At 42.8% G+C, this 57671-nt stretch carries 58 protein-coding genes, 1 tRNA gene, 1 rRNA gene and 1 riboswitch; of the genes, 17 read left to right on the top strand and 43 right to left on the bottom strand.

From position 1 onward, the window contains the following. Window positions 1–524: 524 nt before the first annotated feature. The 3 genes from BLT91_RS21330 to BLT91_RS21320 form a co-directional block, all read right to left on the bottom strand. Entirely contained in the window at window positions 525–884 is a 360-nt protein-coding gene (locus BLT91_RS21330; protein ID WP_217635262.1) for a hypothetical protein, read from the bottom strand. Between the two features lie 231 nt (window positions 885–1115). Then, window positions 1116–5018: an OmpL47-type beta-barrel domain-containing protein gene (locus BLT91_RS21325; protein ID WP_090824669.1), complete on the bottom strand. Its 3903-nt coding sequence runs from the start codon at window positions 5016–5018 to the stop codon at window positions 1116–1118. 6 nt (window positions 5019–5024) lie between these two features. Beyond that, a complete protein-coding gene (locus BLT91_RS21320; protein ID WP_090824667.1) occupies window positions 5025–6125 on the bottom strand; it encodes an S-layer homology domain-containing protein in 1101 nt (366 codons plus the stop codon). A 116-nt stretch (window positions 6126–6241) separates the two neighbouring features. After that, a riboswitch (cyclic di-GMP riboswitch) is annotated at window positions 6242–6333 on the bottom strand. 255 nt (window positions 6334–6588) lie between these two features. Here BLT91_RS21320 and BLT91_RS21315 point away from each other — a divergent pair. Then, window positions 6589–6837 carry a hypothetical protein gene (locus tag BLT91_RS21315; protein WP_175532446.1) on the top strand — a complete coding sequence of 83 codons (249 nt, stop codon included), beginning with the start codon at window positions 6589–6591 and terminating at the stop codon, window positions 6835–6837. 611 nt (window positions 6838–7448) lie between these two features. Here BLT91_RS21315 and BLT91_RS21310 read toward each other — a convergent pair. From BLT91_RS21310 to BLT91_RS21280, 6 genes are all read right to left on the bottom strand, one after another. Continuing rightward, window positions 7449–8030: a hypothetical protein gene (locus BLT91_RS21310; RefSeq protein WP_141225049.1), complete on the bottom strand. Its 582-nt coding sequence runs from the start codon at window positions 8028–8030 to the stop codon at window positions 7449–7451. A gap of 195 nt (window positions 8031–8225) precedes the next feature. Then, window positions 8226–9086, bottom strand: coding sequence for a GIY-YIG nuclease family protein (locus BLT91_RS21305; RefSeq protein WP_090824661.1), 861 nt, complete (start codon window positions 9084–9086; stop codon window positions 8226–8228). A gap of 109 nt (window positions 9087–9195) precedes the next feature. After that, a complete protein-coding gene (locus BLT91_RS21300) occupies window positions 9196–10962 on the bottom strand; it encodes an AAA family ATPase (protein WP_090824659.1) in 1767 nt (588 codons plus the stop codon). A gap of 129 nt (window positions 10963–11091) precedes the next feature. Next, window positions 11092–11571 (bottom strand): 23S rRNA (pseudouridine(1915)-N(3))-methyltransferase RlmH, encoded by a 480-nt coding sequence (gene rlmH, locus BLT91_RS21295; RefSeq protein ID WP_090824657.1) that lies wholly within the window; start codon window positions 11569–11571, stop codon window positions 11092–11094. A gap of 392 nt (window positions 11572–11963) precedes the next feature. Continuing rightward, window positions 11964–12131 (bottom strand): CxxH/CxxC protein, encoded by a 168-nt coding sequence (locus tag BLT91_RS21285; RefSeq protein ID WP_090824653.1) that lies wholly within the window; start codon window positions 12129–12131, stop codon window positions 11964–11966. 55 nt (window positions 12132–12186) lie between these two features. Then, complete coding sequence (locus BLT91_RS21280; RefSeq protein WP_090824651.1) at window positions 12187–13410, bottom strand: S1C family serine protease; 1224 nt, start codon at window positions 13408–13410, stop codon at window positions 12187–12189. Window positions 13411–13590: 180 nt separating this feature from the next. On the opposite strand from BLT91_RS21280, the gene BLT91_RS21275 reads away from it, so the two are divergent. Continuing rightward, on the top strand, window positions 13591–13800 hold the full coding sequence (locus BLT91_RS21275; RefSeq protein ID WP_175532445.1) for a hypothetical protein: 210 nt from the start codon (window positions 13591–13593) through the stop codon (window positions 13798–13800). On the opposite strand, the gene BLT91_RS21270 is transcribed toward BLT91_RS21275, so the two are convergent. The 6 genes from BLT91_RS21270 to BLT91_RS21245 form a co-directional block, all read right to left on the bottom strand. Beyond that, complete coding sequence (locus BLT91_RS21270) at window positions 13769–14569, bottom strand: MBL fold metallo-hydrolase (protein ID WP_090824649.1); 801 nt, start codon at window positions 14567–14569, stop codon at window positions 13769–13771. The two genes, BLT91_RS21275 and BLT91_RS21270, sit on opposite strands and share 32 nt — an antisense overlap. Window positions 14570–14637: 68 nt before the next feature. Continuing rightward, window positions 14638–15471: a two-component system regulatory protein YycI gene (yycI, locus tag BLT91_RS21265; protein ID WP_090824647.1), complete on the bottom strand. Its 834-nt coding sequence runs from the start codon at window positions 15469–15471 to the stop codon at window positions 14638–14640. 30 nt (window positions 15472–15501) lie between these two features. Continuing rightward, window positions 15502–16791 (bottom strand): YycH family regulatory protein, encoded by a 1290-nt coding sequence (yycH, locus tag BLT91_RS21260; RefSeq protein WP_090824645.1) that lies wholly within the window; start codon window positions 16789–16791, stop codon window positions 15502–15504. After that, on the bottom strand, window positions 16788–18620 hold the full coding sequence (gene walK / locus BLT91_RS21255; RefSeq protein ID WP_090824643.1) for a cell wall metabolism sensor histidine kinase WalK: 1833 nt from the start codon (window positions 18618–18620) through the stop codon (window positions 16788–16790). The genes yycH and walK overlap by 4 nt, the downstream gene beginning before the upstream one ends. Window positions 18621–18622: 2 nt before the next feature. Beyond that, window positions 18623–19342: a response regulator YycF gene (yycF, locus tag BLT91_RS21250; RefSeq protein WP_029196128.1), complete on the bottom strand. Its 720-nt coding sequence runs from the start codon at window positions 19340–19342 to the stop codon at window positions 18623–18625. Window positions 19343–19468: 126 nt separating this feature from the next. After that, window positions 19469–21022, bottom strand: coding sequence for a M23 family metallopeptidase (locus BLT91_RS21245; RefSeq protein ID WP_090824641.1), 1554 nt, complete (start codon window positions 21020–21022; stop codon window positions 19469–19471). Window positions 21023–21294: 272 nt separating this feature from the next. On the opposite strand from BLT91_RS21245, the gene BLT91_RS21240 reads away from it, so the two are divergent. Continuing rightward, window positions 21295–21555 carry a hypothetical protein gene (locus tag BLT91_RS21240; protein WP_090824639.1) on the top strand — a complete coding sequence of 87 codons (261 nt, stop codon included), beginning with the start codon at window positions 21295–21297 and terminating at the stop codon, window positions 21553–21555. 29 nt (window positions 21556–21584) lie between these two features. Here BLT91_RS21240 and BLT91_RS21235 read toward each other — a convergent pair whose 3' ends face one another. The 11 genes from BLT91_RS21235 to rpsF all read right to left on the bottom strand — a co-directional run bounded on the left by BLT91_RS21235 (window position 21585) and on the right by rpsF (window position 31336). Continuing rightward, window positions 21585–22247 (bottom strand): hypothetical protein, encoded by a 663-nt coding sequence (locus BLT91_RS21235; RefSeq protein WP_090824637.1) that lies wholly within the window; start codon window positions 22245–22247, stop codon window positions 21585–21587. 170 nt (window positions 22248–22417) lie between these two features. Continuing rightward, the gene (locus BLT91_RS21230) at window positions 22418–23704 is read right to left on the bottom strand and encodes an adenylosuccinate synthase (RefSeq protein ID WP_090824635.1); all 1287 of its coding nucleotides are present in this window, start codon (window positions 23702–23704) and stop codon (window positions 22418–22420) included. Between the two features lie 449 nt (window positions 23705–24153). Then, a complete protein-coding gene (dnaB, locus tag BLT91_RS21225; RefSeq protein ID WP_090824633.1) occupies window positions 24154–25518 on the bottom strand; it encodes a replicative DNA helicase in 1365 nt (454 codons plus the stop codon). 549 nt (window positions 25519–26067) lie between these two features. Continuing rightward, window positions 26068–26517, bottom strand: a complete 450-nt coding sequence (gene rplI / locus BLT91_RS21220) for a 50S ribosomal protein L9 (RefSeq protein WP_090824631.1) — start codon at window positions 26515–26517, stop codon at window positions 26068–26070. Beyond that, a complete protein-coding gene (locus BLT91_RS21215; protein ID WP_090824629.1) occupies window positions 26514–28475 on the bottom strand; it encodes a DHH family phosphoesterase in 1962 nt (653 codons plus the stop codon). Before BLT91_RS21215 ends, rplI begins: the two co-directional genes overlap by 4 nt. 18 nt (window positions 28476–28493) lie before the next feature. Beyond that, window positions 28494–29408 carry a DUF2232 domain-containing protein gene (locus BLT91_RS21210; RefSeq protein ID WP_090824626.1) on the bottom strand — a complete coding sequence of 305 codons (915 nt, stop codon included), beginning with the start codon at window positions 29406–29408 and terminating at the stop codon, window positions 28494–28496. Window positions 29409–29414: 6 nt separating this feature from the next. Continuing rightward, the gene (locus BLT91_RS21205) at window positions 29415–29726 is read right to left on the bottom strand and encodes a MazG-like family protein (RefSeq protein WP_090824624.1); all 312 of its coding nucleotides are present in this window, start codon (window positions 29724–29726) and stop codon (window positions 29415–29417) included. Window positions 29727–29799: 73 nt separating this feature from the next. After that, window positions 29800–30138, bottom strand: a complete 339-nt coding sequence (locus tag BLT91_RS21200; protein WP_090824622.1) for a cupin domain-containing protein — start codon at window positions 30136–30138, stop codon at window positions 29800–29802. Window positions 30139–30220: 82 nt separating this feature from the next. Next, window positions 30221–30508: a 30S ribosomal protein S18 gene (gene rpsR, locus BLT91_RS21195; protein ID WP_029196139.1), complete on the bottom strand. Its 288-nt coding sequence runs from the start codon at window positions 30506–30508 to the stop codon at window positions 30221–30223. A 23-nt stretch (window positions 30509–30531) separates the two neighbouring features. Next, window positions 30532–31014: a single-stranded DNA-binding protein gene (gene ssb / locus BLT91_RS21190; protein ID WP_090824620.1), complete on the bottom strand. Its 483-nt coding sequence runs from the start codon at window positions 31012–31014 to the stop codon at window positions 30532–30534. Between the two features lie 34 nt (window positions 31015–31048). Beyond that, the gene (gene rpsF / locus BLT91_RS21185; RefSeq protein WP_090824617.1) at window positions 31049–31336 is read right to left on the bottom strand and encodes a 30S ribosomal protein S6; all 288 of its coding nucleotides are present in this window, start codon (window positions 31334–31336) and stop codon (window positions 31049–31051) included. Between the two features lie 240 nt (window positions 31337–31576). Between rpsF and BLT91_RS21180 the strand changes: the two genes are divergently transcribed. The 4 genes from BLT91_RS21180 (at window position 31577) to BLT91_RS31815 (ending at window position 32875) form a co-directional block, all read left to right on the top strand. Beyond that, complete coding sequence (locus tag BLT91_RS21180; protein WP_090824615.1) at window positions 31577–31765, top strand: YjzC family protein; 189 nt, start codon at window positions 31577–31579, stop codon at window positions 31763–31765. 25 nt (window positions 31766–31790) lie between these two features. Continuing rightward, the gene (locus BLT91_RS21175) at window positions 31791–32060 is read left to right on the top strand and encodes a hypothetical protein (protein ID WP_090824613.1); all 270 of its coding nucleotides are present in this window, start codon (window positions 31791–31793) and stop codon (window positions 32058–32060) included. Between the two features lie 282 nt (window positions 32061–32342). Then, entirely contained in the window at window positions 32343–32654 is a 312-nt protein-coding gene (locus tag BLT91_RS21170) for a glycosyl hydrolase family 28-related protein (protein WP_090824611.1), read from the top strand. 17 nt (window positions 32655–32671) lie between these two features. After that, window positions 32672–32875: a hypothetical protein gene (locus BLT91_RS31815; RefSeq protein WP_175532442.1), complete on the top strand. Its 204-nt coding sequence runs from the start codon at window positions 32672–32674 to the stop codon at window positions 32873–32875. 75 nt (window positions 32876–32950) lie between these two features. On the opposite strand, the gene BLT91_RS21165 is transcribed toward BLT91_RS31815, so the two are convergent. From BLT91_RS21165 to BLT91_RS21145, 5 genes are all read right to left on the bottom strand, one after another. After that, a complete protein-coding gene (locus BLT91_RS21165) occupies window positions 32951–33352 on the bottom strand; it encodes a hypothetical protein (protein WP_090824609.1) in 402 nt (133 codons plus the stop codon). Window positions 33353–33509: 157 nt separating this feature from the next. Continuing rightward, window positions 33510–33597 (bottom strand) — tRNA-Ser (locus BLT91_RS21160). 69 nt (window positions 33598–33666) lie between these two features. Then, a complete protein-coding gene (locus tag BLT91_RS21155) occupies window positions 33667–33882 on the bottom strand; it encodes a DUF951 domain-containing protein (protein ID WP_090824607.1) in 216 nt (71 codons plus the stop codon). 47 nt (window positions 33883–33929) lie between these two features. Next, window positions 33930–34769 carry a mechanosensitive ion channel family protein gene (locus BLT91_RS21150; RefSeq protein ID WP_254777051.1) on the bottom strand — a complete coding sequence of 280 codons (840 nt, stop codon included), beginning with the start codon at window positions 34767–34769 and terminating at the stop codon, window positions 33930–33932. 18 nt (window positions 34770–34787) lie between these two features. Continuing rightward, a complete protein-coding gene (locus tag BLT91_RS21145; protein WP_090824605.1) occupies window positions 34788–35024 on the bottom strand; it encodes a putative Se/S carrier protein in 237 nt (78 codons plus the stop codon). Window positions 35025–35124: 100 nt separating this feature from the next. Here BLT91_RS21145 and yyaC point away from each other — a divergent pair, with 100 nt between their 5' ends. Further along, the gene (yyaC, locus tag BLT91_RS21140; protein ID WP_090824603.1) at window positions 35125–35748 is read left to right on the top strand and encodes a spore protease YyaC; all 624 of its coding nucleotides are present in this window, start codon (window positions 35125–35127) and stop codon (window positions 35746–35748) included. Here the strand turns inward: yyaC and BLT91_RS21135 are convergent. The 12 genes from BLT91_RS21135 to rpmH form a co-directional block, all read right to left on the bottom strand. Further along, on the bottom strand, window positions 35723–36214 hold the full coding sequence (locus BLT91_RS21135; RefSeq protein WP_090824601.1) for a DUF4446 family protein: 492 nt from the start codon (window positions 36212–36214) through the stop codon (window positions 35723–35725). The two genes, yyaC and BLT91_RS21135, sit on opposite strands and share 26 nt — an antisense overlap. A gap of 16 nt (window positions 36215–36230) precedes the next feature. Then, the gene (locus BLT91_RS21130; protein WP_090824599.1) at window positions 36231–37391 is read right to left on the bottom strand and encodes an aminotransferase class V-fold PLP-dependent enzyme; all 1161 of its coding nucleotides are present in this window, start codon (window positions 37389–37391) and stop codon (window positions 36231–36233) included. An 83-nt stretch (window positions 37392–37474) separates the two neighbouring features. Continuing rightward, window positions 37475–38347: a ParB/RepB/Spo0J family partition protein gene (locus tag BLT91_RS21125; RefSeq protein ID WP_090824597.1), complete on the bottom strand. Its 873-nt coding sequence runs from the start codon at window positions 38345–38347 to the stop codon at window positions 37475–37477. Next, complete coding sequence (locus tag BLT91_RS21120) at window positions 38344–39102, bottom strand: ParA family protein (RefSeq protein WP_090824593.1); 759 nt, start codon at window positions 39100–39102, stop codon at window positions 38344–38346. Before BLT91_RS21120 ends, BLT91_RS21125 begins: the two co-directional genes overlap by 4 nt. A 163-nt stretch (window positions 39103–39265) precedes the next feature. After that, window positions 39266–40081: a nucleoid occlusion protein gene (noc, locus tag BLT91_RS21115; protein ID WP_090824590.1), complete on the bottom strand. Its 816-nt coding sequence runs from the start codon at window positions 40079–40081 to the stop codon at window positions 39266–39268. Window positions 40082–40321: 240 nt separating this feature from the next. Further along, entirely contained in the window at window positions 40322–41050 is a 729-nt protein-coding gene (rsmG, locus tag BLT91_RS21110) for a 16S rRNA (guanine(527)-N(7))-methyltransferase RsmG (RefSeq protein ID WP_090824588.1), read from the bottom strand. 3 nt (window positions 41051–41053) lie between these two features. Continuing rightward, window positions 41054–42943, bottom strand: coding sequence for a tRNA uridine-5-carboxymethylaminomethyl(34) synthesis enzyme MnmG (mnmG, locus tag BLT91_RS21105; protein ID WP_090824586.1), 1890 nt, complete (start codon window positions 42941–42943; stop codon window positions 41054–41056). Between the two features lie 46 nt (window positions 42944–42989). Continuing rightward, window positions 42990–44366 carry a tRNA uridine-5-carboxymethylaminomethyl(34) synthesis GTPase MnmE gene (mnmE, locus tag BLT91_RS21100; protein WP_090824584.1) on the bottom strand — a complete coding sequence of 459 codons (1377 nt, stop codon included), beginning with the start codon at window positions 44364–44366 and terminating at the stop codon, window positions 42990–42992. A gap of 73 nt (window positions 44367–44439) precedes the next feature. Next, entirely contained in the window at window positions 44440–45057 is a 618-nt protein-coding gene (gene jag / locus BLT91_RS21095; protein ID WP_090824582.1) for an RNA-binding cell elongation regulator Jag/EloR, read from the bottom strand. Continuing rightward, window positions 45054–45827, bottom strand: coding sequence for a membrane protein insertase YidC (yidC, locus tag BLT91_RS21090; RefSeq protein WP_254777050.1), 774 nt, complete (start codon window positions 45825–45827; stop codon window positions 45054–45056). The genes jag and yidC overlap by 4 nt, the downstream gene beginning before the upstream one ends. 71 nt (window positions 45828–45898) lie before the next feature. After that, complete coding sequence (gene rnpA, locus BLT91_RS21085; protein ID WP_090824580.1) at window positions 45899–46258, bottom strand: ribonuclease P protein component; 360 nt, start codon at window positions 46256–46258, stop codon at window positions 45899–45901. A 142-nt stretch (window positions 46259–46400) separates the two neighbouring features. Beyond that, window positions 46401–46535, bottom strand: a complete 135-nt coding sequence (gene rpmH, locus BLT91_RS21080; protein ID WP_029196162.1) for a 50S ribosomal protein L34 — start codon at window positions 46533–46535, stop codon at window positions 46401–46403. A gap of 630 nt (window positions 46536–47165) precedes the next feature. Here rpmH and dnaA point away from each other — a divergent pair. From dnaA to BLT91_RS21030, 9 genes are all read left to right on the top strand, one after another. Further along, the gene (gene dnaA, locus BLT91_RS21075) at window positions 47166–48530 is read left to right on the top strand and encodes a chromosomal replication initiator protein DnaA (protein WP_090824578.1); all 1365 of its coding nucleotides are present in this window, start codon (window positions 47166–47168) and stop codon (window positions 48528–48530) included. A 180-nt stretch (window positions 48531–48710) separates the two neighbouring features. Continuing rightward, complete coding sequence (gene dnaN / locus BLT91_RS21070; protein WP_090824575.1) at window positions 48711–49853, top strand: DNA polymerase III subunit beta; 1143 nt, start codon at window positions 48711–48713, stop codon at window positions 49851–49853. Window positions 49854–49868: 15 nt separating this feature from the next. Further along, entirely contained in the window at window positions 49869–50084 is a 216-nt protein-coding gene (yaaA, locus tag BLT91_RS21065; RefSeq protein WP_047684005.1) for a S4 domain-containing protein YaaA, read from the top strand. A gap of 28 nt (window positions 50085–50112) precedes the next feature. After that, a complete protein-coding gene (gene recF, locus BLT91_RS21060; RefSeq protein ID WP_090824573.1) occupies window positions 50113–51231 on the top strand; it encodes a DNA replication/repair protein RecF in 1119 nt (372 codons plus the stop codon). A gap of 5 nt (window positions 51232–51236) precedes the next feature. After that, window positions 51237–51485: an extracellular matrix regulator RemB gene (gene remB / locus BLT91_RS21055; protein WP_090824571.1), complete on the top strand. Its 249-nt coding sequence runs from the start codon at window positions 51237–51239 to the stop codon at window positions 51483–51485. A gap of 115 nt (window positions 51486–51600) precedes the next feature. Further along, window positions 51601–53517: a DNA topoisomerase (ATP-hydrolyzing) subunit B gene (gyrB, locus tag BLT91_RS21050; protein ID WP_090824569.1), complete on the top strand. Its 1917-nt coding sequence runs from the start codon at window positions 51601–51603 to the stop codon at window positions 53515–53517. Window positions 53518–53563: 46 nt separating this feature from the next. Continuing rightward, the gene (gyrA, locus tag BLT91_RS21045; protein ID WP_090824567.1) at window positions 53564–56050 is read left to right on the top strand and encodes a DNA gyrase subunit A; all 2487 of its coding nucleotides are present in this window, start codon (window positions 53564–53566) and stop codon (window positions 56048–56050) included. Between the two features lie 84 nt (window positions 56051–56134). Continuing rightward, a complete protein-coding gene (locus BLT91_RS21040; RefSeq protein ID WP_090824757.1) occupies window positions 56135–57202 on the top strand; it encodes an HD-GYP domain-containing protein in 1068 nt (355 codons plus the stop codon). Between the two features lie 350 nt (window positions 57203–57552). Continuing rightward, a 16S ribosomal RNA gene (locus BLT91_RS21030) occupies window positions 57553–57671 on the top strand; the annotation flags it as partial.

Here is a 57671-nt window from a genome sequence, read left to right as displayed (position 1 = left end):
TGTGAATAGTTATTCTTTTAGCATAACCAACAACTTTGATTGGACTCATCAGTTTGTCACAAATAAGATAGCCATAAAAAACGATGGCCATATCTTAGGAGTCCTAGATTCGACTCTCATAAACCAAAAAAAGCGTCAGTTCCGTCAAAAACGTCTCCATGACGCAACTGACGGTACTGACACAATTAATGGTAAGACGCTTGGATTGGACTAGGAGCGTGATGAACCCCTGTCCGCATTAAAAGTTGTGGTTTTGCATGGACAAGGGTTCGAAATACCGAGCCGTGGCTGTATAAATCCACAATTCGTCGCCGAGTAATGCTGCGAATGTTTGGGGAGGTGGCATGAGACTGCAAATCATTCCAAGATTTTGTCAGCATGCTCCTCTAACCAATTAATACAAACTCTGTACAACATAAAGTCGTCATCCGCGATATCTTTTGTATGAGTGCGTACTCAATATTTATTATTGTAATTCATCCAGGATTTAGACTTTCGTTGTTTTAATTTTGTGCCACAACCCTTCAATGTTGCTTCATTTTTTGATCATAAAGGTAAATCAATGTCCACCCCACCATTCCTCCAAATAATAGGCACATCCAAATGTTAAAGGGGACGTTAGAAGGTGAGGGTGGTCCATTAGTTACATCGATTGGATAAAATCTTCGATCCGATCGATTTAATCGATAAGAGTCACCGCCTTTACATTTTAAGCTTTCAGGTTTAAAAAATATTACCTGATTATCTAAAATGGCACCATGTAAATTATTAATTTTTGGATCCGATGTTATTGCTGTCCAAGATTGTTGAGCCCAATACCTGCCGAATTGAAATCCTGTTACTCGAATCTCTTGATTGCAATTTTCCTTAACATAATGCTCCACTGCTTCCTTTATTTGCTTGTGAAGTATGTTGCTGTTAACATAAGAATAGACTGGATAATATAAAATCAATATCAGTCCCCAAATAATAGCAAATAGAGTGGACTTTTTAATAAAACCGCCTCCAAATCGATTCCGCGTAATAAACAGCGAGCGCCTTGGTAAAATACCAAGCGGAAAAATTATTCAAAGGGAATTCTACGTATGGCGTATTCCCTTTGAATAACAATAGATCTATCTGACCCTTATAAAATCAAATCCTCTGAAATGTACGCCTATTCCGTAAATCCCATCAATTGTTATCTGAACCTTCTCGCCGTTCTGTAATATACTTTCTACTTGATCCCGATTAAATTTTACCATAAGCTGATTCGATACCGTATCAACAGTAACGGGATGAGCTTCTGCTGAATGAAGCGATTGATTTAATATTATGCTGCTTGAATCGATTTGGCTTACATCAAAAGCTGTCGGTAACGTTATATACACGGTAACGACCGAATTTCCCGTATTGCCATTTGAGTTTTTCGATAGCGTGTTCGGATCGAAATTTATGGTAGCCGGTATAATCGCATTAAACGTCTGTGATACAACCGTAGTAAGACCGGCATTGTCCTTGGCTTGTATGGTAACCGTGTTGATTCCTGGGTGGGTGATGACAAACTGAACTCCGCCTTGAATCGGATTGCCATATACGCTGGACGTTACCTGTTGAATACCCGAAACTTTGTCATAAACCGAGAAAGTTACCGTCAATGAATCACCCCAGTAATATTCTACATTTAATTTCGGAAAATCAATCACCGGCGGCGTCTTATCAATTTTTATCGTATTTTGCTGGATTTGTTCGACATTCCCAGCTATATCCACGCTTCGATAAGAAATAGTATTGATTTGCTCTGCTGTAACTATGATTGGACTTGAATATTTTGTCCAAGTCACCCCATTATCAAAGCTATATTCCGTGTAAGAAACGCCGGATAAATTATCTATAGCTGATAATGTTACAGTCACGTCACTCGTATACCAATCATTATTACCCTGTTGACCTTGAAGGGCAAGAGTAGTTTTGGGAGCAGTTTTATCAATATTAAGTGTAATCGATGTACTGCTGCTATTTCCTGCAACATCCATCGCTCCCCCAGTAAAGGTTTGATTGGCGCCTTCTGTAGAAACCACCTCATCCAAAGTAACGTTAGCTATCCCTGACAAATTATCTACCGCAGTAAATTTCAGCTGCACATCTGAATTGTTCCACCCCGCAGTATTAGGTGACGGGACAACTTGAGCAGTAATAATCGGTTTGCTTTTGTCAATCTGAATTTTCTGCTCCTGAGCACCTTCGTAGTTGCCCGCTTTATCTGTTGAGTAAAATTTAAGTAAATGAACGCCTTCTGTTGTGATGGCAAATGGCTGCATATAATCTTGTATATCGCCGCTATCAACTTGATAGTAAGTTCGAGTTACTCCGCTTCCACCTGAGTCGGTAGCACTTAACGTTACAGTTACATCAGAAGCGTACCACCCGTTAGACTGACTACCTGCACTAGTTGCCTTTGTTACTGGAGCGATGAGATCGCTATGCTCAGCAACCGTCAGGATCGTTGAAGGATGCAAGACTTGAATTTTCCCATTTCCCAAATAATCATAATTAACATTTAGATTTGATGCATCCGTAATATTCCCATTGACAGTAAAGGTAAGTGCAGTACTCTTTCCAATTTTCGTATGCTGCAGGCTATTAGTCTTCGTCGGCAAGTCTTGGCTGTACTTGGTAAAGGAGATATCCATATACCCATTGTCATAACCGAATAGGTTGAACTGTACATTCAATCCTGCGGGTACATAAAGCGCTTTAGTGCTTCCTAAAATTTCATAGGCTAGCCCGGGAATATCGTTTTCCAATATGCCGTCAGAATTTAGCCCTGCCTTATGTCCTTGATCATCTGTTACTTGCACGTTTACAGGGCAATTAATTTCGACGCTTTCGCCATTTAAATAACTATCGGAAAGGTACGTTGTTGAACCATTTGACGAATCAGCGTTAATCACAATATTTTTAATTAGCTGTTGCACGTCAGGGTTCGTTAAGATTAGTAGATGTAAGTCTTTATAATAAAAGATTTGTGTATTACCATTTGTAAAAGCCCGATTGAAATCTGCGCTTCTGACGGGAACCACACTATCCCCTTTCCCCCAATACAAATGATATTTCTCCTCTGTTCCTAGTCCCGGATTATTTGGATCAATGTACTGATCCGCCTTTTCAATTTTAATTGCCGTTTCTTGACCGTAAGCGGCGATCCTATATTCCTTGATATGACTATCGATATTATTGTTTTCAATATAACTTCTAAAAGCTTTTGCAGTTTGGTACAAGGCGCTATTATGATTATCGCTGATATATTGGCTTGTTTGACTATAATTAGTTACGAAACTGCCATAGACGTAACGAGTATGTTCTGAATAATCCGTAAAGAAGGACTCGTAAGTGAAATTTGTACCTTCGTACACTTGTTTATACGCATTGACAAATGCTTCATCCGGCAATAACTCATAAACAGATGTCATATTTTGGACTAATCGCTTTCCTTGGGGGATGGTTAGCGGGAGCGGTAAGAATTTGAATTGTCTGAGATCTAAGTCGTCACCCACTTCCAATCCTTGCATGGATCTTGGCGTGCCAAGGAACGGCCCTGCGATCGGGATAAAATTTTTAACTTTTGCATTCGGATGATCAATAAGATACTTTCTAACAGGCAATGCCCCCAAACTATGTGTAATAATGGTGATATCCTGCCCATTCGATAAACTCAAGGCTTCATTAATTTTATCGTCAATCGTTTTCTGCGTCCGAGAATCATTCAAATCAATTCGCCAATCATACGGAACCTTGACAACCTGTATTCCAGCGTCTCTTAATGAGGTTAAGAATTGCTCGGTTACATCGTTCAGTGTTATCCCTAATACATCTACCTTCTCAAAGACATCACCTGGATACGTATCTCCAGGTTGTCCATTTGCAGGCAAACCAAGTTGACTATTCGAAATGTTCACAACGGGCCATATTTTGGTGCTTGAAAGTTCACTTTGATTATACATATTTATTTCTGTGCCTAAGAAGCCAGGTACAAACAGCACTACATTCCTTACTATATCTACGTAAAAATCTACGTAGTCCGAGCCTGTATTTCCTGAAGGATCCGTCACGATGAGAGTAACATGATACTGACCGGCATCATATACAAATAAATCGAAAAAAGTTTGTGACATTACATCCAGCCCGTCATAAAGTACAGTTCCATCTTTAACGACCTGCAGTTTCATGCTCGCTACAGCGACGTTATCCGAAGCAGTAAAATTCAATCTAATTTTGTTCTTAGCCACATATTTATTATTGGGGTCTTTCGTCAAAGATACCGTCGGAGGCACGTTGTCCGCAGTTCCCGCTGTAAACGAATAACTGTCGCTCCCCTGATTTCCAGTTGCATCATAAGCTACGACTGTTAACGAATGGCCCCCAGCTGTTGCAGGCGTATAGGAAAAAGTAGCCGATGATGTATCATACCTCGTATCCACAATATTCCCATCTGCTAGAAGTTGAAGAACAGTTACCCCTACATTATCAGTTGCCGAAGTATAGATGGTAATCGATTTGTTCTGGATGAAAGGTTGATTCGAATCGGGCACGGAAATGGATGCAGTCGGGCTGATTATATCCGATACAGGCCCTCCACTTCCACCCCCACCGCCACCGCCTCCGTTGCTCGGCATCGGCGTTGGTGTGGGGTCAGGTGTTGGTGTTGGTGTTGGACTGCCCGGGTCAGGTGTTGGCGTTGGATCAGGTGCAGGTGTTGGCGTCGGATCAGGTGCGGGTGGCGCTGGGCAGGTATAGTCCCATTCATAACTAAACCCAGGTACATCCCTGTCATCCTCCCAACTACTGTAGTTCGTGGTTGTATATGAGCCGTAAGGACATGAAGGTTCCCAGCATCCATTTTCGGCGGAATTAGGACACCAACCAGTACCCGTATCGGCTTTTGCTGGCTTAATATCGATTGCGGTGAACATGGCAAATACAAGCAGGAAAATAGCTAAAACTCCAAATATTTTTTTTCCTCTTTTTCCAAGTACCAATTTATATCATTCCCCTTGTTTATAGATTGCTATTTTATTTGATGGCCCTGCCATGGAAAATAGGACGGTATACCCATCAAATTTTGCTATTGCACCATCTGGGTGATTGAAATTGTCGGAAACGAACTTATTTACATCATCTGTGTGCCCACCCACCGCAAGGCTTATCAGAGTTGCCATTACATTTTGTAAGTCCTGTTGCGGGACATCTGAATTATGAGGGATCAATCCGACAGCCAAAAGTACAAAGCTGCCATAATCAGCACTATCTTTATTGTTTGTGTATACTTGAACGAAAGGACTATTAGAAGTCAAATGATTAAATACCATTGCACTAGCATTGGATTTGATTTGATCCTGGGTGTAATCAGATTTATACACTCCCAGCGTTCTCATACCAATACCATTAGGAGTATAGTATTCATAAGCGGTCTTATAACCATATTTTTCAGCAGCTCTGGCTACTATGTCTTGAACAGAGGCATTGTTTTCTTTTATTGCTCCAATGTCATAGTTGGCTTTGTGTGGTTTATCAAGAATTTTAGAAATATTACGAACGAATTGCACTGCTTCTGCTCTTGTCAAAGTATCGTAAGGCGCATAGCCGTCAAAGGTCATATCTGTTTTGCCGGTCGACATCTTGTTGTCGAAAAGAAACTGAACATATTCGGCTGAATCGTCTTTGAAAGATCGGAAGCCGCAGAAGTTGGCAATAATCGTGGCGACAGTAAGCCGATTCACATTCTGACTGTGAACTTGCTGGTCGGCTACACCGGGAAGCTTATATTTCATGTCCTTGGCAAAACCGTAGAATCCCGAACTCCATGATGAATCGGTAGGCTTGATGCCGTTTGGAAAATAAAGCGAAAGGATGATTTTCAAAAATTGTTCTTCGCTCACTTCATTGTCAGGCCGGAACGTACCGTCTTCGAACCCATCCAGCAAATGTTTCTCTTTTCCCCAATTGATGGAATCATTCGCCCAGTGCGCCTTAGGAACGTCTTTGAAGGTCGGGGAAGGACTGCCGTTTCCTGCTGCCCATCCAAAGGAAGCCAAGCATAAAGAGACAAGTGCACCAACCAGTATCGAGCAAAATATTTTTTTCATGCTAATTCTCCACTCCCGATAAATTATTTTTTCCTTGTGAAAAATAAAGACCCCTTACGCAAAGCGCAAGAGGTTACTGAACGGATGATGTGAACACAAATTAGCTGACATTCCGATTCGGTAACCCGGCGATCATAGCCGCAGTTTGCGCGACCTTAGACCCATGGCTTTGCGTCCCCCCCTTTCGAGAGGTTTGCCTTTTTCGTGATAATAGGGAAAATATTCCTATTCATTTTTTTGATTATACGACATATTTCCTGCTTTATCTACAGTTTTTTACAATAATATATGCCGAACAATAGGACTTTAAAAGATTTATGGATTTTTTCAATAGTCTCCACGGGAATAATGAGTAAGGATTTTGAATGTCATTCGATTATCCAATAACATTTGCTCAGCTTTCATTTTCAACCCCCTAAGGCAAAAAACGCAAAGTCCACGACCATAAACATGTACTATAACATTGAAGCCCAAGGATACCCTCTTTGGGCTATTCTCATTTGGAAGGATGGATGAAATGAAAGCAGCCTATCTCATTTTAGACAAGCTCAAAGAAGAGTTCGAACACAACGGAAACATTCTGCTCGAACAAGAGGGAACCAACGTCTGGGTGATGGCCGTCGCGATGGCAGCCTTACCCGAGGATATGACGGAGGATGGGACGATCACTGTAAGGCCTCATCTTAAGAACCGCCGACAGGAACGGTACTAATCCATACGTCGACGGAACGGATGTCTATGTATGTGTAGACGTAAAAAAAGAAAAGTCGAGTTTGCAAGGGAGGACCTCTGGATAGACGGTCCTCCCATTTTTCATGGAGGCACCGTTCCCGCCGTGCTCGCATGCCCTAGCGATTGTAGTGATGGCTGTTTCCTTCGCTGGCACACCTTATCGAGGAGGCAGCGGCGAATAGAATGTTTGCCTCTGTAAGCGGAATTTGTCTTCTTCTTCTTCTTCTTCTGCTTGCATAATAAGACTACTTTATACTAAAGCATCAGACTATGAAAGCGTATTCAATCAACGTGATTTGAGGATATGAAGTACATAGTCATAGGAAATACGGCTTAGAAAAGCCTCACGGGAGAACGCCATAATGGTCGTTCTCCTTGAGTTCGTAACGGAGGAACAGCATCATGCTGCGATTGAGCGTATGGGACAAGTAACCAAGGAATATACGAAGCGATTGGTTTGGGAAAATCATATGAGGCCATGAATGAATGTCTTCCAGAATCCACTTCCTCTAGAATTGCCTCGGCAGACAAAGGGGCATAAGCCCCGCAGCGGGAAAACGGTGTTAGGTGAAGGACTTTGTCTTCTTCGAGCTACTTAAAAAAGTTTTTGATCTTATCGTAATTTGCTGTTAATGAAATTATTAGTGAGATTATTGAGATAATTAGAGGCAATATGTATTTTATAAACTCTATTCTTGCTTTTGAATTCTTGTCTCTAGTTTTGATCTTATTTACTGTCTTTAATAATGTGAACTCTTGATTAACTAAGTCACCAATATTTGTAACAATTCTCGAACAATGATCCATTATGTCATAGTCTAGAGCTAATTTAGTGATTACTTGCTTTCTCTCATCCATAATTCCAATAATCATTGAAGTAAAATCTTGAATGAGATTTGCTTTAATCTTTTCAATTTCTTGATCAGAAAGTAAGCTAATCTCATTACTAAAAGTAGAAAGTTCCATAATTACTTTATTAAGGGTCTCAATAACTTGCGATTCAATAAATAATAGTGTCCTTTGGATTAATTCGCCACTACGTAATAATCCGATCGAATTTAATTCTTCCTGTATCCGCCGAAGTCCTAAAAATAATTCTTTGTAGTCTTCTTCAAGGTGTTTTTTTGTAAGTAGTTTAAAGTATTCTATTAAATCAATTTCCTTTGTAGCCAAATTGATTGACACCTCTTTATATTTATATAACACAGTCTTTCACCTTACGTTGCTGTGTTCCCGAATCCTCACCACCCTAGACCGTTAGGTCCGGCCGCGATGAGGTTAGGTGGTACAGGGTTGTCTGCACGAATCCGATTCCCTGAAATGCCTTAGACAGGCCAAAGGCCATAAGGCCCGCCGCGTGAATATGGTTTATATACCGTTCATCTTTTGTTCTAATTCATTAATTGATATTTTGTTTGAATTTTTCCATATATCTTTACCATTTATAGAATATCCAACTATTATCGCCGCGGCAGATGATGGGCTTGAAAATAAGTAATCCTCTGAAAATTTTAAACTCGCATTATCTTTTATAATGATTCCGTTTTCTACAAGTCTATTTCTAAGTTCGAGATAACCATTTGATAGACTGGTCCGCACCTCTTGGCTTATTTGACTACCTTTAAGCACGACAATACCCTCATTTGTAAGCTTCGCTCTGGCATCTATACCTTTAATTGAAATTGTATAAATATTATTTGAATCAAACTCAGTTTTTGTTCGTGTAAGTTTTTCGAGTACCTTATGTCCCAAAACACCTAAAAGAATTGTTAGGTTATCTAAAAACTCTTCCATTGCATCCACATCACTTCGTGGCAGTTTTGACGGGCTTGATTGATTTCCATTCAAAATCTCATAGCGGTTGGCTTCTCGACAGAACTCAATAATTTTTGATTCAAGAAACTTAACATGGGATTTAGTTAAATTATCGTCTTTACTAGTAAAGAAAACTACTTCGTTCCAGAACTCTTTTAGCTTTAAGTGTTCTTCTATCCTAACAAGAACATTCTCCGCCTCACCTATATAAGCTTGTATTCTGCTGGTTACATCGTTGTAACCAAAAAGGAAATATACACCTGGTCGAGATGACTCAGGCCACTTTGTTAATTCCGAAATCTTTGACCTTGGACAGGCAACAGCTTGTCCTGTCCAATTTACTACCTCAGCATGGCGTATCCCTGTTACCGATTTATCAGCAAGGTAAATTCTTATACTACTCCCACGATTCATTTTTAGTTTCTCCTTTGAACTTTATTGAACGATGTAAAGGTCTTCGACGAGACAACCGAACAGCATTTTTTAGCCTAGCCCCTTCTACTGAGTGATTTGATTTAGTTACTCAATCTTGATTAGTAACCCAATAACAAATAGCCGAGATTAGAGGATGTTCTTTAAGTTCTTCCTCCGTCATTGCATTCCCTACTTTTTCAGCAAATTTTGCCTTGCGGGTAAGCTGATGCTGTGGATTGGTTTCGAGAATTTTCCCTTTGATCGTTTCAAAGTCATCAAACGGCCCAATAGTCGGTATACTTGCACATTTAAATGCCCTTGCTATAGCTTCTGGTTGATAAGAGTTCTCTAAAGCTCTATAAGTTGTATTGCAGTAAACCTTCATTCCACTCTTAACGAATCTTTCACGTTGTATGTTATTTTGGGTATCTCCTTCATCCCAATCAAGAACAAGTATCGTGTTGGGATGAAGGAGCAAAAGTTCTTCCGGTGAAATGTGGTTTAAATTTCCGATACCACCAAAAGGAACGATTACAATTGATGGCAGCTTTGTCGCTATCTCACTCTTCAAGAGGGTAGTCTGTAAAAAATTCACCTCACTAGTGCCCTCGCAAAAAATTACCGACTTCGCTGTCAAAATAGACGGTAAATGAAGACCTATATTTGTATAAAGCTCTTGAATTGCCGCGTTGTGGTCAACTGGCCGAGAAACAGTTTCATGCCCATTATGTGCAATGCTCCAAAGTTTGTCGCCATCAGTTGTATCAACTTCACTAAATATAAAGGGTGAGTGACTCCCTAGAATCCATTGTACATTGTGGTTTTCTGACAAATAATTCATTAGTTTCACAAGAGCCTTCTGGAGACCAGGATGTAATCCTGTTTCAGGTTCATCAAAGATTACTATATTAGGACCTATACTCCCAATTACTGGCGTATCAAGAATTCTCGCACAAATATACATGACTTGAGTTATACCGGTACCGCTACGAGATAGCGGATGTGATCTTCCTTGCTGAGTAATGAATACATCATTACCAAATGAAGTAGTCTTAATTCTTACATTTTCTATCGGATACAACGATCGTAAATAGGAGATAAATCTATCGTATTGCCTTTCATTCCCTTCTGCCTCTAGTGATGCGATATATTGTAACAGCTCTCGTGTATCTACTCCCAATTTAAAGTCAACAAGATGCTTATACTCAAATTGTTGTGTGCTGCTCCAATTCGAAAATTCAATATAACGATCTGCTGGAAGGTAAATTGCTTGACCTCGAACTTCGGACCATTGCACTTGACTAAAGAAGGTACTTAAAAAATCCGATGAGAATGCCTGCCAATCGTTAGGCGGAGCGTTCTGTACTAGTTCCGTTATAGCATTATTTAAAGTTAATTCGTGATTAAACCATTTATCAAAACCTATTGACTCAGGTTTAACTTGACCGTTCTCATTAAAAAGCGAATCAATGTTTACATCAAAAAAGCACTTGATACCAGAAAGCATATCAAGAATATTATTAAATGGAACGTGTTTTCCACGAATGTTCCATCCCTCTGACTTTGGTAAAAGATGTGATAGGTCGTGCTTTTGAAAAGCAATTTTAATCCTCACCGTTATTGGTTCATTATTTTCCATAGGTAATCTTGGGGAACTATGCCGATTAAGGCGGCTCACATATCGATTGTACATAATATCTCTGCCCTTAGGAAACCCAAACAAAGCCATTAAACCAAGATACGCTCCAAGCAAGAAAGCAGATTTTCCTGCATCGTTTGCTCCAGCAAGAGTGCTGATCTTACCTAGCTCAATTGTAACACCTTGTTCAAAGGACATTGAGCGGAAGTTTTTGACCCCTATTTCTGTAATATTCATAAATTTCTCCCACTAAGTTTTAATTATTTTTTATAACATGTACAATTCTTGCACAGTCAGCAATTACAAACTCGCAACTCACAATAATTATTGCTCGATGTTTGAGTGCTCCACTTACATTTTTCGCCGTTACTTGTGGTAAGGTTCCCCACGATTTATCCGCATCGCGCGATAAATCTGCTCCACCAGCACCAGCCGCATCAGCTGGTGCGGCAGCGTCATGTGGCCAAAAGACAGCCGCATGTCCGCACGGCGCAGCAGCTCGCTTGAGAGCCCCAGCGAGCCGCCGATCACGAAGGCCACCTGGCTTCGCCCATAGGTGGCCAACTTATCTAGCGAGGCTGCCAGCTGCTCGCTAGACCACATCTCGCCGTCGATGGCCAACGCCACGACGTACACATCCGCGGCGAGCTTGGCCAAAAGCCGCTCGCCCTCTCGAGCCTTGACCTGCTGCTCCTCAGCAGGGCTCATGTTCTCTGGTGCCTTCTCATCCGGCACCTCAATCATCTGTACCTTGGCATATGGCCCAAGGCGCTTCACATACTCCGCTATCCCATCCACGAGATAGCGCTCCTTCAATTTCCCAACCGTTAATATCTGTATATGCATAAACGACCCTTCCTTCTATTTTCTCTATTCCGATCTACTCCCTTGCATTATGTACAATAGAGCTCCAAGTATTGGCCGCATATGGAGTATTCCATTGCATTTCGTGCAATAGAATGGCCCCCTAAACGATCTAACAAGCCTTTCCCATCAATTCCATTGTACGTTGTGCAACGAATCCCTTTTAACCATCCTTTTTCAAGAGATTCCATTGCAGTTATGCAACAGAATCTCATCTTTTTCATTATCTCTTCTCTTCTCTTCTCTTCTCTTATCATCTTTTCTCATCTCTTCTCTTATTCTCGATCTTCTCTATCGCTTACTCTTTTCATTACCTGATCTCCTCTACTTCCTATTCCCATCCAAAATACAAAAAAGGAAGGCATCCGCCTTCCTCATACAACTAGAAATCGCGCTATCTCCTTGCAATGCTCGCAGTGCGTCGGAGGATCCCAATTGGCGAAGTGGGTTTTCTGTAAGTCCACAACGTCCGGTGCTTCCTCATACTCATCGACAAACTCATCAATCGCGATTTCCACATGATCTTTACAAACTACATGCATGCATTTACCTCTCATCCGCAATGTTTCTATATACACTGATCTCGAATCATATAAATCATTTATCCGTCGCTTCCACTAACGTGATCACCGCACTCAGTTTCTTGCCGCCGCGGTAGTACACTACGTTCACTTTATCGCCAATTCGTTTCTCGTTGTACAAATATTTCCGCAGTGAGATCGTGCTGTCAATTTTGCGGTCATCTAATTGCACAATGACGTCCTGCGCTTTAATGCCCGCTTCTTTGGCAGGTCCGGATACTTCGAAGACGATAACTCCAGTTTTCACATCTGCAGGTAGCTTTAATACATCTGTACCTTTAAATGCTTGCAGTTCCTGCGTGGATACACCCATTAACGGTCTTTTCACCTTGTGATCCGTGATCAGGTTCTCGATAATCGGCTTTACACTGTTGATAGGAATGGCAAAACCTAACCCTTCCACACCTGTATCCGATATCTTCATGGAATTAATTCCAATTACCTTACCATCGATATTAACCAATGGTCCGCCGCTGTTTCCTTGGTTGATTGCCGCATCCGTTTGGATAACATCCATTTCCCAGTCGTAATCCGTGCCTTCACGTGAGAGTGAAACCGGTATCGTTCGCTTTGGCGAAGAAATGATACCTTGCGTAACCGTCGGGGAGAATCCAAGTCCAAGCGGGTTACCTACTGCAATCGCCATCTCCCCCGCACGCAGCGTATCAGAGTCACCGAACTCAGCAAGTATTTTAATATCTTTTCCATCCGCTTCCAAAACAGCCAAATCCGTAATCCGATCCCGTCCGATGAGGGTTGCTTTGCGGTGTTCACCTTGATAATTAACCATTTCGAACTGGTTTCCGTTTTCAACGACATGGCTATTTGTAACAATTCGCACTTTATCACCATTCCGTGCGAAAATAACACCCGATCCGATCCCTAGCCCGGTTTCTTGGCCTTTTTCATCCTTCTTCGAGGAAATAACACTGACCACGGATGGCTTAATTTTCTCCGTAGCCGCCACGACCGAATCGTTGATGTTCATCGGATGAGCCTCAGGCTTAGCCACAGAAGCTGGTATAGCTAGCGCATCTGTACTCGTTCCACTTTTCCCGAAGCCGCCAACTACCCCGACCAGCAAAAGCATGGCCAGCGCTCCGCCGACCCCCGCTATGAGGGCTACATTTCGTCTACGCTCCGTAAAGTTCGCAAATCGCCCTGATCCTTTAGGACGCCAAGACTGCGGTCGCTGCCTGGATCTTTTGGTTGAATAAAAATCATCATCAAACAAACTCATATGGTGTCCCTCCTCGCTGACGGGATTAAATGACGCCGCTCTCGCCTTGAAATGTTTTTTTGCAAATAATAGGAATGTTTCGTTCGCTTCTTGCCTACAATAATAGTAAACCAAATCTCTTAACGAATTACTAGAGTTAACTACAACTTTAAATTAGAAAACCAAAGGAGAATGCTCATTATGAATCGTATTCCTTCCCATTTCGACGAAATCAACATGATCGGCAAGCTTGCTGATCTCAAAGATAGCCACTACCACCAGTCCCTCGTCCTCTCATCTCTCATTCAAACTCTGATTGATAAGGGGCTCATCACTACGCAGGAGATACAGCTGAAATCCAAAGAAATCGACGCTGCGCTTACTCCGAATCCAATACATCCCATTTCGTAGAACGATCAAAATATGTATCCATCAGCCGCAGCTGTTTGGCTTCAGGGGCACGCTCTTGTACTATGTTATTCACTGTTAGCCTGGCCAAATCCATTAAATTATGGTCACGGCTTAAATGCGCCATATACACGGACTTCGTCTTGTTCGTCATCACGTCACAGAGCGCTTCCCCTGCTGCCTCGTTGGATAAATGTCCCTTGTCTCCGAGAATACGACGCTTAATACTCCATGGATAGTGGCCTACGCGCAGCATGTCAACATCATGATTCGTCTCCAACACCAAGGCATCGGAATCCGTTATCTTTTCTTTCACTTTCTCACTCATGTAACCCAAATCCGTCACAACACTTAACTTCTGTTCCCCTTCATAAAAGCAATACCCCACGGGCTCTGCCGCATCATGGGAAATCCCGAAAGACTCTACCCGCATCGTACCGAATTCCACGATACCTCCGGTATCCATCACCCTCTTGTTACTTTCCGCGATCACACCGATTTGTCGGTCCAACTCTTCCCAAGTCTTCTCATTCGCATAGATGGGCAAATCATATTTACGAGCCAGCGCTCCCAACCCTTTGATATGATCAGAATGTTCGTGTGTGATCAGAATGGCATCAATACTGCTCGCCGCGAGCTCACGTTCCTTCATTAACAGCTCCATCTTCTTCGCGCTGAACCCCACATCGATAAGCAGCTTGGTCTCACCATTGTCAACCACTGTCGCATTACCCGTCGAACCGCTCGACAGCACCGTAAACCTCATACCCATCTTCCCTACTCCTCTATGCATACACATGCCATTCATTTATCAATAAATCGTTAACTATCACTCTTGCCCTATTTCTTATCCTTGTCATCCTTGCTCTTATCCCCAGGAGAAGCAGAATTCTCTGGCTTTACGCCATCCGCCTGCGTTCCAAAAGGCGCCAATTCAGAGCTTTTCTGAGGAGATTCAACCGCTCCATTGAAAGCTTGCAGATAATAAATATCTCCGTTATCGATCGTAATCCGCCAGTGCGGAAACATCGGTTGCGTTTGTGAGTTGTACGGCTGTCCGTGATACCCCAGTCTGACCTCCGTAATAATGGAGCCTTCACTCAAATAATTGTCCACTAAGCTGCGTACAGCTAACTGAGCTGGGATCAACTTCTGTTCCGCTTGTTCTACTCCTGATTCTACTTCAACGTAGGCTTGACGGTAACTGGTAATTTCTCCGTTATGTTCGCTCAGCTCCACCTTCACATCAAAGAGCGGAAGCTTGCCATACAACTGTGTGAAAACATAGACACCATTTTTACTCATTGCCGAATCTAATTGATATAAGTTAAAATGCGGAATCTCCGCTTGCGCTTGAATTTCTTTGCTTGCCCCTTTGCCGAGCATAGTGCTCATGCTAATTGGCGTTTTCAGCGTCTTCTGCTCACCGGGCTTCATGCTATCGTCATACTTTACCGTAATAACCTTCAACTTCTGCTGATCTGTCGGTAATTCGTCGGTTAGCCGAATGTTTTTATTGTGCAGCGCGCGATTCAGCTCTTCTACCGTACTCGATGTGTCTAGAGCGATTTCCGTCTGATTGGAACGATTGGTGGACCAAAGCTGGAAACCAAGAATCATATTCAGCAGTAAAAAGGAACAAATTAAAATCGTTTTAGCTCGGCTCCAATTCATGATCTCACCAACCTTTCCTGAAGATAATACTCATTCGATAAAATCGTACGTGCCATCACGCAGCTCCAAGGTCCATGTTGCCGCCAGCATAAAAGTCTTATCCGAAACAATCGGACGATACGCCGGGAATATAGAGATGATACTGGATCTCCGCTGATAATACTGCAGCTTTTCTTCCAGTGCGTCACCGGAAATTAATTCAGCATCGCGCCGCTGTACGGACTTCAGATCAGGAATAATCATAGACCTCTCGAATCCGGAAATGATCCCCTTTTGAACCTGCATTTTCATCGAGCCGAAGCCCTCTGGCTGCGCCATAATGATCGGCAAGGATTCATAGTACTGACGAAACGTGAACGTATAATTGTCGAAAAGCTGCTTTTGCGGCGTACGGGCAACCTTATATTTTCCATCCCAACCGATATGCTGATTAATAAACTTGATCCCGGCCATCAAGTCTTCCAATACCTCACTTTTGCTCACCACTGGTGCAACAGGATCCGAATACGTAATCCACCGCTGGTCCCGATTTAGCTGAAAACCGCGTTTGCTGTCCGTGTAGATTTCAGAACCATCGCGCTCTTTGAGATAACGTGTGATACCCGGATCAACAAATAGACTTTGTTTCAATTGGTCCGCCGTCAACAAGCTGTAATTAAACACGTAACTCGGCAGTCGAAGCGGCTTTATTGGGAGATAGTAATCCCCGCTGTTTGTTGTTTTATATAGGTTCGTAAGATCTCCAAAGGCAGCGAAATTCTCTACGTCTTTACTTGTAAAATCGGCACCAATGACTTCGTACCCAACACCCGGAGAATCCGTAAAGAAGAACGCACGAACATCTTCGTTATTGCCCTTGGAGTAAATCCAAATGCGCGTAACTTTATCATTATCAGTCGGAATTTCGCCTTCAATACGAAGCAGCTGCTGAAGAATCGTAAAAGGTATGCCGTCTCGGAACCGTATCTCTACGCCTTGCTGTTTCGTACGGACATCTTCCCAGTTTACATTCACCAAATACATCGACGTTTTGCGAAAGCCCTTAAAGCTGCGCTGTTTAATATTATCGAGCAGTCTTGTGTAATAGTAATTGTTAGGATACAAAACGGAGTGCTGCTGATTACCCAAGTGTACGATAATCTGATCAGGGAACAACATGTCCTGCAGCTCCGACGGCTTCCCAAGCGTCTCGGTTTGAACGTAATTGCTTTGTTGGATAGGCTCAATCTTCGGCGGATTATACGAAGCTAGCAAGAAGCTTTGATACAAGCTGGACCCAATAAGGACGACAAGAAGGATGGATTTTAGACTCTCGATCATAGCTCATCCTCCTCCTCTTGCTGAATCGGCAGTGTGAATATAACACGGGTTCCTTGTCCCAATTCCGACTCTAAGCTGATCGAACCTCCGTGTGCTTTTACTATTTCCCGGGCAATAGACAGACCAAGCCCTGTTCCACCCATATTACGGGAACGTGCTTTATCTACCCGATAGAATCGGTCGAAGATGCGGGACAGATCTTTCTTCGGAATGCCGATTCCGTTATCCTGAACCGAAATTTCCAGCACATCCTTCTCGATCTTCCTGGCTTCTAGCCGGATTGCCCCTTCATCGCCCGTATACTTAATCGCATTCGACACCAAGTTGTCGAGTACTTGATCAATTTTGTCACGATCAAGCAGTAAGCTGGTTACTCCCTGCTCTACTTGAATAACAATTTCAATCTTGCGCTGCTGCAGCTGGAAAGAGAATCGATCCGCTACCTCCTCCAGCATTTCGCTCACTAGCGTCGTGGATTTACTCATCATCGATTGCTTGGAATCCAGTCTCGACAGATGCAGGAGATCCGTCACCAAGCGGATCATCCGCTCTGTCTCGCTGCGCGTAACGCTAATGAAGCGTGATGCCAGCTGCGGCTCTTCGATTGCGCCATCGTCGAGCGCTTCCAGATAGCTCTTGATCGTCGTTAGCGGCGTACGCAGCTCATGCGAAACGTTCGCTACGAACTCGCGTCTCGCTTGCTCCAGCTTCTCCTGATCGGTTACATCCTGCAGCACTGCAATAATCCCGTTCTGCCCTTCACCTCGGCGGTGAATCGGCGTGAACGTGATGCGTACGGATAGCTGCTCGTCGTCATCAGGAAGTTCAATATCTAGCAGCGTCGTATTGACATGCCCCTGGATGAAACCGCGAATCGTATCCATCGGAATCCCGAGCACCTCGGATATTTCCAAACCGAGCGTCGTTTCCTCTTCCGTCTGCAGAATCTGCTTCGCCCTGCGGTTAAGCACGATGACATGGCCTTTGTCATCTGTTGCAATGACCCCGTCATTCATATTCGTCAGGATCGAAGCGAGCTTCTCTTTTTCTTCTTCATTCAGATAGAGTGCTTCTTTGAGCCTATTCATCATAAAATTAAAGGTTTGTCCGAGCTGCCCAATCTCATCGGTCCCTTGAATAATAACCTGTTGATCAAAGTTACCCTCTGCGACAGCTGTCGCCTGCCTCGTAATCTCTTTGATCGGATTTGTAATCGTACTTGTGAGCAGTACGCCAAGAATAGCTGTTAGCCCTAAAGCGATCAATGTGCCTGAGATGAGGATGCGGTTAATCGATCGGATCGTCTTATAGACATCTTCCATCGACGCAATGATGTATACCGCGCCTAGGACTCGCGCCCCGCTGCCTACTGGCTTGGCGATAATCACTTTCCGATAACCGTCCTCATCCGTAAAAATCCGCTGGTTATCCTTAATTCCCTGCAGCGCTCTGATGACTTCGGGCTGCGTATTTTTCTGCTTCAAATGATTTGAAACCGACGTGCTAATAACGTTCCCGTTCGCATCTATAATTTGAATTTCCGCATTATTAATAGAAAATAAATTGCTGACGAATTCGTTTAAATCCGCATACGTCTTCTTACCTTCAGCAGCATTCTTGCTGTCCTGATCACCTGTGAGGTAAGACCCCACAAACCCAGCCAACAGCGTCACCTGGCTATTGCGCGAAGCCAAAAAATCATTCTTGAAATACGTCTCCACCGTCTTATAAAAATACACACCAATGAGCTGCATCGCAATCAGAATGAGCAGGACATAAACAATAATCAGCTTCGCTTGAATCGATTGAAAGAAGCGGATGCCCTTCATGCTCAGAAGCCTCCGGCCTTAGGGCTACGCATTAAATAACCAAGTCCCCTGCGCGTCATAATATACTCCGGACGGCTTGGGTCCGTCTCCAGCTTCTCGCGCAAACGCCGGATCGTCACATCGACTGTGCGTACATCTCCGAAATATTCAAAGCCCCACACCGCTTGCAGCAGGTGCTCGCGCGTCATTACTTTGCCCGAATTTTTGGCCAAATACTGAATAAGTTCAAACTCCCGATGCGTTAAATCGAGCGGCGTACCATCTTTATAGACCATGTACATGTCGTTATCGATAAATAGCGCATGAATCCGCATCCCGTTGCGTTGCGTGTCCGATTCGCTCGGAGCCGACTGTGCTTTTGTCTGTCTGCGGAGGTGCGCCTTCACACGGGCAAGCAGCTCCCTAGTGCCGAAAGGCTTAGTTACATAGTCGTCTGCGCCCATCTCTAGGCCAAGCACCTTATCCAGCTCTGTATCTTTCGCTGTAAGCATAATGATTGGAGTATTCAGCTTCGAGCGAACCTCTCGGCACACATCCATCCCATCCTTCACAGGCAGCATCAGATCCAGTAATATCAGATCAGGCTGCTCAGAAAATGCAAGCTCAACAGCGCTTCCACCATCATAGGCACAGATGACCTGGTAGCCCTCTTTTTCCAAATTAAATTTCAAAATATCTGCAATCGGTTGTTCGTCATCCACCACGAGAATTTTACCAAACAAACCTACCACCGCCTAAGTCATAAAGTCAGTCTATTTCCTGCATACTAGCCTCTATTTTATCATATATTCAACTAAAAAGAGACAAGGCCCCCGAGTTGTCCGGTTTGACCTTGCCTCTATTTATAATTAGCGATTTAAATACTTCAAAGGATTTTCCAAACCGCCATTATTGTGAACTTCGAAATGCAAGTGAACACCTGTGGAATCACCTGTGCTTCCCATAATACCGATTTTATCGCCCTTCTCGACAATCGCTCCATCGGTGATGGTGATTTGACTCAAATGGCCATATAACGTCTCGTAACCGTTCAAATGATTTATAATAATATAATTGCCATAATCGGATTTGTACCCGGTTTCCGTGACTTTGCCGTTGTCAGCCGCCATGATGCTTTTGTTTCCTGTGATATCAATCCCTTTGTGGAGCTTGCCCCATCGCATACCGAACGTACTCGAAATACTAGGAGAAACGACAGGCCATGCGAACTTCCCTGAGCCTTCGCCTTTAATCACTTTGGTTCCTTTTTTCACCTTAGCCGTGACTGTTTGATTAATGATCTCTTCATTTACAAGCTTCTCTTCGGTCATTAAACCATCGACCTTCGTCACTTGAATCGTAACCTTCTTCAGCCCGTTCTTCCCGGGTGATATCGGCTGTACAACGCCTACGCGAAGCGAATCATCTTTGACGTACTCGGTATCGTACTGAATCTCCTGATTCTGTACAACCTTTTCCGTTGTTTTGACAGAGAGTGTTGGTTTGAGCACCGTCACATCAAGTTGATTGCCAATCTTCAGCTTATCATCCTGAATACCAGGATTCTTATCATAAATGAACTGCTTTGTAATCCCTAATTTCTTCGCGATACAGGAGACACAATCTCCTTCTACAACCGTATACTTCGCAGGCTGTACATCACCGGTCTTTAGCTTCTTAACAACATCTTCTGGGTTAGCCAAATCCTTCGGTTCGACGGGTACTTCCAGCTGATCGACTTGCTGAACAAACTCTACCTTCTCGAGTTCCGATGGCGCAGTTGAGATATCCTCACCCAAACTTGCCGATAAGACAGCTACCTTAGAGGTTTCCTTGGCTTTTGGCGCAAAGGGTGCGCTTACCTGCTCGAGTATTTTGTCAGCGGTCTGCTGGTCTTTCACAATCGCGATGGTTTTCCCATCTACCTTCAACTCAATACCTACCGGCTGCGGCACTAACAGCTTATCGAGTGCTGCCAAAACAGCCAAATCATCTGTTTGGGGATTGTAAGCCTTTTCAGGCCTGTAGGTGACCCCGTTTGTTTTCAACACGACATGCACATCTGGGAAATTTTGTTGTACTTCTTGCGGTCTTCTCTGCTTATATTCTTCAATAATCTTATTATCGCTCACGATACCTATTTCTTGACCATCCAGCATCACATGATACACATTCACCATGCCTGCTTGCACATATTGACGTCCGGCAAACGTAATTACCGCTGTTAGAACGATAACGCTAACTCCCAGCACAAGAGACCATTTATGTCGTTTCATTACCGTTAGCGTCGTTTGTGTCGTTGTAGTCGTTGATTCTTCCAGATGCTTGTCTGATACTGATTCATTTCCGGTCAAGCTTTCTCGCTTAGGCGTGAATCTCTTTATGAGATCCTTGACAAAGCGCATACCCCTGAAACCTGTCATGATCTTCTCCCTTTGAACGGTTTTGCATCCGCAGATACATAAATAAACCTTGATTAGACATAATATCCATAAAGGATGTCTTCCTTTTGTTAAATTTAACACACTTTCTCTGCCTATTTCAACAAAATACTCGATATCCATGTGATAGATTCGTGTCCACAACCAAAAGAAGACGCTAAAGATTCCTTTTTTTTGTACGAATTCTAAGAGATTTTACATTCAGTTACAAGAAATGACGAATTTGCACGAAAACTTGAAAGGGGAAATAACGTATGGAAGTCAATCTGTTAGCTACATTCTCAGATAGGTATACTATGGAAAAGACAGCTGAGGTGCTTAGATCGCAAGGAGTCCTTGATATCAAATTCAATAATGGCGGAGAGCCTCATGCACATTATCCCGCAGACAGCTTCGTTCAATCCGTAGACAGTATTGCAACTGAGCCTTCTTTTGAGCTCACGGTAAGTGTTGAAAAATCACGCTACCGTCAAGCTGAGGACACGATTATTAAGTATGGCGGACAGCTCCATTAGTGCTTTCTTAGTGCTATCAGATGTAGAGACTAGTATTTACCAAGGATATCAGTTAACTGCTTCAATTCCTTGTCACTTAAATACTTTTTGAGTGTATCATTGACTTGCTTTAACTCATCTGTGGTGATCCCATTTTCCAGCAAAACCGATAGATGCTGCACTTCACTTTGCGGTAGCTTAGCAACAACAAGAGAAAAAATTTTCATCTTATCGTCGCTGGATAGCGCTTCTTTCTTTTTAGCGAAATCCTCGGTCGACATGACAAGTTCCTTCTTCTGCTCGTTTGCATCACTTTGTGATCGCCCCATGACAGCTACGGCATCATCCTTAACTCCTTGGGAAGTATCCGCTCCAGTGTCCGAACGCATTCCACCAGTAGGAAGTTGATCGTTAGAACCACGGTTAGGCAGACTTCCAGACGGGCTGGGATTAGGAACTGGCTTCGATGGCGTTGGTGTTTGCACCTGGGCTGCTTGGTTCCCCCCGTCTCTACGCATAACTATATTCAGCTCCCCTGCCAATCTTGCAGCAAATTCACTAAATTGAATCTTTTTACCCAAGGCTGGGATCTGATATTGTCGAAATATATCCTCCACATACATGTTTACGACATACCATGTCGTAAACATCGTTATCGATGTAATTAAAACAGTTCCAATGACGATTTTACTCAACCACGTTATTAATTTCATTCTCGGTATCACTCCTGGCGCGTAATCATATTCCTCCCTCCAGTATTGACGAATTCATCTCCATTAAATCCCATTAGATAAAAAGAAATCCTCTAAGCAGCAAAACAGCCTAGAGGATTTTATGTTTATTCGTTCATCTGAAGCGAAAATCTCGCCTCATCTTTTTATTTTTATGCATAGATTGGACGAACCAAGTTCGTTTGCTCACGGTTACGGCCTACGGAGAAAATCGCGATTGGAATACCAGTCAGCTGTGATACACGCTCAATGTAATGTCTGGCATTCTCAGGCAGATCACTCAGGTTTCGCGCACCGGATACATCTTCTGTCCAACCCGGAAGCTCTTCGTACACTGCTTCACACTCGGAGATAGCTTTCAAGCTAGCTGGGTAGTGCTCAATTAGCTGTCCGCGGTACATGTAGCCTGTGCAAATTTTAACTGTTTCAAGCCCTGTTAGAACGTCGATGGAGTTAAGAGATAGACCCGTGATGCCGCTAACACGTCTTGCGTGACGGACAACAACACTGTCAAACCAACCCACACGACGCGGACGACCTGTAACTGTACCGTATTCAAAGCCTTTTTCACGAATCCAAGCGCCGATTTCATTGTTCAGTTCTGTAGGAAATGGACCATCGCCAACACGCGTCGTGTAAGCTTTTGCCACACCAATGATGTTGTGGATCTTCGTTGGGCCTACACCGGAACCGATACATACACCGCCTGCGGTTGGGTTCGAGGAGGTAACATACGGGTATGTGCCTTGGTCAATATCCAACATAACGCCTTGTGCGCCTTCGAACAGCACTCTGCGTCCTTGATCAATGTATTGGTTCAATACAACCGACGTATCCGTTACATACGGACGAATTACTTCCGCGTATTCGAGATATTCTTTGAGAATCGGCTCTACATCGAGGCCTTTCGAACCATACACTTGTTCAATCACAACATTTTTCTCTGCAACGATGCGTCTAAGCTTTAATTCAAACTCTTCCGCATCCATCAAATCAGCGATACGAATGCCGTTACGAGCTGCTTTATCCATATAACAAGGTCCGATCCCTTTGCGGGTCGTGCCAATTTTACTATCACCTTTGCGATCTTCTTCCAGACCATCCATCAACAAATGATACGGCATAATCACATGCGCGCGGTCACTGATGTTCAGGTTCGTCGTCGTAAAACCATTATCATGAATGTAGTTTATTTCTTCAATGAGTGCAGCTGGGTTAATAACCATCCCATTCCCAATTACACAAGCTTTATCTTTGTAAAAAATACCAGAAGGAATCATCGTTAGCTTATACTTTTTCCCGCTAATAATGATCGTATGGCCTGCATTGTTACCACCTTGATAACGAGCGACGACCTCAGCAGACTCCGCTAAGAAATCCGTGATTTTACCTTTACCTTCATCTCCCCATTGCGTACCGACAACAACAACCGTTGACATATGCACTTACCTCCGTACGGTGACGAGTCACCCATAATGAGCCGTTATGGCTTTAATACCACAGAGAAAAGTTGGACTTCATTAAAGCGCTAAAGCAATCAGCGTCCATCGTACTTTCCCCTGGCAATGCAAATACCTCTACACCGTCATAGAATTGATAAAAACGGGGCAGAGAACTTACTCACCGAAGATCATCTAGGTCTCTTCGGCAGTGATCTGCAGGAAGGGGACCTACCTTTCGGCATGAAAAACGACCTTAACTCGAAGTTACCTTGCTTGGAGCAGGCATTCGACCAAGGTTTTTTTCACCGTCTCTAGTGTAGCAGTCCCCCTAATCAAAGTCAATGAAAAACGAACAATTACACAGGTGCCTGTATAATTGTTCGGATATTGCGCAAACTAATCAGTTAGCCCTGCAAAACCACTGAAAAAAAGGAAAAAAGCAGCCGTTAATACTGCCCGGCTGCCGCTTCTTGATGACTTCGATCCATATTCACGAACTTATTGAATTGCTTCAAGAAAGCCAGCTCTACGGTTCCTACGGGACCGTTACGCTGTTTAGCAATAATAATCTCGATAATATTCTTCTTCTCGGATTCTTTATCGTAGTAATCGTCCCGGTATAGGAACGCTACGATGTCGGCATCTTGCTCAATAGAGCCCGATTCCCTAAGGTCAGACATCATCGGACGCTTGTCCTGCCGCTGCTCTACACCCCGGCTCAGCTGCGAGAGGGCAATAACTGGAACGTTGAGTTCACGTGCGATTTGCTTCAGCGTACGGGAGATCTCAGAGACCTCCTGCTGACGGTTGTCGCCTTTGCCGCGGCCGGCAATCAGCTGCAGGTAGTCGATGAGGATCATGCCGAGCCCCTTCTCCTGCTGCAGACGACGACACTTCGCGCGAATATCCGCGACCGTAATCGACGGTGAATCATCGATGTAGATATTCGCCTCGGACAAGGCGCCGATCGCCATCGTCAGCTTCTCCCAGTCGTCGCCCTCGAGATAACCCGTCCGCATACGGTTCGCGTCGACGTTAGCTTCCGCGCAGATCATACGCTGTACGAGCTGCGCCGCGCCCATCTCCAGAGAGAAGATCGCCACGGTTTCCTTAGCTCGTACGCCTACATTCTGCGCAACGTTTAGCGCGAACGCGGTTTTACCGACGGAAGGACGAGCGGCCAAGATCACAAGGTCCGAGCGCTGGAAGCCGGACGTCATCTTGTCGAGGTCAATGAAGCCCGAAGGGATCCCCGTTGACCCTCCCTTATTCGAGTAAAGCAGCTCCACTTTCTCGAATACTTCCATGAGCACATCACGAATGACCACGAAGCCGCTCGAGCTGCGGCGCTGCGAGATCTCGAGGATCTTAGCCTCTGCCTCGCTAAGCATCGACCCTACATCGTCCTCATTGGCATAACCATTGGAAACGATTTGGGTCGCTGTGCGGATAAGGCGGCGCAGCATCGACTTTTCCTCGACGATTGCCGCGTAATAGTCGATGTTCGCTGCCGTCGGAACCGCATTCGCCAGCTCGGAAAGATACGTCACGCCACCGATCTCTTCAAGCTGCTGCTTGTTCTGTAATCGCGATGTGAGTGTAATCAGATCTACAGGCTCCTGCTCTTCCGCAAGCTCTACAATCGCCTCGAAGATGCGTTGATGCGTACCACGATAGAAGTCGTCGCTTGATATCCGTTCCATGGCGGTAATCAAGGCTTCGCCGTGAATCAAAATAGCACCGAGCACGGCTTGCTCGGCTTCTATATTTTGTGGGGGTACACGATCCATAAACATATTATCTCCGCTCATGCCACTGTACCCGCCTTTCTTTTAGTTAATTAATTTTACTAGTTTTGCTGAAGACTATCCAGCATCTATCATTTTACCCGTCGGCCCATCTCAGCCTATGATTCGACGATTTTTCATAAACTTGCTTTGCTATTAATAACTACAAGCAAAAGTACATCAAATCACAGCTTATTTTTCATTTCGAGTAGATATCATGTATTTTGTACATCAAATATCCTCACTTTAGACCGAATGTAACAGTTTCCGCCCAATTAGATGCACTTTTTGCATGATTTCGTGTGAAAACGCTAATTTTGACTAAATTAGGTGCACTTTTTACATCATTACTTCATTAATGCATTGCTGAGTACTGTACTTATGTCAAAACCAATGTAACTGCTAATCTAGCATTTCAAGCAATTCTCAACGATTTAGAAGTCTCTAAAGTCTCATATCTATTATCATATCTACTAAACAACTGGGTATTACGGCCGTGTAACCTCACAATAGATAAGAGCCCCTCCTAGGGACTCTTATCTATCTTCCTTCCCACTGCGATACCTCTACCTCTTACTTCTCTTCTGTCACTTGTACGTTTAAAATAGCCGTTACTTCACTGTGCAGTTTCACAGGAACTTTCGTCACTCCAAGGGTACGAATCGGATCTTCCAGTACAATTTTGCGCTTATCAATCACGATCTTGTACTGCTTCTCTAGAACCTCTGCGATTTGCTTGCTAGGGATCGCTCCGAATAATCGTCCACCTTCACCGGCTTTGGCCTTAATTTGAACGGTCATTTCGCTTAACTTCTCACCCAGTGCCTGCGCATCAGCTTTCTCTTGATCCTTGCGGCGCTGCTCTGCTTTCTTCTGATTATCCAGCACCTTAACCGTTCCTTGTGTGGCTGGAGCAGCAAGTCCTTGCGCAATCAGGAAATTCTGTGCATAGCCCTCAGATACTTCTTTCAATTCGCCCTTTTTACCTTGGCCTTTTACGTCTTTTAGTAAGATAACTTTCATTCGAATAGTCCCTCCTCTTCCTGCATATCCTCAAGTACTTGTTTCAATCGTTTCGTTGCTTCCTCTAAGGTGCCATCTATCTGCGTGGCGGCATTCGTCAAATGCCCGCCGCCGCCCAGACGTTCCATGACGATCTGGACATTCATCTGTCCCAGCGATCTGGCGCTAATCCCAATAAGTCCATCCGGTCGTTCGGCGATGACAAAGGATGCCATAATATTCGTCATATTCAACAATGTATCAGCAACTTGCGCAATCATCAACTGTGAATATTTGCGATTTGACTCAGCAACTGCCAATGCGATATGCTCGTGAATCGTTTCCGTGTGTTTCATCACTTCCGCTCTCGCGATATAGGAATCGAGATCTTCCTTCATCAAACGCTGAATGAGAGCGGAATCTGCCCCATTTCGGCGCAAATAGGAGGCGGCTTCGAAGGTTCTCGCCCCTGTGCGGAGGCTGAAACTTTTGGTATCAACGACGATACCGGCCAGAAGCGCCGTTGCCTCCAATACTTCCATCGTGAGCTTCTCATTGATGTACTGGAGCAGCTCCGTCACAAGCTCGCACGTAGAGGACGCGTAAGGCTCCATATAGACGAGCGTCGCGTCATGGATGAACTCCTCACTGCGTCGGTGGTGATCGATCACCACGACCCTGTGTGTCTGCTGCAGGAGCTTCGGCTCAGCCACCATCGAGGCTTTATGTGTATCCACAACGACCGCAAGCGAGCGCTGTGTCATAATCTGCATCGCTTGTTCGGGTGTAATGAACCAACGATGCAGCCGCTCATCTTGAGCAATCGTCTCCATGACCTTCTGAATCGAGGGATTAACGCCCTCCAACACGATGTATCCTTCCTTACCGACAACCTGCACAGCCTTTAAGACACCAATCGCTGCACCAATGGAGTCCATATCCGGAAACCGGTGACCCATGATAATTACCTTATCGCTATCCTTCATCAAATCACGCAAAGCGTGTGAGATGACCCTTGCTCTAACCCGAGTACGCTTCTCCACCGCATTCGTTCTTCCGCCATAGAAGGATAGTCGCTGCCCAACTTTGACGGTTACCTGATCGCCGCCGCGGCCTAATGACATATCCAGTCCCATCTGTGCCATTTGACCAAGCTCCGTAAGCTGCTCAGCCCCTGAAGCTATTCCAATACTAAGCGTCAAAGGAAGCTTGTTCTCAATGGTCAAATCCCGCACATCGTCTAGGATTTCAAACCGCGTTTGCTCCAGTTTGCGCAATGACTTCTGATCCATAAGAATGAGGAAACGATCGGACGAAGTTCGGCGCAAATAAATCTGGTGCTTTTGAGCCCATTCGGTAATCTCACCAGTTACTTTAGCCAGCATAATACTGCGCGTCTGATCATCCAGACCTTGCGTTGATTCCTCAAGATTATCCATCATAACGATACCGATCGCCGTTTTCTCATCTTCATACTTCTTGGCCAAATTTGCTTGCTCCGTTATTTCACGGATATAGAGCAGCCGCTCTTCAGGCCGAATCCATACTTGATAAATAAACTTTCCAATCGATAGCTCCAGCTTATCACTTTTGTCCTTTCTGCTTTTCAGGTCAGGAAAATAATCATATAGCGACTCGCCAATGACGGAATCCTGCTCAAGCATTTTCGCAACAAAAGGGTTATGCCATTCGATGCGTTTCTCTTCATTGTATAAGATAATTCCGATGGGAAGACCGCTCATCACTTCATTGCCTGCTTTTTTCACCCGATGTGTAATCGTCCCGACGTACGTATTCAGCTCTCTACGGAAAGCAGTCTCCGCTTGAAGCGTAAAGTACGCCAATACACCACATATCAGGAAGGCTGTAAGGCCCAACCACCATTTGAACATATAAATAATGGCTGTCATGATGATGAGCAGAACGAAAATCCACACGATGTGTTGACCGTGCCACCGCTTTAAAAGGAATTTCGGCATTCGAACTAGCTCCTAATCCTATAAATTTTTCTTGAACCGTTCACGGATTGGAAACGCAACATCAAATACCCCTAATAAACTATATACGATAAAAAGTGGAGGCATGAAACAAACTAATACAATCGCTACGATCGGTAATACGGGCTTCCACTTGTTCGCATGAGCAACAAAGAATAGAAAGCAAATCGCCTGAATAGTGAAAGCTAACATGAGAAGCGGCATCGCATTCATCAGCAGCGTAGAGATCATAGATATCGAAGTCGGATTGACAAACAGATCCAAGACAAACACGATCAGATAGATCCAGACCAACGATTTCTGCAGCATCCATTCCCGCATCGGGCGCAATCCCGGAATCCCTTCGCCTGTTTTGTTAAGCAGCCAACGGCTAATTCCATGGGTCACAAATGTGTAGAACAGTGCAACGAAGATCAAATACAAAGGAATCACTTGCACAATGAAATTCACATACCAATCCTGATCTTTCGGCAAAATATCTCGAAGCCCCGGAGGCATGCTCGCTATACTATCCATCATAAATTGTTTGAACTTCGCAACCGGATCAAATCCGAGCGAATATCCGATCGTGAGGCTCATCAGCGATTCGGCCAGTAGCGTTATGATACCTGCCGTCAGCACAGACCTTGCCGCTGCTTTGCGTTTATATAAGTTACCCATCACTAAAACCAGCGGTAATAAGAACAGCGATACCGACATAAGGGTGATCCCATGCCATTGGGTAAGCAAATAAACAACGAGCAAGCTGAGCACATAACAAATAACAAAACGCCTCGTGCTTGATTTTACATATAACATTAGAACTGGAACCATAAGAAAACTAAATGTGAAAACAATAAACGGCGTCATCAAAGATAGCAACATAACGATCGTCACTGCACTCCAGATGATGCTTTGCCAACTTCGATTCCCCAACCGGGCTCACCTCTTACGTAAATGTTCTTCTAGCGATGAAATGTCGCCGTACCAATCCTCAAGTTGATGGCCGTCTTGGCGGTGCTTCTTCATTTTCTCCACAATGGCTTCGTCTAAACTCTGATAGGAAATACCTAATCTTCTGCCTAGGATGTAGCCACTTGAAATTAAGCTGGCTAATCCATCTACAATTTTCCCATGGCTGCCTTCCCATATGCCTTTAAGAAGATGAGCTACATGATCTACGACTTCTGTCTTGAGCCACTCAATGACTTTGGCCCGTCTGGCTAGGTCAACATCCTTTTCCCTATTCAGCAACCGTCATCTCTCCTCATCCAACAATGCCTAATGTGTTAATTATACCACAAAAAGGCATAAGAAAAGAAAGCCTCTACATTGCTGTTCGATCCCCCGCGGCAGAAGGTGTAGAGATCACTAGAAATTCTACATCCCCCAGTGATTCATTGCGAATTTGGTGTGGGATACCTGGCTGAATCGTACAACCTTCCTGCGACTTTAGGTTGATGTCTTTGCCCTCGATCCACATCACAGCTTCTCCGCTTAAAATGAAGAAAAACTGTTTCGCCTTTTGATGCACATGTTTGATTTCACTGGCACCTGCGGGCATTCTCTCTTGGATAATGGTTCTGTCTGCATCCCGCTCCAAATACCACCCATCGCACACCTCGCCCCATATGTAGTGTTCTGCCTGCTCTTTGTGGATTTTCATCATAGATGTCTCCTCTCGCCCGTCAGCTTCTTTGGCAAACAAAAAAGACAGCCGTAAAATACAGCTGCCTTCTAAGTCAATCCTATTCCGTTGTGTAAGGCAACAATGCGATTGTACGGGAACGCTTGATAGCGATTGTCAATGCACGTTGGTACTTAGCGGAAGTACCAGTTACACGTCTAGGAAGGATCTTCCCGCGCTCACTGATAAACTTCTTAAGAGTCTCTATGTCTTTATAGTCAATGTGCTTGATTTTGTTTACTGTGAAGTAACAAACTTTACGACGTTTGCCTTTACCGCCTTTGCCACGAGGAGCAAATTTGCGGTCGCCGCGATCTTCACTGTTGTTATCTCTTTTTTGGAAAGCCATTAGTTTGTTCAGTCCTTTCTACTTTAGAATGGCAAGTCATCATCGGAAATGTCGATCGGTTTTCCGTCATCAATGAAAGGATCCTGCTGCTCGCGCGATCCACCGCCACGATTGCCACCACCGCTTCCGCCGCCGTAGCTAGCGTTTGCGTTTGATCCACCTTCTTCACGACTACTGGCACTGTTACTAGATTCAAGGAAACGTACATTATCGGCAATAACTTCGGTCACATAAACTCTCTTGCCCTCGTTGTTGTCGTAATTCCGCACCTGAATACGTCCTTCCACTGCTGTTAAACGACCTTTACGCAAATAATTCGCGCATGTTTCGGCTAGTTGCCTCCACGTCACGATATTGATAAAGTCCGCTTCCCGTTCTTTCGACTGTGAATTCGTGAAAGGGCGGTCTACTGCAAGTGTGAATTGTGTAACGGCTACACCAGCTGGCGTATAACGAAGTTCTGGATCTTTGGTCAATCTACCGATAAGAATGACACGGTTCAACATAGAACATTCCCCCTGACGAAAATACTGGCATGCATTAAGCTACGTCGTTTGTGATTAAGTGACGGATAACTTCATCCGAAATCTTAAGTACGCGATCAAGTTCAGTTACAACAGCAGGTTCTGCGTTGAAGTGTACCAGCACATAGTGCCCGTCACGGAACTTATTGATCTCATACGCAAGACGGCGTTTGCCCATCAGGTCATGTTTGGAGACTTCTCCCCCACCGTTCGTGATGATGCCTTGGAACTTTTCTACCGTAGATTGAACAACTTCTTGCTCAATATCCGTACGAATGATGTACATCAGTTCATATTTGCGCATGTATTTCACCTCCTTTTGGACTAAGCGGCTCCTATTTAACTTGTCAAACAAGCAAAGGAGCAAGGAGCGAGGATTCTTATTCAAAACTCGCACCTGAATACTATAGCAAATTGAACGCCGGATTACAAGTTTTTCTCTCACAATCGTTGAAGGATGAACCTGGTAATGTCATACATACATGGTTCCCCTCTATAAGGGTAATCTAAACACGATTGTTATTCTTGAGAAGAGGTGATCATAGTGGGTGAATGGACACATTTCAATGCTGGCGATCATGTTCCTAACGACGGCGAGTATATGGAAATCGGCGAGAATGCATTTCACATGGGCATTACCAATCCCAAAACGGTTACGTTGAAAAAGGGTGACAAATTCCCGGAAAATAGCAACCATAATCGCAAATGGCACCGTAAGGGTTTAAGGCAGTAGTTACCATGACTAGGAGAATGCCACCATGAGAACTTCCACGTTTACCTGGCTGTTTACCTTCCTAGGTGCAGCCCTATGCTTGATTCATTATTTATTTCACGATCATGATGCCTTTTACATGCTCTTCTATGCGCTCAGTGTGCCCGCTTGGTTTGCATCCGCATTTACGAATATCTATGAGATTTCCATGTTTCGGATGCTCATCATCTATGCGTTAACAGTCGCCACATGGGCCCTTGTCGGCTATGTCATTGACCGTTTCTCCGTCAGCTATAGGCGGAATAGGAACTATTAATCGTCTCACAGTTACAAGCCTAGACTTACCTCTGAACAATTGTTCAGAGGTTTTTTCATATCGAGGTACTACCCGTCCTGCTGGCTTTGCGTTATAATTTACTAAATCTACCAATCCATCTATGAGGTGAGTTTTTTGGACGAAAATAACCATAGGCAGCCGCGTGAGAATCATCCTACTGTCCTGACCCATTCACTCGCTTCATCGACTTCTTTTAGCCGTAGATAGCTTTTGTCTACGCTTGGGGCTGCAGGTTTGGCTTTAGCAACAGGGGACGTGTTCATGAACAGCGCTTCTGCGCAAGCAGCTGCCCCTACCATTTTCATTTATAATGTCAAAGATTTCGGTGCTCGCGGCAACCATCGATTTGATGAAGACGACGCTCCTTATATCCAAAACGCGATAGACTCCGCTGCTGTCTCAAGCGGAATTGTTTTCTTCCCGCCAGGAATGTACTTTCTCAAAACGCCACTACGCGTAAGCTCGAACGTCACTTTAATGGGCGCTGGCAGCAACAGCATTCTTCGGGCATCCATGAATAAATTCGGGCTTCTCAATCTATCCGCGGTTCACAAGCAACCGACATTCGCATAACCGATTACACCTTTTCAATGATCGATAATGGCGTCAAATCCGTCGATTCTAGCCGCGTAGTTGTGGAGAGTTGTACCTTCGATAACATCATCGGAACGCTGGATTACGATTCCCAAGGGTATGGCATCTGGTGCAGTAACGGTTCGGATCATCATCTCGTACAAAATCAATTTACTCTAATGTTTCAAACCTGTATAACATTGACCAACGGCAGCAGCTAATTCGATTACTTCAGCTTTATAAAAAAGAAGTCCGCACAACTATTCCGGTTATGCGGACTTTACTTCATATGTGCTTTATTTCTGAAAAACCCTCTTCTCCGAGATCTTGCCGTCTGCAAAATAAACGATTTCTACATAATAACCAGGTTGATTGGATATCGCAAAATCATATGTTTTCTTTCCATTCTCTTCTTTGACCATTTTTCCTTTGGAACCTGTCTGCTTCACCAATTCATCATACGTGCTTGTCATCGTTATTTTTTCAACCTGTTCCTTCGTCAATTGTGGAAGAGGCTCTGCATTTGGAGACGCTGTTGCCACTGCTCCACCGCTTGTCCCGCTAGGCGCCGCAGAAGCCCCTGCAGAAGGCTTTACCGTCGTACCAGGTAATGGACTTGCTGTACCTCCCTCATTCTTCTTAGCGCATCCTGTAACGACTACAGCCAGTACCAGAACCATCATCAACCAAATTCTCATAATATCCTACCTCCTTCATTTTACCTATGCACAGATATGGGCTTATTTTGCTTCCTTTACTTGCCCTTTATCCCTGCAAAAGCAAAAGAGCCCTCTACGTCTTACCCGACGTAAAAAGCTCTTAATTTGTTTCAAGTTCATCCAATAGACTAGTGTACGGAAAGAGTGGGAGTCGAACCCACGCACGCCTCGCGACGCCTAACTGATTTCGAGTCAGCCCCCTTGGACCACTTGGGTACCTTTCCATGAAAAACGAGAACAGGACTTATTGTATCAAAAAAGTCAGGCTCTCGCAAGTGTTTTTCCTGAATCCTTTAGGAGGACTCTTCTTCCATTTCTGTATTGGATCGCAGTACTTTTTTTAGCTTACTTTCGAACTTCGTTCTCGGCACAAGGACACTGTGTTTGCAGCCTACACATTTGATCCGAATATCCATACCCATCCGTATGATTTCCATTTCATTGGTGCCACACGGATGGGGCTTTTTCATTTGCACAATATCGCCAAGTTGATACTGCTTCTTCTCCATTCGTCCGCCACCGCCTTCTCCGATTTTTCCAATTTGACCATCTTGTGCTACATCATTTCTATTTGTGTAATGTTGAGTCGTTTCTTAATCTCGATATTCAAAAGTCTTGTGACATTGAATTGTCTTGTCGGTTTACACTCAGCAATAATGCGAATTTTCAAATCCGTAGTACCCACCATCTGAACGCCAAGTACCTCGGGCTCTTTCACAATGTCCTCTGTAAGCAGCTGTACTTGCTTTACCGTATCTTTGAGGATTTGCGTTGCTTCATCAATATCCAAATGAAGTGGAATCGTCACATCAACTACAGCCAAAGAATTGTATGTGGAGAAGTTGGTAACTTGTTTGATGTTCCCATTCGGAATAATGTGAACCTCACCGGTCCAGCTTTTGATCCGTGTCACTCTGATCCCGATTTCCTCCACAGTGCCTTTGAATTGATCGATCTGAATGACGTCTCCCACTCCGAATTGATCCTCAAATATGATGAAGAAACCTGTTATAACATCTTTTACCAAACTCTGAGCTCCGAAACCAATGGCTAGTCCGAGGACACCTGCTCCAGCAAGCAAAGGCCCTAAATTTAATCCCACTTGTCCAAGGATAAGCATAATACAGATGAGATTGACCGTATAGGCTATTAAATTATGTATGAGACTTCCAATCGTATTCGATCTTCTTCTATCAAATTTTAGTGGAGATTTGTCTCTAGCTGCCATCATATGAGCAATTGTTTTATTTGCTATTTTAATACAAATTTTAGCGACTACATAGATTAATATAATTTTTACGATGATCCAAAATATCGAAGCTATCATTTCCGGTTTACTAATATGCTCACGTACCCACTGTATTAAATCCGCAAAAAATTTAGTTATAAAGGCCACGTATAGCCCTCCTTATTTTCATTCAATGGTAACATATTTATCGTCATTTTTAAAATAAATACCCCTTATTTCCACATTCTCAGAGTCAATAATGTCTCTTACTTGTGATAGATTCTCTCCCGGAAATTCAATAGATAGAGCACAACCTGCTGTGATTTCTTTCGGAGTAGGCCTAATGTCGATTTCGATATCCGCATACTCTAGCAGCATTTCTGCACGCAGTGCCTGCTGCGTAGAATCGAAAGCTAATAACATAACTGAAAGTTCCAGGGAAAATCCCCCTCTCCCTACGTATAAATGTCCCTATCTATCCATATACTAGTAAAAAAAAGAAGAAGTACTTTGGAGGGATATAATGAAATTCCAATTTGGTTTCGACGGTGTGAAAAATACGGCCCTAGACCCACTGAAAATCCAGCATAATGATGCCGATACCCCTTCTCTTCTCTCTAAACATTTACATTCTATCTTTAGTAAGCTACCAGACTATCAACCTATCGTTATCATTTGTGTAGGAACAGATCGTTCTACCGGTGATTCACTTGGTCCGCTTGTGGGCACTCATTTGAATCGAACGACCACCCTCCGTAACCTCCATCTTTTCGGCACCTTAGATGAGCCTGTCCATGCTATGAATTTATCCGAAACCGTGGATAAAATTCATCAACAATTTCAAAACCCCTTTATCGTTGCCGTCGATGCTTGTCTTGGTCAAGTATCCAGCGTTGGATGTATTCAGGTTGCAGATGGACCTCTCAAACCTGGCGCCGGTGTAAATAAAGATTTGCCTCCCGTCGGTGACATTCATGTTACCGGAATTGTAAATGTAGGTGGCTTTATGGAATATTTCGTCCTGCAGAATACGCGGCTTAGCTTAGTTATGAACATGGCCAATATTATTGGCGATGCCCTTCATTCCGCTTTGCGTCGCACGCAATCCTATACGCCAAGTGCTACGGCTGCTTTAAAGTTTGATTAATGGCTTCTTTTTCTTCAGGACTTAGTGTATAGCTGGATTGTGCATTTTGAATCGGTTTGGCATACATATACATCTGCTCTCGACTATGTATACCCGTTAAAAGGACGCCATCTTGATACTCATCCAATATTGCAACTGTAAAGCTTAGATCACTACCACCTTCATTGAAGGCATTATAACGGTGAATGGCAACTTTCGATTTCAATCTCATCATCGCTTTACGAATTGTTTCAACCTTGGCTGAAGTCGCTATTGATTCGGCCTTTTGCTCATTCAACACTTTCTGCATCTCAATAATGAGTTCTTCCATATTCTCTGCTTTTGAACCGTTCATCATTTGCGTGTATTGTTTACGCAAGGAAGATAATTTGATTGAAAGTATTAATATGAAAATAAATAATACAAGGATGAGCGCGAAACATGTTAAAACAATAATCCCGCCATCCAGGCCAAACAGTTCCCCCATGGTATAATCCCTCTTTCTACTTCGCGTACTGCGATTGAATCTCTTTCACTGCTTCAATTAGAGCATCTACTTCTTGATCTGTTGTAAAATAGCCAATACTCGCTCGAACCGCACCTTTGGCTAAAGTGCCGGCAGCTTCATGTGCGAGCGGCGTACAATGATAACCAGACCGAACAGCAATCTGAAATGATTGATCCAAGATAAAGGCTACTTCCGATGAATCCACATCGCTGATATTGAAGGAAACAATCCCTGTTTTATTTTGTCCAAGCATCGGACCAAGAATCGTGACCCCTTCAATTCCCAGTAAGCCTTCCATCAATATTTGCGTTTGACGCCACTCTTTTTCATGAATTTTCTCAACGGTTTCAGCTAAAACAAATTTCACGCCTTCATTCAATCCGGCAATACCAACTGTATTTTGCGTCCCAGCCTCATACCGATCTGGCCGTACGGTGGGTTGGTGAATAACCTCGGATTGACTCCCCGTGCCTCCATGTAGCAAGGCCTCTAAATCAATGCCTGGATGAATGTATAAACCACCCGTCCCTTGAGGCCCTAGAAGGCCCTTGTGACCAGGGAAGGCCAACATGTCGATATTCATATCCCCTACATCTATAGGCAGTATACCGGCACTCTGAGCCGCGTCTACGAGCAGCTTGGCGCCATGAGCGCGACAGATCTCTCCTATTTCACCTACTGGCATAATTGTTCCTAGAAGATTTGAACTATGATTGACAACGACAAGCGTGGTATGAGGTCGCAACGCCTTCTTTAGCTCATCTAATCGAAGATGGCCTTGTTCATCATTACTGATATATGTAAGTTCAACCTGAGCCGACGCTTTCAAATATTCAAGCGGCCTGCGCACGGAATTATGCTCGATATTGGTACATATCACGTGATCCCCTGCTTTTACGAAGCCTTTGATCGCTTGATTAAGCGCATGGGTCGTATTTAATGCAAACGATATATCATTTGGGTTTCTAATCCCGAATAAGCGCGCGGTATTTTTTCGCGTTTCAAACAGCACCCTACTTGCTTGCACAGCCATTTGATGACTTCCTCTACCCGGATTAGCTGCGAACTCTTGCATACATTGCATCATCGCATCCATTACGGCAGGTGGCTTAGGCCAGGAAGAAGCAGCTTGATCAAAATACATAACACCCTTCATACTTTCACCTTCTCCTCATAAATATAGCATACCTTAGTTTTATCTTTCTGTTCGAAAGAAAACCATCGGTATGCTATCTAATTTTAAGAGATTTTACCTTGAAGTAATTCTAGCAGACGATTTAGATCGTCCTTCGAATAATAGAGAAGCTCGATCTTGCCTTTATCCTGCTGATGTTTGATTTTCACCGTTGTGCGGTAAATGTCTCTCAGCTGATCTTCGGCTTGATTAATATAAGGATCTCTATTTTTTTCTTTTTGCTTACTCTTATCCTTTTCTTGTCCCGGTGCTTCTTCCAATGTTTTCACAGCTTCTTCAAGTTCTCGGACACTCCATTGTTTACTAATGGTCGTTTCTGCGAGTTCTTTCTTCAGCTTATCGTCCTTCACACCTACAATTGCTCTTGCATGTCCCATTGATAATGTTCCACGTGAAACATATTGCTTAATGGATTCCGGTAGTTGAAGCAATCTCAAAAAGTTAGCGATATGAGAACGGCTCTTTCCAACCTTTGCAGAAAGCTCTTCCTGTGTCAGCGAGAATTGATCAATGATACCCTGGTAAGCAAAAGCAATTTCCATAGCATTGAGATCTTCCCGCTGCACATTCTCAATCAAGGCAATTTCCATTACTTGCTGATCAGAAAAGTTTCTTTCAACAGCTGGGATCGTAGGTATTCCACTAACCTGGGATGCACGGAATCTCCGCTCACCCGCAATAATCTCATAACCTTTAAGAACTTTACGAACAATAATCGGCTGAATGACACCGTGTTCTTTAATGGAATCAGCTAACTCTTTAATACTGTCTTCATTAAAATGTTTTCTAGGTTGATAAGGGTTTGCTCTCAACTGGGACAAAGGAATTTGAATAACTTTATCACTATCGTCGATATGTAAAGAAGTGATTAAAGCATCCAATCCCTTGCCTAAACCTTTTGATAGGCCTTTGGTCATACAGAGATCACTTCCTTCGCAAGCTCTAAATATACTTCCGCGCCTTTTGATCTAGGATCATATGTAATAATCGATTGTCCATGGCTGGGTGCTTCACTTAAACGAACATTTCTTGGAATAATCGTTTTATATACTTTTGTTTGGAAGTATTTTTTCACTTCTTCAATAACCTGTATCCCGAGGTTAGTTCTTGCATCGAACATTGTTAATAAAACACCTTCAATTTGAAGCCCTGTATTAAGATGCTTTTGAACCAAGCGAACTGTGTTTAGGAGTTGACTTAATCCTTCAAGCGCATAGTATTCACATTGAATTGGAATCATGACAGAATCGGCAGCAGTTAATGAATTAATAGTTAGTAGACCTAAGGACGGAGGACAATCTATAAGAATGTAATCATATAAATGCTTAACTAAATGTAGAGATTTCTTTAACCTTACTTCCCTTGAAATCGTTGGTACGAGTTCGATCTCAGCACCTGCAAGTTGAATTGTCGCAGGTAATATCTTGAGATTTGGAACATTTGTATCAATTGTCGCATCTTTAGGGTGAACATCGTTAATTAGAACGTCGTAAATACAATTAACGACATCTGCTTTGTTTACTCCAATACCACTTGTCGTATTCCCTTGTGGATCGATATCAACTAAAAGCACTCTCTTCCCTATTGAAGCCAAAGAAGCACCCAAATTCACAGAAGTTGTCGTTTTACCGACGCCACCCTTCTGATTTGTTATTGCTATTATTTTAGACAAAACCATTTCACCTCAATCGCTTATGTTTCCAGATGCCATACTAAAAGCAGTATTACTATCTTATCATATCTATCAACGAGTTACCTTATCAATATTTGATAGTTTTATCTTGTAAGATGCAAAAAAACGGCTTGCGCCGTTTAAGGTAGCAATAAATGCCTGATTATCTCTTAGGAATCTTAATTATAATTTCGTAGTGATCTTCATGATCCTGTTCGGATGTATTAATGTTTAATCCAGAGCTCGAAACCATCTCAACGGATTGACGAATTGTATTTAATGCTAATCTAACATCTTTCGTAAATGAGACGCGACGCGTTTTCTTAAGCTTAGTAGCTTCCTTCAAAAAATTAATTTTTATTTCCGTTTGCTTCACGTTAAGCTCTTTAGCTATCACTTCTTCAAGCACTTTCATTTGCAGTTCTTCTTGATCAAGAGCCAACAGAGCTCTTGCATGTCTTTCAGTGATCTTCCGTTCCATTAAAGCCATCTTTACAGGTTCGCTTAAATGCAAAAGTCGGATCTTATTTGCAATCGTTGATTGGCTTTTGCCAAGCCGCTGTGCTAAGCTTTCTTGCGTCAAATCATGCATTTCTATTAATTGTTGATAGGCTGCCGCTTCTTCTATCGCGGTGAGCCCTTCTCGTTGCAAATTCTCAATAAGAGCAATAGAGGCTGCTTGAGAATCATTGAAATCTCGTACAATAGCAGGAATTGTATCGAGGCCTAGCTTTTTAACAGCTCTTAGCCTTCGTTCACCGGCAATCAATTCAAAAGTATTGTTTTTAACTCTGACGACGATCGGCTGAATAATACCATGTGTTCGAATCGTTTGACATAACTCATCAATACGATCATCATCAAACAATGTCCTTGGTTGATATGGACTTGGTATAATACTGTTAACAGGTATGTTTTTGACTTCATCAGTCGTTGAACGATCAGCAAGTCCAAATAACTTTGAAATTTGTTCTTTCATAGGAAAACTTACCACCAACTCTTCCCGTAGTTTAAGCGACCAATACGATCCAATGATAGACGACCTCTTCGTCCTACAGAACGAAAACATTTGTCAAGGTTACGGCGAAGTATGACAAGTGCAATCACATAGACTCACTACTTTTACAATAAAAATCCTTCTATAAATAATTCTCCATAAAAGTTGGATTTCCTTCTATCCAACTGTGGAAACCAGATAAATGTTTCACGTGGAACAATTTCACAGCTTAATTAGAGGTTCTTTCAGTGGGATACCCGCTTTCCTTGGATACTTAGCTGGAGTTGCTGCAAGCTTATGAATTTCAACAAAATGCCGAATCGATTCCTCAACCGGTAATTGCATGCGATTCACTCTAACAACCTTCCCTTTCAACTCCGATAAGCTGAAGGAAGCCTCGCCTAGCTCCTCTTCAATCTCTGAACCTTTCATTGCAATGAACGTTCCGCCCTTCTTAACAAAAGGAAGACAAAATTCATTCAAAACCTGAAGTCTCGCAACTGCTCTAGCAGTTACAAGATCGAATCGATCGCGATATTTAGGCAATCTAGCAATATCTTCTGCTCTACCATGTACACATTCAGTATCCGTGAGCCCAAGCTGTGAAACTAACTCTCGTAAAAACAAGATTCGTTTATTCAAAGAATCCACGATCGTAATTTTCAAATGTGGAAAAGCAATTTTCAACGGAATACTTGGAAATCCTGCTCCAGAACCAATATCAGCAACTGATGATACGGTTCCAATCTCATAATTAAAAGCAACAGAAAGAGAGTCATAGAAATGTTTCAAATAAACCTGCTCTCTCTCTGTAATACCCGTTAAATTCATTTTCTCGTTCCACTCTACAAGTATCTTGTAATATAACTCGAATTGATCAAGTTGATGCATAGAAAGAGAAATATGTTGTTCCTCTAATAACTGTATAAAATGTTGCTGTGTAGAATCCATAAATTAACCTCTAGCCGCGATGACTCTGTTGTAGTGTTCCAAATAAACAAGAAGAATGGAAATATCCGAAGGTGTAACTCCCCCAATGCGTGACGCTTGACCAATCGATATTGGACGAATTTTGGCAAGTTTTTGCTTGGCTTCCGTCGCAATCCCGTGTATTTCACTATACTCGATATCATCCGGAATTTTTTTCTTTTCCATTTTACGCAACCGCTCAACCTGATTACTTTGCTTTTCGATGTACCCAGCATATTTTACTTGGATCTCCACTTGCTCCTTCATTTCATCATCAAGCTCAAGAGGCGATGGAGACATTTGTTCAATATGCTTGTAACCAATCTCAGGACGACGTAGCAGCGAGATAGCAGGAACGGAATTGTTCAGTTGAACGCTTTCCAAGCTCTCTAATAATTGCTGAACATGAGGCTCCGGTCTAATTTTATCGTCATTCAGACGTTCAATTTCTTGCTCAACCAGAGATTTTTTATTTAAAAAAGTAGCGAATCGCTCTTCCGAAATAAGCCCGATTTCATAACCGATAGGAGTTAATCGTAGATCAGCGTTATCATGGCGAAGCAGTAATCGATATTCAGCTCGTGAAGTTAATAGACGATAAGGCTCATTCGTACCCTTCGTTACAAGGTCATCAATTAAAACGCCAATATATCCTTGCGATCTATCCAATACGATAGCTTCTTTTTCTTGAACTTTACGAGCCGCATTAATCCCAGCCATAACCCCTTGACCTGCTGCTTCCTCATATCCTGATGTTCCATTGATTTGTCCGGCTGTAAATAATCCACTGACCAGTTTAGTCTCTAAAGATGGCTTCAACTGCGTAGGAACAACCGCGTCGTATTCAATGGCATAACCGGTACGCATCATTTCCACTTTCTCCAACCCTGGAATGGAACGTAAAATACCTAGCTGCACATCTTCCGGCATGCTCGTGGATAAACCCTGAACATAATATTCAGAGGTATTCCTTCCCTCCGGCTCAAGAAAAATTTGATGTTTAGGCTTATCGGCGAAACGAACAATTTTATCCTCGATCGATGGACAGTATCTTGGACCTGTCCCTTCAATAGCACCTGAGAACATTGGGGCACGATGTAAATTCGAATTAATAATATTATGAGTTTCCTCGGATGTATACGTTAACCAGCAAGGCAACTGTTCATTAGTACCCGTTTTCGTTTCAAATGAAAAGAACTTAGGTTCATCATCACCCGGTTGAATTTCTGTTTTACTGAAATCAATCGTATCCTTATGAACGCGCGGCGGTGTACCTGTTTTGAATCGAACGAGATCAAAACCTAGTTTTCGCAAGGATTCCGATAACTTAATAGAAGGTTGTTGATTATTGGGTCCACTCTCATACATCAGCTCGCCCATAATAACTTTCCCTCTTAAATAAGTCCCTGTTGTTAATACGATTGCTTTAGAGTAGTATTCAGCCCCTGTTTTCGTAATAACACCTTTACACACGCCATTTTCGACAATAAGCTCTTCAGCCATACCTTGACGTAACGTTAAGTTTGGAGTAGCTTCAATCGTTTCTTTCATTTTATGCTGATACGAAAATTTGTCCGCTTGCGCACGCAGAGCATGTACAGCGGGGCCTTTCCCAGTATTCAGCATTCGCATTTGAATATACGTCTTGTCGATGTTTCGACCCATTTCGCCACCAAGTGCATCAATCTCTCGAACAACGTGGCCCTTCGCAGGACCACCAATAGATGGATTGCAAGGCATGAATGCAACCATATCCAAATTAATAGTCAATAACAGTGTGCTGCAGCCCATACGAGCAGAAGCCAGTGCAGATTCACAACCTGCATGTCCGGCGCCGATGACAATAACATCATAATCACCTGCATGATATCCCATAATAAACATCCCTCCCTCTTTTATGAAAACTCGAATGCTGTCGTTTTCATTTCCCTAAGCAGAATTGTGTAAATATTTGATCGATCAATGATTCCCCCACCGAATCGCCAATAATCTCACCAAGCTGCTCCCAGGCAGCCCGTATATCAATTTGAATCATATCAATGGGCACATATTGCTCATTCGCATGAAGAGCATCTTCTAACGAACGTTTGGCTTGCTTCAACAAGGATATGTGTCGAACATTACTCACATAAGTCAGATCACTTGATTCTAGTCTACCCTCAAAGAATATTGCCGCAATTGCTTTTTCTAAATCTTCAATACCTTTATTTTCAATCAGAGATAGCTCAACAATACGTTCCCGTGGAAAATAACTCAGAACTTGCTCCACATTCAGCTTTCTACTCAAATCTGTCTTATTCAAAATGACAATCGTTTGCTTATCAGCTAATTGTTTCATAAGCGCAATCTCATCAAACTGAAGCTCTTCATTACTGTTAAGCACCAATAAAATAAGATCTGCTTCCGCTAAAGCAGTCTTCGATCGCTCCACTCCGATTTGTTCTACGAGATCGGTCGTCTCCCGAATACCTGCTGTATCAAGCAGCTTCAAAGGAATACCGCCAATATTTACGAACTCCTCAATAACATCCCTTGTTGTACCAGGGATATCCGTTACTATCGCACGATTTTCTTGCGCTAGTTCATTGAGCAGCGAAGATTTCCCGACATTTGGCTTGCCGACAATTGCCGTCTCAATACCCTCTCGCAATATCTTCCCTTGCTCAGCGGTCACCAAGAGACGGTTAATTTCATGCATAACCGTATCACACTTACTCTTTATAAAAGCATTCGTCATTTCTTCCACGTCATGCTCAGGATAATCAATATTCACTTCTACATGAGCCATCAATTCCACGAGCACATATCGCAAATGTTTAATTTGCTTCGATAAATTTCCTTCAACTTGCTTCAATGCTACCTTGAAAGCACGATCCGATTTGGCCCGAATCAGGTCAATAACGGCTTCAGCCTGCGTCAAGTCAATCCGGCCATTCAAGAACGCACGCTTCGTGAACTCACCTGGCTCTGCTAACCGAATCCCTTGTTGCAGCAGCAAATCAAGCACTTTCTTAACAGATACAATGCCCCCGTGACAGCTGACCTCCACGACATCTTCCATTGTAAATGAACGCGGAGCTTTCATTAACGTAACGAGAACCTCCTCTACCTTTTCGGCAGAAGCAGGTTCTATAATGAATCCATAATGTACCGTATGCGTCTGAGCATCAGATAATTTCGTTTTTGAACGAAAAATGCGTTCCACAAGTGGAACAGCTTCATCTCCGCTCACACGAATAACCGCTATCCCACCCTCACCGAGCGGCGTAGAAATAGCAGCAATCGTATCATTTAACATAGTATTTACACCTCGAATTTACCTCAGCTTAAAGAAAAAGCAATGACATGATCAAAGTCATTGCGGGCTAGCGTTATTTGACAGCGATGACAACCCGACGGTTCGGTTCTTCGCCTTTACTATACGTTTTTACAACGGGATGACCTTGTAACTCGGCATGAATGATTTTGCGTTCCTGAGAATTCATCGGTTCAAGAATAACTTCTTTTTTCGACTTGATAACGCGGTTAGCTAGTCTTAACGCGAGCTCTTCCAACGTTTTCTTCCGTCTATCGCGGAAATTCTCAGCATCTAAGACGATACGGAAATGAGAACTCGCATAGCGGTTCGCAACAATATTAACTAAATACTGCAGCGCATCTAAGGTTTGTCCCCTTTTACCGATCAATATACCTAGCTCAGAACCACTCATATTCAAGACTAAGCCTTCACGATCTTTGTGCGTGTCTATGGTGATGGAAATTTGCATCGCTTCGAACATATCTTGTAAGAAAGCAATTGCTTCCTCAAGTGGATCTGGTATCAATTCAAGCTCAACTTTAGCTTCTTTAGAACCAATAAACCCAAACAGCCCACGAGAGGGCTGCTCCAAAATATGAATGTGTACACGATCCTCCGAAACTTGCCATTGAGAGAGACCGGATTTCACCGCTAACTCAATAGTCTTTCCAGTCACCACAATTTTTTTCATTTTGACAGGCCACCCTTATTTTTTTGCGATCCAGGAGATTTTTGTGATCCAGGAGAACCATAAATAAAGTAAGACTGAACAATAGTGAAGATGTTACCGTAAATCCAGTAAAGCGGAAGTGCCGCTGCGAAATTCATGGACATCACGAAAATCATTACTGGGAAAATATATAGTAAGCTTTTCATCTGTTGATTCATTTGGGAAGACATAAACATTTGTTGAATGAATGTTGTTGCCGCGGCAATCAACGGAAGAATATAGTAATGATCCGGTTGGCCAAGATTCATCCACAAGAAAGTATGCTCTCGAATGTGATCATTGCGCATGATCGCTTGATAAAGAGCAATCAAAATTGGCATTTGAACAATGATTGGAAAACACCCGGCTAATGGATTTACACCATTTTGCTGAAAAAGCTTCATCGTTTCTTCCTGCTGTTTCTTCGCATCATCTTTATACTTTTCTTTGAGCTTCTTCATTTCAGGCTGCAGATCTTGCATCCGTTTGGAGCTCTTATACTGCTTTAAGGTAAGCGGCAAAATAATTAAACGAATGATCAGTGTAACAACCAAGATCGATAATCCATATTGACCCCATAAATGAGCAGCGAACCAATCTAGCGTTTGAGAAAGCGGGTACACAAAATATTTGACGAAAAAACCTGCGGTATTTGGATCAATTGGTGCCATAGCTGAGCTTGTAGGACTACATCCTGACAACAATAAGATCAACGCAGAAAGAGATGCAAGCAAATAGATTCGACGAGTCAAAATGAGATCCTCCTAAATATCTTTTCCACAATAAACTATAACACATCTTCAGCCCGCAAGGAAATATTGCGTTACTTTTTTATTATGTCTTTTCTTTTTAATAAAGAAGCTTTACGAATCACATGCCAGATGCTCTTCTCCATCTCCGCATATTCCATCTCCGCCGCCGGTTTTCTAGCTAATAAGATGTAGTCATATTGTAGTGTCATATTATCTTTTTTCAAACGGATAATTTCCTTTATCATTCGTCTAATCCGGTTACGAACTACAGCATTGCCTACCTTTTTACTCACAGACACACCAAGGCGGAAATGTTCCAGTTTAGGCTGAGGCATATAATAAAGTACAAATTGATGATTGGCCATCGACTTTCCATAACGATATACCTTATTGAAGTCTTCTCTTTTAGCTAATCTATATTCTTTTTCCACGAGTTTATACGCTCCAGACAGATAACTTCGAGATTAGTTTAGATAAACACTAGATATCTTTAAAATAGTTTTAACCGAATAGACCACATATAAACCAATCCTTCAAAAAGCAAAAAAAAAAGCCCCTTCCGGAGCCTCTTTTTTACGCGCTAAGGATTTTTCTTCCTTTAAGACGGCGAGCTTGCAAAACTTTACGACCGTTCTTCGTGCTCATTCTTTTACGGAAACCATGATTCTTCTTACGCTTTCTCGTATTCGGGTTAAACGTCGGACCCATCTATAGCACCTCCCTACCTGAGGATATCCATCCTACAAAATTTCTACTACTCATTAAATCATTTTCACAGGAGAAAGTCAACCAGCCAGAGTGTGCAGGAGGAGATGACATTTTTTGTACAAAAATAAAAAAAAGAATAACCTGTGTATAAATTTTTGCCATGTAAAAGAGAACCATGTCGAAAATTAACATAATATCAACAATATCTTGTGTTGTGAACAAAATCTATGCACAACTTGTTGTAATTGTGGATAAAATCAAACAATCCGTTGATTAACAAGTAATCTTTTGATAAGATGATAATGTTTCTGTTGTGGATACACACCACCAACTCTCCGACTTATCAACAATCTGTGGATAACATTGTGAACAATTTTCCCTCTACAAGAATAAGTCATTTCTACCGATCCTTAATAATGTGGATAAAACGACAAAAGCCGTCCTTTTTTGACCCCATCAGACATAAGGTTCTTTTCGCCGTTAACCGAGCAGAATATACTCTGATAGTCGATCAAGCCTATCGTTGCTTGCGAATCGTTTATTTTTGAGTTTCATCCATAGAGCTTTAAACACAGAGCTTTTCTTTACTGGCCTTATGCCACATGTTTGATTTCAAAGGAGTGAATTACTGTGGAAGGCCATTCTACGGACTTATGGCAGCAAATTTTAACAATAATCCAAACTAAACTCAGTAAACCAAGCTTCGATACTTGGCTCAAATCAACCAAAGCGACAGTTTTCAATGATTCTACTGTCGTTATTTGCGCGCCCAACAATTTTGCTCAGGAGTGGCTAGAAAGCCGTTATACCAAGCTAATTGAAGGAACGATTTATGACTTTACAGGTAAACATGTTTCTGTGAAATTTATCATTGAAACAGAAGAACAAAAATCTCAATCTACAGCTGTTCTGCCAACAGTATTGCCACCAAAAGGTCCTGCGATAGTTACAGGTGAAGAGAATTTCACCAATATGATGAATTCTAGGTATACATTTGATACGTTCGTAATCGGATCAGGCAATCGATTCGCTCATGCTGCATCCTTGGCCGTTGCCGAGGCGCCGGCAAAAGCTTATAATCCACTTTTTCTTTATGGAGGCGTTGGTTTAGGTAAGACTCATTTAATGCATGCAATCGGCCACTATGTGCTAGAACATAACCCAGGGGCTCGTGTTTTATATATTTCATCTGAGAAATTCACGAATGAATTCATTAATGCCGTTCGTGATAATCGCGGCGAAGGATTTCGTAATAAATATAGAACGATCGATGTGCTGCTAATTGATGATATTCAATTCCTCGCTGGTAAAGAAGGTACGCAGGAGGAGTTTTTCCATACATTTAATGCGCTTCATGAAGAAGGCAAACAAATTATTATCTCCAGTGACCGGCCGCCTAAAGAGATTCCAACCCTGGAAGACAGACTGCGCTCTAGATTCGAATGGGGATTAATTACCGACATTCAGCCTCCTGATTTGGAAACACGCATAGCGATTTTGCGCAAGAAAGCGAAAGCTGAGAACCTGGAGATTCCAAATGAAGCGATGATTTATATTGCCAACCAGATCGATACGAATATTCGTGAACTTGAAGGTGCCCTGATACGCGTCGTTGCGTACTCATCCCTTATTAATCAGGATATAAGCGTGCATCTGACGGCCGAAGCATTAAAGGATATTATTCCTTCTAATCGACCAAGGGTCATTACGATACAGGATATTCAGCAGCGTGTTGGAGAATTCTACGGATTAAAGCTAGAAGATTTCAAGGCGCGCAAACGGACAAAAGCCGTAGCATTCCCTAGACAGGTCGCGATGTACCTGGCACGTGAGCTGACGGACTTCTCTTTGCCAAAAATCGGGGAGAATTTTGGTGGGCGTGACCATACAACGGTTATTCATGCCCATGATAAAATAGCACAAATGTTACAAGTGGATCAGGATCTCTACAAAATTGTTCATAACCTGACGGAGCGCATCAAGAACCCCTCTTAATAACATTTGATTTTGGGTAAGCCTATGCACAATCTATTCACATGTGGATAGGCTTGATTTATATAAGCTTCATCCACATATCCACATATCCAGAGCCCCTACTGCTATTACTAATAAAGAATGTTATTATATATATGAATATGCTAACGCATCGAAAAAAAGAACTGCAGGAGTGAAGTCATGAAATTAACCATCCTTAAAGACCATCTAATAGAATCCATTGGTCACGTTTCCAAAGCGATATCCTCTCGAACAACGATACCTATCCTTACGGGGATAAAAATAGATGCGACCTTAAGCGGTGTAACCCTCACGGCAAGTGATACGGATATCTCCATCCAAAGCTTTACCCCTAGTGAAAATGGCACGATTAAAATTATTGAATTATTCCAAGCCGGAAGTGTTGTTCTTCCAGCCAAATTTTTCGTTGAGATTATTCGCAAATTACCTGCACAACTCATTGAAATAGAAGTAGGAAGCAACTTTCAAACGATTATTCGTTCAGGATCTTCAGAAATTCAAATCATGGGACTCGATCCGGATGAATATCCGCTGCTGCCCGAAATTGAAGAAAGCAAAATGCTTCGCCTTCCTAGCGATCTGCTCAAAACCATGATTAAGCAAACTTCCTATGCGGTATCAACGAATGAATCTACACCCATTCTTACTGGTGTTCTCTGGAACATATCAGGGGATAAGTTGAAATTTATCGCCTGTGATCGTCATCGCTTAGCTAGTAGAGAAGTTACTGTTGATAATGATAACTCGCATAATCTTCCCAACATTGTAATATCAGGCCGAACCTTGAATGAATTAAGCAAAATTTTGCCTGATCAAAACTCTCTTATAGATATTGTTATTTCGGACAATCAGGTTTTATTCAAAATTCATTCAATTTTATTCTATTCTCGCATTTTGGATGGTACTTACCCGGATACATCAAAGCTGATTCCTCAGTCTTTTCAAACCGAAATGGTCGTACCAACGAAAGAACTGGCTGAAGCCATCGATCGGGCTTACTTACTTTCCAAAGAAGATAAGACGAATATTGTTAAAATGATGATGCTTGAAGACCAAACGATTGAGATCTCCTCGAGCTCCTCTGAGCTTGGAAAAGTAACCGAACAAATTAACTTGCAGCATATTGCCGGCGATTTACTCAAAATCTCGTTTAACTCCAAATATATGCTCGATGCGCTTAAAGTTCTCGACTCCGAGTTCATTCACATTGGATTTACAGGAGCCATGCAGCCAATCATTATGAAGCCGCAAGATTCCACAAACATTCTACAGTTGATTTTGCCGTATCGAACAACGAATTAAGTTAAGGAGTGCATTATGAAACAAATCCCCATAAACACGGACTATATTACACTTGGACAGTTTTTGAAATTATCGGACTGCATATCCACAGGTGGACAAGCTAAATTTTTCGTTGTGGATACAAAAATTGAAGTGAACGGGCAAGCTGAAAATCGTAGAGGACGGAAACTCGTTCCGCAAGATGTGGTTACCGTGGAGGGTTTCGGACAATTCGAAGTCGTTAGCTCCTGATCGGATTAACCCAGGAGGATGACCACCCATGTTTTTGAACAGACTCGTGCTCAGTCATTACAGAAATTACGACCAGATCGAGCTAACAACAGATAGCAATGTGAATATTTTCGTTGGACCTAACGCACAGGGCAAAACCAACTTGTTAGAATCAATCTATGTAATGGCTATGACCAAATCACACCGCACCCATCAGGATAAGGAATTAATTGGCTGGAATGGTGAGCAAACGCAGCTGCATGCGGAAATTCAGAAGCGATATGGCAGCTGTAAGTTGGATCTTTCTATTTCGACCAAAGGAAAAAAGGCTAAAATTAATGGTCTTGAGCAAAAAAAGCTTAGTAATTTTATCGGTGCTCTGAATGTGGTCATGTTTGCTCCCGAAGACTTAGAGATCGTCAAAGGAACACCAGGTGTAAGACGGCGCTTTCTCGATATGGAGATTGGACAAGTAAAGCCTTCCTACCTCTATGATCTGTCGCAATACCAGAAAATTTTGGTGCAACGGAACAATTATTTAAAGCAATCCTTTCCGGGTAAAAACGCGCCGGACGCAATGTTAGACATTTGGAATGAACAATTAGCACAGTTTGGTGTTAAAATTATGAAAAAGCGTCAAAGCTTTATTAAGAAGCTTCAACAATGGGCGGAAACGATCCATAGAGGGATTACGAACGACAGTGAACAGCTGCTTATTCGCTATTCCCCCTCTTTTGATATGGAACCGTTTGAAGATGAATCTGTTTTATTAAACCAATTTATGATAAAGTTATCATTGGTAAGGGATCAGGAATTCCGAAGAGGTGTTACGTTAGTGGGCCCTCATCGTGACGATCTTCTTTTTTACATCAACGACAAAGAAGTCCAAACGTATGGATCTCAGGGGCAGCAGCGAACAACAGCGTTATCGCTAAAGCTTGCGGAGATAGAGCTCATCCATGAGGAAGTTGGCGAATATCCCCTTTTATTGCTTGATGATGTGCTTTCCGAGCTTGATGAATATAGACAAACGCAGTTGATCCGCACGTTTCAGCAGAAAGTCCAAACTTTTATTACCACAACAGGTCTAGAAAGTGTTCATTTGGACCAACTGGATCATGCTTCCGTGTTTCATGTTTTGAAAGGAAATGTAAGTGGCAGGAGCTGAGGAGCATGTTTATTCATTTGGGTGGAGAAAAAATTATTAGAGCTTCCGAACTGATTGCTATTTTCGACATCTCGGTAGAGAAATCTTCCAAAATATCGAAACAATTTATTCTACAAGCTGTAAAAGATAAAAAAACAGAGAAAATCGGTGAAGAAGAATGCAAATCACTCGTTGTTACAAAGAGTAAAGTGTATTATTCCCCGATCTCCTCTACTACGCTCAAGAAAAGAGCGCATCAATTGTTAACGAACTAACTTAATATAGGGATCTTTGGTGGAGACCAAAGTCTCTCCTCTCTAAGCGGTCGCTCATTCTCAACTGGCATCGATAGAGGTTTATCTCACTATAAAGAAGCAGGTGGAGATTAACATGTCTGTGAATCATAATGCGTACGATGACAGTCAGATTCAAGTTCTGGAAGGTTTAGAGGCCGTTCGTAAACGGCCCGGTATGTACATTGGTTCGACGAGTGCCCGTGGACTTCATCATCTCGTATGGGAAGTTGTCGATAATAGTATCGATGAGGCATTGGCCGGCTTCTGTACGAAGATTGATGTCATTGTACACAAGAATAATAGTGTTACAGTTATTGATAATGGCCGTGGAATCCCTGTTGGTGAAAATGCGAAGTTAAAGCGACCGACGTTAGAAGTCGTTCTTACGGTTCTTCATGCAGGTGGTAAGTTCGGCGGAGATGATTCCGGTTATAAAGTATCAGGCGGTCTGCATGGTGTAGGTATCTCTGTTGTAAATGCCTTGTCTGAGCTGCTGACAGTTCAGGTTAAGCGCGATGGTAAAATTCATGAACAAGAATATCGCCGCGGTGCGCCTCAGTATGACGTGAAAGTCATTGGCGAAACCGAGGAAACAGGCACACAGGTGACGTTCCAACCAGATCCAGAGATATTCAAAGAAACGGTTGAGTATGACTATGATATACTCCAATCCAGAATTCGTGAGCTAGCTTTCTTGAATAAAGGAATCGAAATTAATTTAATTGACGAGCGCACGGATATTGCGAATACACATATGTACGAGGGCGGGATTGTTTCCTTTGTTCAGCATTTAAACCGTAACCGCGAAGTCGTCAATGAGATACCTATCTATGTGGAGGGTTCCAAGGATAATATCTCCATCGAGATTGCACTTCAGTACAACGATAGCTATACAGAAAATATTTACTCCTTCGCAAATAACATCAATACGCATGAGGGCGGTACTCACGAGTCTGGTTTTAAAAGCGCGCTGACGCGGATCTTGAATGATTATGCCCGTAAAAGTAATTCACTTAAAGAAAGTGATTCCAACTTGTCAGGCGATGATGTGCGTGAGGGTCTTGCCGCGATTATTTCCGTGAAAATTCCGGAGCCTCAATTTGAGGGTCAAACGAAAACAAAATTAGGAAATAGTGAAGTCCGTGGTATCGTAGAGTCTCTATTTGCGGAGAAACTGCAAGAATTCATGGAAGAGAATCCTACGATTGCGAAGAAGATCCTTGAAAAAGGAATTCAAGCGGCAAGAGCAAGAGAAGCTGCACGTAAAGCGAGAGAATTGACTCGTCGTAAAAGTGCACTGGAAGTAAGCGCACTGCCAGGTAAATTAGCAGATTGCTCATCCAAAGATGCTTCCATCAGTGAGATTTACATCGTAGAAGGTGACTCTGCTGGTGGATCCGCTAAGCAAGGACGTGATCGTCACTTCCAAGCGATTCTTCCACTTCGCGGTAAAATTTTGAACGTAGAGAAAGCCAGATTGGATCGTATTTTGTCCAATACGGAAATTCGCGCGATGATTACGGCTTTCGGTACAGGCATCAGTGACGATTTCGACATCGCTAAGGCACGTTATCACAAAATTATTATCATGACCGATGCCGACGTTGACGGAGCACACATTCGTACGCTTTTGCTTACCTTCTTCTACAGGTACATGAAAAAGCTAATCGAAAGCGGTTATGTTTATATTGCACAGCCTCCGCTTTTCAAGCTGGAGAGAAATAAAACCGTTCGTTATGCGTATAACGAAAAACAAAGAGAAACCATCATGCAGGAGTTCGGTGAAGGCGCTAAAGTAAATGTGCAGCGTTATAAAGGACTTGGCGAGATGAATCCGGAACAATTGTGGGAAACGACGATGGATCCGGAAAGCCGTACATTCTTGCAAGTGACAATCGAAGATGCGATTGAAGCAGATACTCTCTTTGATTCTTTGATGGGTGATAACGTAGAACCTAGAAGAGATTTCATCGAGGAACACGCGAAGTACGTGAAAAATCTAGATATCTAAACGTCCTAGACGTTGCTAAAAGATGTAGCTTTCAGGAGGAACATTCATGAGCGAAGAATTACATTCGCAAGTCAAAGAAATTGACATTTCTACCGAAATGCGTACATCCTTCTTAGACTATGCGATGAGTATCATTGTCAGTCGTGCACTGCCAGATGTAAGAGATGGTCTGAAGCCGGTTCATCGTCGTATCTTATTTGCGATGTCTGAGCTGGGCATGTCTCCAGATAAACCACATAAGAAATCGGCGAGAATCGTTGGTGAAGTAATCGGTAAGTACCATCCACACGGTGACAATGCTGTTTATGAGACAATGGTTCGGATGGCACAAGATTTCTCTCTTCGTTATATGCTCGTTGATGGTCATGGTAACTTTGGATCAATCGACGGTGATATGGCAGCTGCCATGCGTTATACCGAAGCTCGTTTGTCGAAGATCGCGATGGAACTTCTTCGTGATATTAACAAAGAAACGATCGATTATAAACCAAACTATGATGGTGAAGAGAATGAGCCTGTTGTTCTCCCTTCTCGTTTTCCAAACTTATTAGTCAACGGAAGCTCAGGGATTGCCGTTGGGATGGCGACGAACATTCCTCCGCATAATCTTCGGGAGGTCATTGAAGGCATCCAGATGATGATTCAGAATCCGGATATCACGCCTCTGGAACTGATGCAATTTATTAAAGGACCAGATTTCCCTACAGCTGGCTTTATCTTAGGCCGTGAGGGGATTAGACAAGCCTATCAAACAGGCAGAGGTTCTGTTACGATGCGTGCTAGAACGGTTATTGAAGAAAACAATAATAAAGCTAGAATCATTGTGAATGAGCTGCCTTATCAAGTAAATAAAGCAAGATTAGTTGAGAAAATAGCGGAACTTGTTCGTGAGAAAAAAATTGATGGTATCACGGATCTTCGAGATGAATCCGACCGTAACGGTATGCGCGTTGTTATCGAGCTTCGTCGCGACGTCAATCCGCATGTTGTTTTGAATAATTTGTTTAAACACACAGCGATGCAATCTAACTTCGGTATTATTATGCTCGCACTCGTCAACGGCGAACCAAGAGTATTGAATCTTCGTGAGATGCTGCACTATTATCTCAAGCATCAGCAAGAAGTCATTCGCCGTAGAACTGAGTTTGATTTGCGCAAAGCGGAAGCGCGCGCTCACATTTTGGAAGGCTTACGCATTGCACTTGATCACTTGGATCAAGTGATTGCTTTGATTCGTGCTTCCCGTACAACGGAAGAAGCTCGTGACGGGCTCATCACTACGTTTAATTTGAGCTTCGATCAAGCTCAAGCTATTCTCGATATGCGTCTACAGCGTTTAACGGGCTTAGAACGTGAGAAGATCGAAGCTGAGTACGCCGAACTCATGAAGAAAATCGCTGAACTTAAAGCGATTCTTGCTGATGAGCAGCTGATTCTAAAAATCATTAGCGAAGAATTGAATGAAATTAAAGAGAAATTCGGCGATGAGCGACGTTCCGAAATTACGGTTGGTGAGGAAAGCATCGAAGATGAAGACCTTATCCCACGCGAAGATGTCGTTATTACCATTACGCATACGGGTTACATTAAGCGTCTTCCGGTTACGACTTATCGGAATCAGAAGCGTGGCGGACGTGGCGTTGTCGGAATGGATACCAAAGATAACGATTTCGTGGAACATCTATTCGTGACGAATACGCATCATTACCTGATGTTCTTTACGAACAAAGGTAAAGTGTATCGCCTGAAAGCTTATGAGATTCCGGATTTGAGCCGAACAGCTCGTGGAACACCAATCATTAACTTGATCCAAATCGAGCAAGGTGAAACGGTTAATGCTGTGATTCCAGTAGAAAGCTTCGAAACGGATCAATACTTATTCTTTGCAACGAAGCAAGGTGTTGTGAAGAAAACCCCAATTGATGACTATTCAAACATTCGTAAAGGCGGCTTAATCGCTATTAATTTACGAGAAGATGATGACCTCATTGGAGTTAAACTGACAGACGGTAACCAAGGCATTATTATGGGAACCAAGCTTGGTATGTCGATCCATTTCCCAGAACAAGATGTACGTTCCATGGGTAGATCCGCAACTGGGGTTAAGGGGATACACCTTGATCAAGAAGATGCTGTTATTGATATGGATGTCGTCCATGAAGATAATAGTGTACTCATTGTAACGTCCAAGGGCTTCGGTAAACGAACGCCTGTTTCGGAGTATCGGATCCAGTCACGTGGTGGTAAAGGGATTAAGACCTTGAACGTTACCGATAAGAACGGCCCTGTTGTCGGTCTTAAAGTGGTGCAAGAGGATGAAGATCTTATGATTATCACGGCATTAGGTACAGTTATTCGAACAAGTATGGATGGTATTTCTGTGATGGGTCGTAATACGCAAGGTGTTCGCTTAATCAATATTCGTGAAGACGATGAAGTCGGAACCTTAGCTCGCGTGCAGAAGAATGAAGAGCAAAGCGAGAATGAGGAAGACGGCGATTGGGACGAAACTGAAACGACAGAAACAGAGTAATAAAATGTTGGGATGGGGCTTACAAACCCATCCCTTTTACTTTACAATATGAAGTATACGAAAAGTTAAGGTGAGTGAATGATTGTGCCGACAGTAGCCGTTTCTCAATTAAAATATGGTGAAAGATTAGGCGATAACGTTATAACGAAATTGGGGAATGTTCTTTTCAACAAAGGAAAAGTCATTAACGAAAGAGATATTGAGATACTCAAAGCATTTCTCATTCCTTCCGTCTTTATTGAATCTAAGAATGGTATTGAGCCGGAAGCCACGAGCGAAGAAACGAATCCCAAAGAAGCTGCAACCGTTCATCCTTTTTACATAGAGTACCAGAATATGCTAAAGCTGCTTAAACGCATTTTCCTTCTTGCTAATGGAGGACAACCATTACCCATTTTAGATATTCGAACTGGACTTGAAGCACTCATTCAGCATATTGATGCCTATAAAGTACTCACCTTCACACCCAAAAATCGCAATCTGAAAGATTACATCTACCACAAAAGTATTATGGTTAGCTTAACCTCTTACTCATTAGCTAGATGGCATGGTCTTCCTCAGAAAGATTTATTGCAAATTGCGTTAGCCGGTCTCTTACATGACATTGGCATATCCAAAGTAGATCCAGCCATTCTTGAGAAGAAGAGTTCCTTAACATCCTCCGAGATGGATGAGATTAAACAGCACACACTAATCGGATATCAGATTCTTAAAAATATTTCGGGTATAAACGAAGGCGTGAAATTAACTGCAATCCAGCATCATGAACGTGAGGATGGTTCTGGTTATCCTTTGGGAGTCAAAGGTGACAAGATTCATATGTATGCCAAAATAGTAGCGATTGCTGATATTTATAACGCCATGACAAATGAGCGTTTCCATAAAACAGCGTTATCCCCGTATATTGTTCTAGAACAGCTCTTCACGGAGTCATTCGGTAAAGTAGATCCAGCTCTGGTTCAAGTGTTTATTAACAAGTCGACACAAATAAGCAGTGGAACGCTAGTAAAGCTCAGTGATAACCGCGTGGGAGAGATAATATTCTCGGATCGTTCTCATCCTACCAGACCTTGGGTTAACGTTAATGGGACGATCGTCAATTTAACATTAGAAAGAAGCTTATTCATTCAAGATGTTATTGGTCCTATTTAAAAGTCATAAAGAGTAATTCCAACCCCCTTATATTAGGGGGTTTTCTTTATTATTAAGAAATGATGAAGAAATGCTTGCATTCTGTTTCTAGATTTGTTATATTACTCCTTGTCGCTTCGGCGGTCGAACGAAAGAACGAAAGAAATCAAAAAAAGTTCTTGCAATCGAATAGGCAAATGTGGTATATTAATCAAGTCGCCTTTGAGGGACTAAGGATTAAAATGAAAGAAATTGATCTTTGAAAACTGAACAACGAGTGAGTAAGCACGGTCGAGTAATTGACCAAAAAAGAGATTGCAAAATCTCGCTAGCAACGCAAATGAGCAATTAAGCTTTCAAATAGTTTTACTATTATGGAGAGTTTGATCCTGGCTCAGGACGAACGCTGGCGGCGTGCCTAATACATGCAAGTCGAGCGGACTTATCCTTCGGGATAAGTTAGCGGCGGACGGGTGAGTAACACGTAGGT

Origin of the sequence: Paenibacillus sp. yr247, assembly GCF_900103825.1 — a bacterium.
Lineage (GTDB): Bacteria > Bacillota > Bacilli > Paenibacillales > NBRC-103111 > Paenibacillus_E.
The sequence above is the reverse complement of the archived record's forward strand: the minus strand, read 5'-3'. Positions and strand labels throughout refer to the sequence as shown.

What these genes read in the sequence shown, in the direction of transcription:
- BLT91_RS21320 (WP_090824667.1), bottom strand. Translation starts at nt 6,125, where the DNA reads ATGAAAAAAATATTTTGCTCGATACTGGTTGGTGCACTTGTCTCTTTA.
- BLT91_RS21305 (WP_090824661.1), bottom strand. Translation starts at nt 9,086, where the DNA reads ATGAATCGTGGGAGTAGTATAAGAATTTACCTTGCTGATAAATCGGTA.
- BLT91_RS21300 (WP_090824659.1), bottom strand. Translation starts at nt 10,962, where the DNA reads ATGAATATTACAGAAATAGGGGTCAAAAACTTCCGCTCAATGTCCTTT.
- rlmH (WP_090824657.1), bottom strand. Translation starts at nt 11,571, where the DNA reads ATGCATATACAGATATTAACGGTTGGGAAATTGAAGGAGCGCTATCTC.
- BLT91_RS21285 (WP_090824653.1), bottom strand. Translation starts at nt 12,131, where the DNA reads ATGCATGTAGTTTGTAAAGATCATGTGGAAATCGCGATTGATGAGTTT.
- BLT91_RS21280 (WP_090824651.1), bottom strand. Translation starts at nt 13,410, where the DNA reads ATGAGTTTGTTTGATGATGATTTTTATTCAACCAAAAGATCCAGGCAG.
- BLT91_RS21275 (WP_175532445.1), top strand. Translation starts at nt 13,591, where the DNA reads ATGAATCGTATTCCTTCCCATTTCGACGAAATCAACATGATCGGCAAG.
- BLT91_RS21270 (WP_090824649.1), bottom strand. Translation starts at nt 14,569, where the DNA reads ATGGGTATGAGGTTTACGGTGCTGTCGAGCGGTTCGACGGGTAATGCG.
- yycI (WP_090824647.1), bottom strand. Translation starts at nt 15,471, where the DNA reads ATGAATTGGAGCCGAGCTAAAACGATTTTAATTTGTTCCTTTTTACTG.
- yycH (WP_090824645.1), bottom strand. Translation starts at nt 16,791, where the DNA reads ATGATCGAGAGTCTAAAATCCATCCTTCTTGTCGTCCTTATTGGGTCC.
- walK (WP_090824643.1), bottom strand. Translation starts at nt 18,620, where the DNA reads ATGAAGGGCATCCGCTTCTTTCAATCGATTCAAGCGAAGCTGATTATT.
- BLT91_RS21245 (WP_090824641.1), bottom strand. Translation starts at nt 21,022, where the DNA reads ATGACAGGTTTCAGGGGTATGCGCTTTGTCAAGGATCTCATAAAGAGA.
- BLT91_RS21240 (WP_090824639.1), top strand. Translation starts at nt 21,295, where the DNA reads ATGGAAGTCAATCTGTTAGCTACATTCTCAGATAGGTATACTATGGAA.
- BLT91_RS21235 (WP_090824637.1), bottom strand. Translation starts at nt 22,247, where the DNA reads ATGAAATTAATAACGTGGTTGAGTAAAATCGTCATTGGAACTGTTTTA.
- BLT91_RS21230 (WP_090824635.1), bottom strand. Translation starts at nt 23,704, where the DNA reads ATGTCAACGGTTGTTGTTGTCGGTACGCAATGGGGAGATGAAGGTAAA.
- dnaB (WP_090824633.1), bottom strand. Translation starts at nt 25,518, where the DNA reads ATGAGCGGAGATAATATGTTTATGGATCGTGTACCCCCACAAAATATA.
- rplI (WP_090824631.1), bottom strand. Translation starts at nt 26,517, where the DNA reads ATGAAAGTTATCTTACTAAAAGACGTAAAAGGCCAAGGTAAAAAGGGC.
- BLT91_RS21215 (WP_090824629.1), bottom strand. Translation starts at nt 28,475, where the DNA reads ATGCCGAAATTCCTTTTAAAGCGGTGGCACGGTCAACACATCGTGTGG.
- BLT91_RS21200 (WP_090824622.1), bottom strand. Translation starts at nt 30,138, where the DNA reads ATGAAAATCCACAAAGAGCAGGCAGAACACTACATATGGGGCGAGGTG.
- rpsR (WP_029196139.1), bottom strand. Translation starts at nt 30,508, where the DNA reads ATGGCTTTCCAAAAAAGAGATAACAACAGTGAAGATCGCGGCGACCGC.
- ssb (WP_090824620.1), bottom strand. Translation starts at nt 31,014, where the DNA reads ATGTTGAACCGTGTCATTCTTATCGGTAGATTGACCAAAGATCCAGAA.
- rpsF (WP_090824617.1), bottom strand. Translation starts at nt 31,336, where the DNA reads ATGCGCAAATATGAACTGATGTACATCATTCGTACGGATATTGAGCAA.
- BLT91_RS21175 (WP_090824613.1), top strand. Translation starts at nt 31,791, where the DNA reads ATGAGAACTTCCACGTTTACCTGGCTGTTTACCTTCCTAGGTGCAGCC.
- BLT91_RS21170 (WP_090824611.1), top strand. Translation starts at nt 32,343, where the DNA reads ATGAACAGCGCTTCTGCGCAAGCAGCTGCCCCTACCATTTTCATTTAT.
- BLT91_RS31815 (WP_175532442.1), top strand. Translation starts at nt 32,672, where the DNA reads ATGATCGATAATGGCGTCAAATCCGTCGATTCTAGCCGCGTAGTTGTG.
- BLT91_RS21165 (WP_090824609.1), bottom strand. Translation starts at nt 33,352, where the DNA reads ATGAGAATTTGGTTGATGATGGTTCTGGTACTGGCTGTAGTCGTTACA.
- BLT91_RS21155 (WP_090824607.1), bottom strand. Translation starts at nt 33,882, where the DNA reads ATGGAGAAGAAGCAGTATCAACTTGGCGATATTGTGCAAATGAAAAAG.
- BLT91_RS21145 (WP_090824605.1), bottom strand. Translation starts at nt 35,024, where the DNA reads ATGTTATTAGCTTTCGATTCTACGCAGCAGGCACTGCGTGCAGAAATG.
- yyaC (WP_090824603.1), top strand. Translation starts at nt 35,125, where the DNA reads ATGAAATTCCAATTTGGTTTCGACGGTGTGAAAAATACGGCCCTAGAC.
- BLT91_RS21135 (WP_090824601.1), bottom strand. Translation starts at nt 36,214, where the DNA reads ATGGGGGAACTGTTTGGCCTGGATGGCGGGATTATTGTTTTAACATGT.
- BLT91_RS21130 (WP_090824599.1), bottom strand. Translation starts at nt 37,391, where the DNA reads ATGAAGGGTGTTATGTATTTTGATCAAGCTGCTTCTTCCTGGCCTAAG.
- BLT91_RS21125 (WP_090824597.1), bottom strand. Translation starts at nt 38,347, where the DNA reads ATGACCAAAGGCCTATCAAAAGGTTTAGGCAAGGGATTGGATGCTTTA.
- noc (WP_090824590.1), bottom strand. Translation starts at nt 40,081, where the DNA reads ATGAAAGAACAAATTTCAAAGTTATTTGGACTTGCTGATCGTTCAACG.
- rsmG (WP_090824588.1), bottom strand. Translation starts at nt 41,050, where the DNA reads ATGGATTCTACACAGCAACATTTTATACAGTTATTAGAGGAACAACAT.
- mnmG (WP_090824586.1), bottom strand. Translation starts at nt 42,943, where the DNA reads ATGGGATATCATGCAGGTGATTATGATGTTATTGTCATCGGCGCCGGA.
- mnmE (WP_090824584.1), bottom strand. Translation starts at nt 44,366, where the DNA reads ATGTTAAATGATACGATTGCTGCTATTTCTACGCCGCTCGGTGAGGGT.
- jag (WP_090824582.1), bottom strand. Translation starts at nt 45,057, where the DNA reads ATGAAAAAAATTGTGGTGACTGGAAAGACTATTGAGTTAGCGGTGAAA.
- rpmH (WP_029196162.1), bottom strand. Translation starts at nt 46,535, where the DNA reads ATGGGTCCGACGTTTAACCCGAATACGAGAAAGCGTAAGAAGAATCAT.
- dnaN (WP_090824575.1), top strand. Translation starts at nt 48,711, where the DNA reads ATGAAATTAACCATCCTTAAAGACCATCTAATAGAATCCATTGGTCAC.
- yaaA (WP_047684005.1), top strand. Translation starts at nt 49,869, where the DNA reads ATGAAACAAATCCCCATAAACACGGACTATATTACACTTGGACAGTTT.
- recF (WP_090824573.1), top strand. Translation starts at nt 50,113, where the DNA reads ATGTTTTTGAACAGACTCGTGCTCAGTCATTACAGAAATTACGACCAG.
- remB (WP_090824571.1), top strand. Translation starts at nt 51,237, where the DNA reads ATGTTTATTCATTTGGGTGGAGAAAAAATTATTAGAGCTTCCGAACTG.
- gyrB (WP_090824569.1), top strand. Translation starts at nt 51,601, where the DNA reads ATGTCTGTGAATCATAATGCGTACGATGACAGTCAGATTCAAGTTCTG.
- gyrA (WP_090824567.1), top strand. Translation starts at nt 53,564, where the DNA reads ATGAGCGAAGAATTACATTCGCAAGTCAAAGAAATTGACATTTCTACC.